This window comes from Pseudomonas sp. 9.3L (assembly GCF_058536285.1).
Genome location: NZ_JBZUBK010000001.1, coordinates 1,013,416 through 1,070,214, shown reverse-complemented (window position 1 = coordinate 1,070,214; position 56,799 = coordinate 1,013,416). Strand labels below are relative to the sequence as shown.

At 60.3% G+C, this 56,799-nt stretch carries 52 protein-coding genes and 1 tRNA gene (2 of these 53 cut by a window edge); 38 read left to right on the top strand and 15 right to left on the bottom strand.

Features of this window, described 5'->3' with window-relative positions:
• The 3 genes in view from map to dapC are tightly spaced (at most 33 nt apart) and all read left to right on the top strand, a layout consistent with a single transcriptional unit that may run on beyond the window.
• Positions 1–569: the 3' portion of a type I methionyl aminopeptidase gene (gene map, locus AC4LE2_RS04870; RefSeq protein ID WP_491824491.1), read on the top strand. Its footprint begins 217 nt before the window's first position; the window shows 569 of its 786 coding nt (coding positions 218–786); its start codon lies beyond the left edge, outside the window; its stop codon occupies positions 567–569.
• 33 nt (positions 570–602) lie between these two features.
• Complete coding sequence (locus AC4LE2_RS04865) at positions 603–3,305, top strand: [protein-PII] uridylyltransferase (RefSeq protein WP_491824489.1); 2,703 nt, start codon at positions 603–605, stop codon at positions 3,303–3,305.
• Positions 3,306–3,309: 4 nt separating this feature from the next.
• Positions 3,310–4,506 carry a succinyldiaminopimelate transaminase gene (gene dapC / locus AC4LE2_RS04860; protein ID WP_491824487.1) on the top strand — a complete coding sequence of 399 codons (1,197 nt, stop codon included), beginning with the start codon at positions 3,310–3,312 and terminating at the stop codon, positions 4,504–4,506.
• A 5-nt stretch (positions 4,507–4,511) separates the two neighbouring features.
• Here dapC and AC4LE2_RS04855 read toward each other — a convergent pair whose 3' ends face one another.
• Entirely contained in the window at positions 4,512–5,051 is a 540-nt protein-coding gene (locus AC4LE2_RS04855) for an ankyrin repeat domain-containing protein (RefSeq protein ID WP_491824485.1), read from the bottom strand.
• Positions 5,052–5,103: 52 nt separating this feature from the next.
• Entirely contained in the window at positions 5,104–6,633 is a 1,530-nt protein-coding gene (katB, locus tag AC4LE2_RS04850) for a catalase KatB (protein WP_491824483.1), read from the bottom strand.
• Positions 6,634–6,999: 366 nt separating this feature from the next.
• Between katB and AC4LE2_RS04845 the strand changes: the two genes are divergently transcribed.
• From AC4LE2_RS04845 to AC4LE2_RS04830, 4 genes are read left to right on the top strand one after another with little or no spacing between them, the layout of a single operon-like run.
• Entirely contained in the window at positions 7,000–7,347 is a 348-nt protein-coding gene (locus AC4LE2_RS04845; RefSeq protein ID WP_491824481.1) for an ArsC family reductase, read from the top strand.
• Between the two features lie 31 nt (positions 7,348–7,378).
• Entirely contained in the window at positions 7,379–8,413 is a 1,035-nt protein-coding gene (dapD, locus tag AC4LE2_RS04840; RefSeq protein WP_491824479.1) for a 2,3,4,5-tetrahydropyridine-2,6-dicarboxylate N-succinyltransferase, read from the top strand.
• Between the two features lie 45 nt (positions 8,414–8,458).
• The gene (locus tag AC4LE2_RS04835; protein ID WP_491824477.1) at positions 8,459–9,664 is read left to right on the top strand and encodes a cysteine desulfurase; all 1,206 of its coding nucleotides are present in this window, start codon (positions 8,459–8,461) and stop codon (positions 9,662–9,664) included.
• Complete coding sequence (locus tag AC4LE2_RS04830) at positions 9,661–10,092, top strand: SufE family protein (RefSeq protein WP_491824475.1); 432 nt, start codon at positions 9,661–9,663, stop codon at positions 10,090–10,092. The genes AC4LE2_RS04835 and AC4LE2_RS04830 overlap by 4 nt, the downstream gene beginning before the upstream one ends.
• Here the strand turns inward: AC4LE2_RS04830 and tcdA are convergent.
• The gene (tcdA, locus tag AC4LE2_RS04825) at positions 10,074–10,895 is read right to left on the bottom strand and encodes a tRNA cyclic N6-threonylcarbamoyladenosine(37) synthase TcdA (RefSeq protein WP_491824473.1); all 822 of its coding nucleotides are present in this window, start codon (positions 10,893–10,895) and stop codon (positions 10,074–10,076) included. The two genes, AC4LE2_RS04830 and tcdA, sit on opposite strands and share 19 nt — an antisense overlap.
• A gap of 139 nt (positions 10,896–11,034) precedes the next feature.
• On the opposite strand from tcdA, the gene AC4LE2_RS04820 reads away from it, so the two are divergent.
• From AC4LE2_RS04820 to AC4LE2_RS04790, 7 genes are all read left to right on the top strand, one after another.
• Positions 11,035–13,629, top strand: coding sequence for a glycosyltransferase (locus AC4LE2_RS04820; protein WP_491824471.1), 2,595 nt, complete (start codon positions 11,035–11,037; stop codon positions 13,627–13,629).
• Positions 13,630–13,714: 85 nt separating this feature from the next.
• Positions 13,715–14,866 (top strand): succinyl-diaminopimelate desuccinylase, encoded by a 1,152-nt coding sequence (gene dapE, locus AC4LE2_RS04815; protein WP_491824469.1) that lies wholly within the window; start codon positions 13,715–13,717, stop codon positions 14,864–14,866.
• Positions 14,866–15,711 (top strand): putative RNA methyltransferase, encoded by an 846-nt coding sequence (locus AC4LE2_RS04810; RefSeq protein ID WP_491824467.1) that lies wholly within the window; start codon positions 14,866–14,868, stop codon positions 15,709–15,711. The genes dapE and AC4LE2_RS04810 overlap by 1 nt, the downstream gene beginning before the upstream one ends.
• Before the next feature lie 10 nt (positions 15,712–15,721).
• Positions 15,722–16,096 carry a hypothetical protein gene (locus AC4LE2_RS04805; RefSeq protein WP_491824465.1) on the top strand — a complete coding sequence of 125 codons (375 nt, stop codon included), beginning with the start codon at positions 15,722–15,724 and terminating at the stop codon, positions 16,094–16,096.
• An 89-nt stretch (positions 16,097–16,185) separates the two neighbouring features.
• On the top strand, positions 16,186–18,717 hold the full coding sequence (plsB, locus tag AC4LE2_RS04800) for a glycerol-3-phosphate 1-O-acyltransferase PlsB (protein WP_491824463.1): 2,532 nt from the start codon (positions 16,186–16,188) through the stop codon (positions 18,715–18,717).
• An 81-nt stretch (positions 18,718–18,798) separates the two neighbouring features.
• The gene (locus tag AC4LE2_RS04795; RefSeq protein ID WP_491824461.1) at positions 18,799–19,263 is read left to right on the top strand and encodes a YbaY family lipoprotein; all 465 of its coding nucleotides are present in this window, start codon (positions 18,799–18,801) and stop codon (positions 19,261–19,263) included.
• A gap of 111 nt (positions 19,264–19,374) precedes the next feature.
• Positions 19,375–19,782: a YbaY family lipoprotein gene (locus AC4LE2_RS04790; protein WP_491824459.1), complete on the top strand. Its 408-nt coding sequence runs from the start codon at positions 19,375–19,377 to the stop codon at positions 19,780–19,782.
• A gap of 11 nt (positions 19,783–19,793) precedes the next feature.
• Here the strand turns inward: AC4LE2_RS04790 and AC4LE2_RS04785 are convergent, their stop codons facing one another.
• Positions 19,794–20,582 carry a class I SAM-dependent methyltransferase gene (locus AC4LE2_RS04785; protein WP_491824457.1) on the bottom strand — a complete coding sequence of 263 codons (789 nt, stop codon included), beginning with the start codon at positions 20,580–20,582 and terminating at the stop codon, positions 19,794–19,796.
• A 92-nt stretch (positions 20,583–20,674) separates the two neighbouring features.
• Between AC4LE2_RS04785 and AC4LE2_RS04780 the strand changes: the two genes are divergently transcribed.
• From AC4LE2_RS04780 to AC4LE2_RS04760, 5 genes are all read left to right on the top strand, one after another.
• Positions 20,675–21,313: an energy transducer TonB gene (locus AC4LE2_RS04780; protein WP_491824455.1), complete on the top strand. Its 639-nt coding sequence runs from the start codon at positions 20,675–20,677 to the stop codon at positions 21,311–21,313.
• Between the two features lie 62 nt (positions 21,314–21,375).
• Positions 21,376–21,588, top strand: coding sequence for a cysteine-rich CWC family protein (locus AC4LE2_RS04775; protein ID WP_491824453.1), 213 nt, complete (start codon positions 21,376–21,378; stop codon positions 21,586–21,588).
• Complete coding sequence (locus AC4LE2_RS04770) at positions 21,578–22,294, top strand: pseudouridine synthase (protein WP_491824451.1); 717 nt, start codon at positions 21,578–21,580, stop codon at positions 22,292–22,294. Before AC4LE2_RS04775 ends, AC4LE2_RS04770 begins: the two co-directional genes overlap by 11 nt.
• Before the next feature lie 73 nt (positions 22,295–22,367).
• Positions 22,368–22,441: transfer RNA gene (locus AC4LE2_RS04765), tRNA-Gly, on the top strand.
• Between the two features lie 293 nt (positions 22,442–22,734).
• Positions 22,735–23,910 carry a restriction endonuclease gene (locus AC4LE2_RS04760; RefSeq protein WP_491824449.1) on the top strand — a complete coding sequence of 392 codons (1,176 nt, stop codon included), beginning with the start codon at positions 22,735–22,737 and terminating at the stop codon, positions 23,908–23,910.
• Between the two features lie 149 nt (positions 23,911–24,059).
• Here AC4LE2_RS04760 and AC4LE2_RS04755 read toward each other — a convergent pair whose 3' ends face one another.
• Positions 24,060–25,076, bottom strand: a complete 1,017-nt coding sequence (locus AC4LE2_RS04755) for an IS30 family transposase (protein ID WP_491823487.1) — start codon at positions 25,074–25,076, stop codon at positions 24,060–24,062.
• A gap of 101 nt (positions 25,077–25,177) precedes the next feature.
• Here AC4LE2_RS04755 and AC4LE2_RS04750 point away from each other — a divergent pair, with 101 nt between their 5' ends.
• Together AC4LE2_RS04750 and AC4LE2_RS04745 are read left to right on the top strand one after the other, a co-directional pair.
• Positions 25,178–25,351 (top strand): hypothetical protein, encoded by a 174-nt coding sequence (locus AC4LE2_RS04750; RefSeq protein ID WP_491824447.1) that lies wholly within the window; start codon positions 25,178–25,180, stop codon positions 25,349–25,351.
• A 241-nt stretch (positions 25,352–25,592) separates the two neighbouring features.
• Positions 25,593–26,963 (top strand): amino acid permease, encoded by a 1,371-nt coding sequence (locus tag AC4LE2_RS04745; RefSeq protein ID WP_491824445.1) that lies wholly within the window; start codon positions 25,593–25,595, stop codon positions 26,961–26,963.
• Between the two features lie 3 nt (positions 26,964–26,966).
• Here the strand turns inward: AC4LE2_RS04745 and AC4LE2_RS04740 are convergent, their stop codons facing one another.
• A complete protein-coding gene (locus AC4LE2_RS04740; RefSeq protein WP_491824443.1) occupies positions 26,967–27,392 on the bottom strand; it encodes an HPF/RaiA family ribosome-associated protein in 426 nt (141 codons plus the stop codon).
• 160 nt (positions 27,393–27,552) lie between these two features.
• Between AC4LE2_RS04740 and AC4LE2_RS04735 the strand changes: the two genes are divergently transcribed.
• A complete protein-coding gene (locus tag AC4LE2_RS04735; RefSeq protein ID WP_491824441.1) occupies positions 27,553–27,768 on the top strand; it encodes a hypothetical protein in 216 nt (71 codons plus the stop codon).
• On the opposite strand, the gene AC4LE2_RS04730 is transcribed toward AC4LE2_RS04735, so the two are convergent.
• Positions 27,762–28,859, bottom strand: a complete 1,098-nt coding sequence (locus AC4LE2_RS04730; protein WP_491828049.1) for a glycerophosphodiester phosphodiesterase — start codon at positions 28,857–28,859, stop codon at positions 27,762–27,764. The two genes, AC4LE2_RS04735 and AC4LE2_RS04730, sit on opposite strands and share 7 nt — an antisense overlap.
• A 162-nt stretch (positions 28,860–29,021) precedes the next feature.
• Here AC4LE2_RS04730 and AC4LE2_RS04725 point away from each other — a divergent pair, with 162 nt between their 5' ends.
• Positions 29,022–30,035, top strand: a complete 1,014-nt coding sequence (locus tag AC4LE2_RS04725; protein WP_491824439.1) for a DUF4917 family protein — start codon at positions 29,022–29,024, stop codon at positions 30,033–30,035.
• A gap of 1 nt (position 30,036) precedes the next feature.
• Here AC4LE2_RS04725 and AC4LE2_RS04720 read toward each other — a convergent pair whose 3' ends face one another.
• The gene (locus AC4LE2_RS04720) at positions 30,037–31,254 is read right to left on the bottom strand and encodes a class I SAM-dependent methyltransferase (RefSeq protein ID WP_491824437.1); all 1,218 of its coding nucleotides are present in this window, start codon (positions 31,252–31,254) and stop codon (positions 30,037–30,039) included.
• Between the two features lie 194 nt (positions 31,255–31,448).
• Here AC4LE2_RS04720 and bglX point away from each other — a divergent pair, with 194 nt between their 5' ends.
• Both bglX and AC4LE2_RS04710 read left to right on the top strand, forming a co-directional pair.
• The gene (bglX, locus tag AC4LE2_RS04715) at positions 31,449–33,743 is read left to right on the top strand and encodes a beta-glucosidase BglX (protein WP_491824435.1); all 2,295 of its coding nucleotides are present in this window, start codon (positions 31,449–31,451) and stop codon (positions 33,741–33,743) included.
• 118 nt (positions 33,744–33,861) lie between these two features.
• A complete protein-coding gene (locus AC4LE2_RS04710; protein ID WP_491824434.1) occupies positions 33,862–34,479 on the top strand; it encodes a flavin reductase family protein in 618 nt (205 codons plus the stop codon).
• A gap of 1 nt (position 34,480) precedes the next feature.
• Here the strand turns inward: AC4LE2_RS04710 and AC4LE2_RS04705 are convergent, their stop codons facing one another.
• Positions 34,481–34,810, bottom strand: coding sequence for a hypothetical protein (locus tag AC4LE2_RS04705; RefSeq protein WP_491824432.1), 330 nt, complete (start codon positions 34,808–34,810; stop codon positions 34,481–34,483).
• Between the two features lie 309 nt (positions 34,811–35,119).
• Here AC4LE2_RS04705 and AC4LE2_RS04700 point away from each other — a divergent pair, with 309 nt between their 5' ends.
• Both AC4LE2_RS04700 and AC4LE2_RS04695 read left to right on the top strand, forming a co-directional pair.
• Complete coding sequence (locus AC4LE2_RS04700; protein WP_491824430.1) at positions 35,120–36,070, top strand: AraC family transcriptional regulator; 951 nt, start codon at positions 35,120–35,122, stop codon at positions 36,068–36,070.
• A gap of 135 nt (positions 36,071–36,205) precedes the next feature.
• Complete coding sequence (locus AC4LE2_RS04695; protein ID WP_491828048.1) at positions 36,206–37,630, top strand: MDR family MFS transporter; 1,425 nt, start codon at positions 36,206–36,208, stop codon at positions 37,628–37,630.
• On the opposite strand, the gene AC4LE2_RS04690 is transcribed toward AC4LE2_RS04695, so the two are convergent.
• Positions 37,610–38,272, bottom strand: a complete 663-nt coding sequence (locus AC4LE2_RS04690; protein ID WP_491824428.1) for a TetR family transcriptional regulator — start codon at positions 38,270–38,272, stop codon at positions 37,610–37,612. The genes AC4LE2_RS04695 and AC4LE2_RS04690 overlap by 21 nt on opposite strands.
• A 226-nt stretch (positions 38,273–38,498) precedes the next feature.
• Between AC4LE2_RS04690 and AC4LE2_RS04685 the strand changes: the two genes are divergently transcribed.
• From AC4LE2_RS04685 to AC4LE2_RS04645, 9 genes are all read left to right on the top strand, one after another.
• Positions 38,499–39,650 carry an efflux RND transporter periplasmic adaptor subunit gene (locus AC4LE2_RS04685; protein WP_491824426.1) on the top strand — a complete coding sequence of 384 codons (1,152 nt, stop codon included), beginning with the start codon at positions 38,499–38,501 and terminating at the stop codon, positions 39,648–39,650.
• Between the two features lie 3 nt (positions 39,651–39,653).
• Positions 39,654–42,812 (top strand): efflux RND transporter permease subunit, encoded by a 3,159-nt coding sequence (locus tag AC4LE2_RS04680; RefSeq protein WP_491824424.1) that lies wholly within the window; start codon positions 39,654–39,656, stop codon positions 42,810–42,812.
• On the top strand, positions 42,809–44,269 hold the full coding sequence (adeC, locus tag AC4LE2_RS04675; RefSeq protein ID WP_491824422.1) for an AdeC/AdeK/OprM family multidrug efflux complex outer membrane factor: 1,461 nt from the start codon (positions 42,809–42,811) through the stop codon (positions 44,267–44,269). The genes AC4LE2_RS04680 and adeC overlap by 4 nt, the downstream gene beginning before the upstream one ends.
• A gap of 454 nt (positions 44,270–44,723) precedes the next feature.
• Positions 44,724–46,760 carry a type VI secretion system Vgr family protein gene (locus AC4LE2_RS04670; RefSeq protein ID WP_491824420.1) on the top strand — a complete coding sequence of 679 codons (2,037 nt, stop codon included), beginning with the start codon at positions 44,724–44,726 and terminating at the stop codon, positions 46,758–46,760.
• Entirely contained in the window at positions 46,757–47,638 is an 882-nt protein-coding gene (locus tag AC4LE2_RS04665) for a DUF4123 domain-containing protein (RefSeq protein WP_491824419.1), read from the top strand. The genes AC4LE2_RS04670 and AC4LE2_RS04665 overlap by 4 nt, the downstream gene beginning before the upstream one ends.
• Positions 47,635–47,985 (top strand): hypothetical protein, encoded by a 351-nt coding sequence (locus AC4LE2_RS04660; RefSeq protein WP_491824417.1) that lies wholly within the window; start codon positions 47,635–47,637, stop codon positions 47,983–47,985. The genes AC4LE2_RS04665 and AC4LE2_RS04660 overlap by 4 nt, the downstream gene beginning before the upstream one ends.
• A 296-nt stretch (positions 47,986–48,281) precedes the next feature.
• Positions 48,282–48,770, top strand: a complete 489-nt coding sequence (locus AC4LE2_RS04655; RefSeq protein WP_491824415.1) for a hypothetical protein — start codon at positions 48,282–48,284, stop codon at positions 48,768–48,770.
• Positions 48,694–49,362, top strand: a complete 669-nt coding sequence (locus AC4LE2_RS04650) for a hypothetical protein (RefSeq protein ID WP_491824414.1) — start codon at positions 48,694–48,696, stop codon at positions 49,360–49,362. Before AC4LE2_RS04655 ends, AC4LE2_RS04650 begins: the two co-directional genes overlap by 77 nt.
• Positions 49,347–49,679 carry a hypothetical protein gene (locus tag AC4LE2_RS04645; RefSeq protein ID WP_491824412.1) on the top strand — a complete coding sequence of 111 codons (333 nt, stop codon included), beginning with the start codon at positions 49,347–49,349 and terminating at the stop codon, positions 49,677–49,679. Before AC4LE2_RS04650 ends, AC4LE2_RS04645 begins: the two co-directional genes overlap by 16 nt.
• Positions 49,680–49,834: 155 nt before the next feature.
• Here the strand turns inward: AC4LE2_RS04645 and AC4LE2_RS04640 are convergent, their stop codons facing one another.
• The 5 genes from AC4LE2_RS04640 to pcaR form a co-directional block, all read right to left on the bottom strand.
• Entirely contained in the window at positions 49,835–51,127 is a 1,293-nt protein-coding gene (locus AC4LE2_RS04640; protein WP_491824410.1) for an MFS family transporter, read from the bottom strand.
• A gap of 155 nt (positions 51,128–51,282) precedes the next feature.
• Positions 51,283–52,488, bottom strand: a complete 1,206-nt coding sequence (pcaF, locus tag AC4LE2_RS04635; RefSeq protein ID WP_491824408.1) for a 3-oxoadipyl-CoA thiolase — start codon at positions 52,486–52,488, stop codon at positions 51,283–51,285.
• The gene (locus tag AC4LE2_RS04630; protein WP_491828047.1) at positions 52,485–53,267 is read right to left on the bottom strand and encodes a CoA-transferase subunit beta; all 783 of its coding nucleotides are present in this window, start codon (positions 53,265–53,267) and stop codon (positions 52,485–52,487) included. The genes pcaF and AC4LE2_RS04630 overlap by 4 nt, the downstream gene beginning before the upstream one ends.
• A complete protein-coding gene (locus AC4LE2_RS04625) occupies positions 53,264–54,121 on the bottom strand; it encodes a CoA transferase subunit A (protein WP_491824406.1) in 858 nt (285 codons plus the stop codon). Before AC4LE2_RS04625 ends, AC4LE2_RS04630 begins: the two co-directional genes overlap by 4 nt.
• A 165-nt stretch (positions 54,122–54,286) precedes the next feature.
• Entirely contained in the window at positions 54,287–55,129 is an 843-nt protein-coding gene (pcaR, locus tag AC4LE2_RS04620) for a pca regulon transcriptional regulator PcaR (RefSeq protein ID WP_491824404.1), read from the bottom strand.
• Between the two features lie 428 nt (positions 55,130–55,557).
• Between pcaR and AC4LE2_RS04615 the strand changes: the two genes are divergently transcribed.
• A complete protein-coding gene (locus AC4LE2_RS04615) occupies positions 55,558–55,761 on the top strand; it encodes a hypothetical protein (RefSeq protein ID WP_491824402.1) in 204 nt (67 codons plus the stop codon).
• Positions 55,762–55,904: 143 nt separating this feature from the next.
• Positions 55,905–56,799, top strand: the 5' portion of a protein-coding gene (locus tag AC4LE2_RS04610) for an inorganic phosphate transporter (protein ID WP_491824400.1). 578 nt of this gene lie beyond the right edge of the window; the window shows 895 of its 1,473 coding nt (coding positions 1–895); the start codon lies at positions 55,905–55,907; its stop codon lies off the right edge, out of view.

Here is a 56,799-nt window from a genome sequence, read left to right as displayed (position 1 = left end):
TCAACCATGTGGTGTGCCACGGCATCCCCAACGAAAAGCCTTTGAAAGACGGTGATGTATTGAACATCGACATCACCGTTATCAAAGATGGCTACCACGGCGACACCAGCCGCATGTTCCATGTGGGCAACGTGCCGGAATGGGCCACCCGCTTGTCGAAGATCACCCAGGAGTGCCTGTACAAGGGCATCGAACTGGTCCGCCCTGGCGCTCGGCTGGGCGACATCGGTGAAGTCATCCAGAAACATGCCGAAAAGAACGGCTTCTCAGTGGTGCGCGAATATTGTGGTCACGGTATTGGCAAGGTGTTCCATGAAGAGCCGCAGGTATTGCACTACGGCCGTGCTGGTACAGGCCTTGAGCTTACGGAAGGCATGACGTTTACCATCGAGCCCATGATCAACCAGGGCAAGGCTGACACTCGCTTGCTGGGCGACGGCTGGACCGCGATCACCAAGGATCGCAAGCTGTCGGCCCAGTGGGAGCACACCGTGCTGGTCACCGCTGATGGTTACGAGGTATTCACGCTGCGCAGTGATGACACCCTGCCGCGCACCTCGGCGCACTAACGCTGCGTTTGGCTTTATAAAGGAAGGCGTACGATGCCGCAGGTGGATCCGGAGTTGTTCGATCGCGGCCAGTTCCAGGCAGAACTGGCGCTCAAGGCCAGCCCTGTGGCTGCGTTCAAAAAGGCAATCCGCCAGGCGCGCGAGGTGCTCGATGGGCGCTTCGCTGCCGGGCGTAATGTTCGCCGCCTGGTTGAAGACCGTGCCTGGTTCGTGGACAACCTCCTGCAACAGGCATGGGGCCAATTCGACTGGGGCCAGCAGGGCGCAATCGCACTGGTCGCCGTCGGCGGCTATGGGCGGGGTGAGTTACACCCGTATTCGGACATCGACCTGCTGATCCTGCTGGAGAACGAGGAACAGGAGCAGTTTCGCGATTCCATTGAACGCTTCCTTACCCTCCTCTGGGACATCGGCCTGGAAGTTGGGCAAAGCGTGCGGTCGGTTCAGGAGTGCGCCGAAGAGGCCCGTGCCGACCTGACCGTGATCACCAACCTGATGGAATGCCGCACCATCGCCGGGCCCGAGCACCTGCGCAAGCGGATGCTGGAGGTGACCGCGCCCGATCGCCTGTGGCCTAGCAAGGCGTTCTTCCTGGCCAAGCAGGCCGAACAAAAAGCTCGTCATCACAAGTACAACGATACCGAGTACAACCTGGAGCCCAACGTTAAAGGCTCGCCTGGCGGCTTGCGGGATATCCAGACCCTGCTCTGGGTAGCGCGTCGTCAATACGGCACCCTCAACTTGCAGGCGCTGGCGGGCCAAGGGTTTTTGCTGGAAGACGAAAGCGACCTGCTGGTGGCCTCCCAGGAGTTTCTCTGGAAAGTTCGGTACGCCCTGCACATGCTGGCCGGGCGATCCGAGGATCGCCTGCTGTTCGACTACCAGCGCGCAATGGCGGAGCTGCTGGGCTACCGAGACAGCAACGCCAAGCTTGCCATCGAAGCGATGATGCAGGCGTATTATCGGGTGGTCATGCGCATCGCCGAGCTGAGCGAGCTGGTAATCCAGCACTTTGAAGAGACCTTACTGGCCGCAGACACTGGCGCCTCGGTGCAGGCAATCAACGCACGATTCCAGTTACACGATGGCTATATCGAAGCCACGGCGCCTACGGTGTTTCGTCGCTGCCCCTTCGCCATGCTGGAAATCTTCGTGCTCATGGCACAAAACCCGGAGATCAAGGGCGTGCGCGCTGATACGATCCGGTTGCTGCGTGAGCACCGTTACCTGATTGACGATAACTTCCGCCACGACATTCGTAACACCAGCCTGTTCATCGAGCTGTTCAAAAGCGAATACGGCATCCACCGCAACCTTCGCCGAATGAACCGCTACGGCATCCTTGGCCTGTACCTTCCAGAGTTCGGTTATATCGTAGGGCAGATGCAGCACGACCTGTACCACATCTACACGGTGGACGCCCATACGCTCAACCTGATCAAGCACCTGCGCAAACTGCAGTACACCCCTGTGTCCGAGATGTTCCCGTTGGCCAGCAAAGTAATGGGGCGGCTGCCCAAGCCTGAGCTTATTTATATCGCCGGGCTGTACCACGACATCGGCAAGGGCCGTAACGGGGATCACTCCGAACTGGGCGCCATAGACGCACAAGCGTTCTGCGAGCGGCACCAACTGCCGCCGTGGGACAGTAGGCTGATCGCCTGGCTGGTACAGAACCACCTGGTAATGTCCACTACGGCCCAGCGCAAGGATTTGTCCGACCCGCAGGTGATCCATGACTTTGCCAACCTGATGGGCGATGAGGTGCACCTGGATTACCTCTATGTGCTCACCGTGGCGGACATAAACGCCACCAACCCCAGCTTGTGGAACTCATGGCGTGCCAGCCTGCTGCGCCAGTTGTATACAGAAACCAAGCGCGCCCTGCGCCGAGGCCTGGAAAACCCGCTGGACCGTGAAGAGCAGATCCGCCGCACCCAGGCGGCTGCCTTGGACATTCTGGTGCGCGGCGGCAATGACCCCGACGACGTAGAACAACTATGGAGCCAACTGGGGGACGATTACTTCCTGCGTCATACGTCCGCTGACGTGGCCTGGCACACCGACGCCATCTTGCTGCAGCCGGCCGAGGGCGGCCCGTTGGTACTGATCCGGGAAACCACCCAACGGGATTTCGAAGGCGCCAGCCAGATCTTTATCTACGCGCCTGACCAGCACGATTTCTTTGCGGTCACCGTGGCGGCCATGGACCAACTGAACCTCAACATCCATGACGCCCGCATTATCACCTCCAGCAGCCAGTTCACCCTGGACACCTACATCGTGCTGGACAACGACGGCGGTTCTATCGGTAATAACCCCAAGCGCATCCAGCAGATCCGCGACGGGCTGACCGAAGCGCTGCGCAATCCGGACGATTACCCCACCATCATCCAGCGCCGGGTGCCTCGTCAGTTGAAACACTTCGCCTTTGCACCGCAAGTCACGATTCATACCGACGCGCAGCGCCCAGTGACCATTCTCGAACTCAGCGCCCCGGACCGGCCTGGCCTGCTGGCGCGCGTGGGAAAGATATTCCTGGAGTTCGACCTGTCACTGCAAAACGCTAAAATCGCCACCTTGGGCGAACGGGTGGAAGACGTATTCTTCCTTACCAACGCCAATAACCAGCCCTTATCAGACCCGCAACTGTGCGCACGCCTGCAGGATGCCATCGTCGAGCAACTGAGCGTCAGCCAGCCCGTGGCCATAGAACTGACCCGTTTGAGCATCTGACCTCATGAACCAAGCCCTCAACCACCTTCAGCCCTACCCGTTCGAAAAGCTGCGCGCATTGCTCGCGGGGGTGCCTGCACCTACCGATATAACGCCTATCGCGCTGTCCATCGGCGAACCCAAGCATGCGTCCCCGGCGTTCGTAGCCCAAGCGCTGGCCGATAACCTGGACCAGCTCGCGGTCTACCCCTCCACCGCAGGGCTGCCGGCCTTGCGTGAAGCGATCACGCGCTGGTGCGCCCGGCGCTTTGGGGTGCCCAGTGATTGGCTAGACCCTGCACGCCATGTGCTGCCGGTGAACGGCACCCGTGAAGCGCTGTTCGCGTTCGTGCAAACCGTGGTCGAGCGCGAACAGGATGGTCTGATCATCAGCCCCAATCCTTTCTATCAGATCTACGAGGGCGCAGCGATTCTGGCAGGGGCGCAACCGCATTACCTGCCCTGCGTGCAATCCCACGGCTTCAACCCGGATTTCAGTGCCGTAACGGCCGATACCTGGGCACGCTGCCAAGTGCTGTTCTTGTGCTCGCCGGGTAACCCTACTGGCGCACTGATTCCCCTGGACACCTTGAAAACCCTCATTGCCCTGGCTGATGAGCACGACTTCATCATTGCTGCCGACGAGTGCTACAGCGAGCTGTATTTCGACGAGAGCACTCCGCCTCCTGGGCTGTTGAGCGCCTGCGCCGAGCTAGGCCGGGAAGATTTCAAGCGCTGCGTGGTATTCCACAGCTTGTCCAAGCGCTCCAATCTGCCGGGGTTGCGTTCCGGGTTCGTGGCGGGGGACGCCGATATCCTCAAAGCGTTCCTGCTGTACCGGACCTACCACGGGTGCGCCATGTCCATCCCTACCCAATTGGCGAGCATCGCAGCCTGGCAAGACGAGGCCCATGTGCGGGCTAACCGTGACCTGTACCGAGAAAAATTCGACGCGGTACTGGAGATTCTTGCCCCCGTGCTGGATGTACTACGCCCTGACGGCGGCTTTTACCTATGGGCCGGCGTGCCCATGAGTGATGAAGTATTTTGCCGTGAGCTGTTTGCCGAGCAGCATGTAACCGTGGTACCCGGCTCTTACCTGTCTCGACAGGTCGATGGTGTAAACCCAGGCGCCAACCGCGTGCGCATGGCGCTGGTCGCACCGTTGGCAGCGTGCATCGAAGCCGCCGAGCGCATCCGCGCGTTCGTGCAATCCCGCTAAGCGCGTTAGCGCGGGGGCAGTGGTTGGAACTGCCCCTGAGCCAACCCTTCCACACTGTTGCCCATTGCGTCTTGGGCTTTGAGGTCCGCGCCTTTAGCTGCCAGGGCATTTAGAACATCCTGCCGCTGGAACAGCGCCGCGTACATGGCAGCGGTCTGGCCGTTGCGGTTACGTTGGTCAGGCGAGCAATTGGCGTCAACCAAACGCCGGGCAATGCTCAGCTCCCCTTTGAAAATCGCGCCCATCAGCGCTGTATTGCCTCGGGCATCCTGGGCACAAGGGTCAGCGCCTGCCGTGAGTAGCTGCTCCACCGTCGCCCGATGGCCGTGGTAGGCGGCTAAAATCAACCCTGTGTAGCCCTTCTCATCCTGAATGTTGAGGTCGAAGCGAGCCTCGATGAAGGCCCCTATCATGTCGGCGTTACCCTCGCGAGCCGCTTCGAAGTACAACTGGCGCAACTGAGCCTGGGCAGTGTCACTCGACACAGGCTCAGCCAGAACCACCGCGGGCACCGCCAGCAGCAGCCATAGAATCAAAGGTTTCATAGTGGTATGTCCGTGTGCGGGCCCGTGCAATCGCGACGGGCCCTGGGGCGGATCAGTCCTTCAGCTGGGCGGCGAGGGCTTTCACCTTGGCTAGGTCACCCTTAGCCACTTTGGCAACACCCGTACCGTATTCAGGGTCGGCCTTGTACAGGTAAGACAGCATCATGTGCTTGCTTTCGGTGTCAGTGGTTGCCAGGGACTCGCCAAAGCTCTGGATCAGATCCGCACGCTCCTTCTTGCTGTACGAACGGTACAGATCACCGGCCTGCTTGAAGTTCTGCTCGCGCTGAATCTTCTTCTGTTGGGTCGTCCCCTCAAGTGGCAGTTGGCTATAACGGGCGTTGTCGTCAGCAGCGCGAGGGTTCAAACGGCTAGGTTCGTAATTGACGCCTGTGGTGGTATGGCCACTATTCATAGCACCATCCTGGTTGCCATTGTTCACCGCGACGCGGGGGCGGTTAACCGGCAGGCTCAAACCGTTGGTACCCACGCGATACAGCTGGGTATCGGCATAGGAGAAGATCCGCCCTTGCAGCAAACGGTCTTCGGAGGGTTCGATCCCCGGCACCAGGTTCGCGGGCGCCATGGCCACTTGCTCGGTTTCCTGGAAGACGTTATCCACGTTCTTGTTCAACACCATCTGCCCGATTTTACGCTCCGGCACGTCTGGCCAGATTTTCGTGGCATCCAGTGGGTCGAAATCGAAGGTGGACAGTTGCTCAGGCTTGAGCACCTGCACATACAAATCCCACTTGGGGTAGTCCCCTTGCTTGATGGCATTGACCAGGTCGTGGGTCATATGGCTGTAGTCCTTGCCTTGTACCTTGGCGACTTCAGCCGGGTCCAGGTTCTTGATTCCTTGGAGGCTCTTCCAGTGGAATTTGACGTAGTGCACATCACCCTTGGCGTTCACCAGCTTGTAGGCATGAACGCTGTTGCCGTCCATGAAACGGTAACCGGCCGGGGTGCCCTCGTTAGCGTATAGCTGGGTCAGCGTACGGGTCGCCTCCGGTACATGGGAGAAGAAATCAAAACGCCGAGAGTCGTCGTCCAAGTTGGTACGTGGGTCCGGTTTGAACGCATGGACCATGTCTGGGAATTTGATGGCGTCACGAATAAAAAAGGTCGGGAAGTTATTGCCTACCAAGTCCCAGTTACCGTCGGCGGTATAAAACTTAGTAGCAAAACCACGGGGGTCACGCAGGGTTTCCGGAGAATGGTTGCCATGCACTACGGCCGAGAAGCGTACGAATACCGGCGTGTGTTCACCCGCCTGGAAAACCCGTGCCTTGGTCAGGTCGGCAAGGTCGGCGGTGGCGGTGAATTCGCCTTTGGCCCCCGTACCCCGGGCATGCACGACGCGCTCTGGAATGCGCTCGCGGTCGAAGCGCTGGAGCTTCTGGATCAATTGAACGTCTTGTAGCAGCGCCGGGCCAGTAGCGCCAGCGGTCTGCGAGTTCTGGTTGTCGCCAACATGGGCGCCATTGTCGCGAGTCAAGGTGTCAGCATAGACCGACGTGGCGGTCAACGCGCCGAAGGCCACGACACCTAGCGCCTGGCCACTTAAACGAGTGAGCTTCATGTGATCCCTTATGGATTCGTTGGTGATGAGCCATTCAATCCTAGAGAGCCAACGCTTTAGAACTGTAATTGAAAAGCCCTATAACCCGAATAGAGAAAGATTAAGTAACAAGAAGACCACTAGAGCAACTTATTCAATCGCGCGCGTAATGCTTTAATCATTCACTTACCATAACTACCTTTAAATAATTTGAAGAAATATTTTCAGTCGGCCATAGGAAATCCCGACCTGCCCAGGCACGTCTGGTTTGCTGAAGGCACAGATTGCAACCACGTGGTCATGGCGTAGCCTTGAACGATGCCGCATAATTCCCAACCCCTTACATTCGGAGCACAAGCTGGGGCCCAGGGCCGCCGCTTCACTTACATGGCTTACACTCTTTATGGCATCAAGGCGTGCGACACCATGAAAAAAGCCCGCGGCTGGTTGGATGAGCATGGCATTGCCTATGATTTTCATGACTACAAAACCGCTGGCATCGACCACGCACACCTTCAGCGCTGGTGCAGCACCCATGGTTGGGAAACCGTCCTCAACCGTGCAGGTACAACCTTCCGCAAGCTCTCAGACGCCCAAAAGGCCAACCTGGATCAAGCCAAGGCCATCGAACTGATGCTCGCGCAGCCATCCATGATCAAGCGCCCGGTGCTAGAGCTTGGCGACCGAACCCTGGTGGGTTTCAAACCCGATCACTATGCGGCGGCCCTGAGCTAATCAGCCGGCCCCGCCTCAAAAAGGACTATGTATGACCACTTCTCTGTTCAGCCTCGGCTTTGGCGTCGGCACTCAAAACCGTCAGGGTGCATGGCTGGAAGTTTTTTACGCGCAGCCTTTGATGGCACCTTCGGCAGCGCTGGTTGAAGCCATTGCCCCAGTGCTGGGCTACAGCGGTGGCAATGAAGCCATTACGTTCGGCGCTACACAGGCGTCGCAGATGGCTGAGGCCCTCAAAGCCATTGACCCGACCCAGGCCGCATTGCTCACGCGCCTGGCTGAAAGCCAAAAGCCCTTGGTCGCCACGCTGCTGGCAAGCGACGCCGCGCTAAGCTCCACGCCAGAGGCGTACCTCAAGCTGCATGTGCTGTCCCACCGCCTGGCGCGCCCTCATGGTTTGAACCTGAGCGGTATCTTCCCCCTGCTACCTAACGTGGCCTGGACGAGCGAAGGCGCTATCGACTTGGCGGAGCTGCCGGCGCGTCAGCTTGAGGCTCGCCTGAAAGGCAAGTTGCTAGACGTGTTCTCCGTGGACAAATTCCCGAAAATGACTGATTACGTGGTGCCTACAGGCGTGCGTATCGCGGACGCTGCCCGGGTTCGCCTGGGTGCCTACATTGGCGAAGGCACCACGGTGATGCACGAAGGCTTCGTCAACTTCAATGCCGGTACCGAAGGCCCTGGCATGATCGAAGGCCGCGTATCGGCAGGCGTGTTCGTTGGCAAGGGCTCGGACCTTGGCGGTGGCTGCTCCACCATGGGTACGCTCTCAGGGGGCGGCAATATCGTGATCAAGGTAGGCGAAGGCTGCCTGATCGGCGCCAATGCCGGGATTGGCATTCCCTTGGGTGACCGCAACACCGTAGAGGCGGGCCTGTACCTCACGGCTGGCACAAAGGTCGCACTGCTCGATGATGCCAATCAATTGGTGAAAGTCGTCAAGGCGCGTGACCTGGCTGGGCAAACCGACCTGTTGTTCCGCCGCAATTCAGAAACCGGCGCGGTCGAATGCAAAACCCACAAGTCGGCCATCGAACTCAACGACGCGCTGCACGCGCACAACTGATCAGGTTGCCGTGGCGGCGCAAGCCGCCGGTAACGGGGCCCAAGCATGATTCAGCTTTCTCCGTGGCGCGGGGAGTTTCCCGCGCTTGCCGCGCTTGAGCGCCAGCAGCAAACCTACCTGGACAGCGCGGCCACGGCCCAGAAGCCCCAGGCCATGTTGGCGGCACTCGGCCATTATTATGCCCACGGGGCCGCCAACGTTCATCGCGCGCAACACCTGCCAGGCGCGCTGGCTACTCAGGCGTTCGAGCGGTGTCGCGAGAAGGTCGCTCACTGGCTGCAGGTGGCAGCGCCAGCCCAGATCATCTTCACGCACGGCGCGACTTCAGCCTTCAACCTGCTGGCCTACGGCCTTGAACACCTGATCAGCCAGGGTGACGAAATTGCGGTCAGCGCCTTGGAGCACCACGCCAACCTGTTGCCTTGGCAGCAATTGGCCCACCGTCGAGGCGCTCGCCTGATTGTGCTGCCCCTGGATGTATCAGGGCGTGTGTGCGTTGACAGCGCCCACGCGCTGATTGGCCCACGCACCAAACTCCTCGCCGTTAGCCAACTGTCCAACGTGCTTGGTACTCGTCAACCGGTGAAAGCATTGGTGGCCCTGGCACGCCAACAGGGGGCACTATCAGTGGTTGATGGTGCTCAGGGCGTGGTCCATGGGCGTCAGGCCCTGGCAGCCCTGGGGTGCGACTTTTACGCGTTTTCCAGCCACAAGCTCTACGGCCCCGACGGTGTAGGCGTGTTGTATGGGCGCAGTGAAGCCTTGGGTAAATTACGCCATGCACAGTTTGGTGGCGAGATGGTTCACCAGGCCGATTATCACCACGCCAGCTTTCATCCCGCCCCATTGGGTTTCGAAGCCGGCACACCGCCCATCGCCAACGTGATTGCGCTGGGGGCCACGCTGGATTGGCTGAGTTCGCTGGATGAGCAGGCGGTACTCGACCATGAGCATGCGCTGCATCAACAACTGCTGCGCGGGCTGGGTGATCGGGAAGGCATTCAGCTACTGGGCAACCCAGATACCGCCTTGGCAAGCTTTGTGGTGCCCAATGTCCATCACGCGGACCTTGCACACTTGCTCACCGACCAAGGCATCGCGGTACGGGTGGGTACGCACTGCGCCCAGCCGCTGTTCGCTACCTTGGGCCTGAGCGGGGCCATCCGCGTAAGCCTTGGCCTCTACAACGATTCAGAAGACCTCAAGCGCTTCTTTCTAGCCTTGGACAGTGCGCTGGCGGTGTTGCGATGAAGACGCTGCCTGCCGACGCCTTGGAGGTTCAGGCCCGCTTCGCGGGTTGTACCTCGTGGGAAGCCAGGGCGCGTTTATTGATGCAGGAGGGCGAACGCCTTGCCCCGCTTGGCCCCGACGAGCTGATTGATGCCCACCGCGTTCACGGCTGTGAAAGCCAGGTGTGGTTGGTAGGCGAAGCGCTGAACGGTTATTGGGTGTTTCGGGCCAGCAGCGATGCACGCCTGCTACGCGGCTTGTTGGCGGTATTGCTCGCAAGGGTCAATGGGCTAACCCCGGCAGCCCTGTTGCAGCTCGACCTGCAGCCCTGGTTTGCCGACCTGGGCCTGCAACGCCAGCTCACGCCGTCGCGCAGCAACGGGCTTAACGCGGTATTGGGTCAGATGCGCAAGCAGGTGGCGGAGGTGCCCTACTCCCCTGGCGCCTGAACAAGCGAGCGCTCCGAAGGCCGCCGCGCACCTGCCACCAGCTTCTCCACAGCCTTGCTTACCGCGACCATTCCAAAGGTGGCGGTGACCATCATCACGGCGCCAACGCCCCCGGCGCAATCCAGGCGCACCCCCTCCCCGACAAAGGCTTTGCTCAAGCACACACCGCCCTCGGCGGTGGGGTACCTCATTTGCTCGGTAGAAAACACACAAGGCACGCCATAACTGCGCGAGGTGTTGCGTGAAAACCCGTAGTCGCGCCGCAGCAATGAACGCACCTTGGATGCCAAAGGGTCATTCCAGGTGCGGTTCAGGTCACACACGCTTACTTGGGTAGGGTCGACCTGCCCGCCTGCGCCACCGGTGGTGATGATGGGCAGCTTTCGCCGCCTGCACCAGCCGATCACAGCCGCCTTGGCGTTCACGCTGTCGATGCAATCCAGCACGAAGTCCAGTGAATCGTTGAGGTAGTGGGCCAAAGTGTCGGCCGTTACAAAGTCCGCAACCGCATGCACGGTGCAAGCCGGATTGATTGCCTGCAGGCGCTCTGCCAGTACCTCGACCTTGGCCCGCCCCACGTTGCCTTCCAGCGCATGGGATTGCCGGTTGGTGTTGCTCACGCAGACGTCGTCCAGGTCGAACAGTGAAATTTCGCCTACACCGCTTCGCACAAAGGCTTCAGCGGCCCACGACCCCACACCGCCTACGCCCACCACTGCCACGTGGGCTGCCTGCAGCCGAGCCAGCCCCGTGGCCCCATATAGACGGGCTACTCCGCTAAATCTTGGATCCTCAGAACTCATTGCCACCCCTCGTCGCTAAGGCGCCGATTATACGGACGTGGCCGATAAGGCGAAGCGAAAGGCGATATTCGAAACGCAGGAGCAACTTTCCTGGCCGTTCGGTTTCAGCTGTTGAGAATCTGCAAGGACGTAGCACTCAATGCCCACCCGCACGTTAGGCTTGAACCTGATAACCATCATGGCTATCGCCGCATTATTTATTGGGGGCTGGGCACTGATCAATCGCCCCGTCGCCGCACCTAACTGGCCAGACCGGATCTCGGGGTTTTCATACTCGCCTTTTCGTTTGGGGCAGAACCCGCAGGTAAACCGCTACCCTAGCGACGAAGAGTTGCTTCAGGACTTGATGCAACTGAGCCAGTACACCGACAGCGTGCGCACCTATTCCGTTGCCGGCAGCCAGGCCGACATCCCGCGCTTGGCCGAGGAAGCCGGGGTACAGGTCACGTTAGGTATCTGGATCGGTAACGACTTTGCCCGCAATGAGCGTGAAATGGCTATCGGCATTGATCTGGCCAACCGCTACCGCAGCGTCGTGCGGGTGATCGTAGGCAACGAGTCGCTGTTTCGTGAAGAGGTAACTTCAGCCCAACTGACAGGGTACCTGGACCGCGTGCGTGCTGCTGTCAAGGTGCCGGTCACCACGTCTGAGCAATGGCACGTCTGGGCCCATCATCCCGAACTGGCCGATCATGCAGACCTGATCGCTGCGCACATACTCCCCTATTGGGAGTTCGTACCCATGGAAGAGGCCGGCCAGTTCGTACTGGAGCGAGCCAAAGACCTGCGCCGGCAGTTTCCTAAAAAGCAACTGCTGCTGTCCGAGGTAGGCTGGCCCAGCAATGGTCATATGCGCGGCGGCGCCGACGCTACCCAGGCCGACCAAGCTGTGTATTTGCGCAAGCTGGTGAACACGCTTAACCGAAGAGGCTATGACTACTTCGTGATTGAGGCGTACGACCAACCGTGGAAAGCCGATGACGAAGGCTCGGTGGGCGCGTACTGGGGCGTATTCAACGCTGCAAGGCAGCCCAAGTTCAACTTTACCGGGCCTGTGGTCGCGATCCCCCAATGGCGGATATTGGCCACGGCATCGGCCGTTCTTGCGCTGGTTGCACTGGCCCTGCTGCTTATCGACGGCTCTGCACTGCGCCAACGTGGGCGTACCTTCCTGACCTTCGTTGCCTTCTTGTGCGGATCGGTACTGGTCTGGATTGCCTACGACTACAGTCAGCAATACAGCACGTGGTTCAGCCTTATCGTAGGCGGCCTATTGGCTCTGGGTGTGATCGGCGTTGCCATCGTACTGCTGACAGAAGCCCATGAACTGGCCGAAGCGGTGTGGACCCGCAAGCGTCGACGGCCCTTCACGCCCGTAGAGTATGCCGATGCCCCCCGGCCCAAGGTGTCCATTCACCTGCCGTGTTACAACGAACCGCCAAGCATGGTGAACGCCAGCCTGGATGCGCTCGCGGCGCTCGACTACCCCGACTTCGAAGTGCTGGTGATCGATAACAATACGCAGGACCCGGCCGTTTGGGCGCCGGTCCGCGACCATTGTGCCGCCCTCGGGCCTCGCTTCAGGTTTTTCCATGTGGCGCCCTTGGAAGGCTTCAAGGGGGGTGCACTCAATTACCTGCTTGCCCGAACGGCTGACGATGCGCAGGTGATCGCCGTGGTCGACGCCGACTACTGCGTGGCACCCGATTGGCTCAAGCACATGGTTCCGCACTTCGCCGACCCGCGCATCGCTATCGTGCAAAGCCCACAGGATTACCGCGACAACCACGAGAGCCTGTTCAAGCAACTGTGCTACTTGGAGTACCGCGGGTTTTTCCATATCGGCATGGTGACCCGCAACGACCGCGACGCGATTATCCAGCACGGCACCATGACCCTGGTCCGGCGCGACGTGCTGGACCGCCTTGGCTGGGCACAATGGTGCATCTGCGAGGACGCTGAATTGGGCCTGCGGGTATTCGAGGCTGGCTTGTCGGCAGCGTATCACCCACGCAGCTATGGTCAGGGCCTGATGCCCGACACGTTCAGCGCCTTCAAAAAGCAACGGGCACGGTGGGCATATGGGGCCATGCAAATCCTCAAGCGCCACGCCGCCCCGTTATTGCTGGGCCCCGGTGCGTGCCTGAGCCGAGGGCAGCGCTATCACTTCGTGGCAGGTTGGCTGCCGTGGATCGCGGATGGCATGAACATCTTCTTCACCTTCGGGGCGCTGCTGTGGTCGGGCGCGATGATCATCGTGCCGAACCGGATTGAGCCGCCCTTGCTGGTGTTTGCCATTCCCCCATTGGCCCTGTTCAGTTTCAAGGTAGGGAAGATGCTGTTTCTTTACCGGCGCACCCTGGGCGTGTCCTTAGGGCAGGCGGCCTCCGCGGCGGTAGCGGGGCTGGCGCTGTCCCATACGATCGGCAAGGCTGTGCTATACGGCGCGTTCACTCAAAGCATGCCGTTCGTTCGCACGCCTAAGCTGGCTCATCGCTCAGGGAGCGTACGCGCCATGGCAGAAGCACGGGAAGAACTGTACCTATTGGCGTTGCTATGGGGCGCAGCCGCCGGCATCTGCCTGACCCAAGGCATTCCCAGTTCCGATGCCCGGTGGTGGCTTGGGATGCTGTTGGTACAGGCGCTGCCTTACCTGGCAGCGGTGACACTGGCCATTATCTCTGCCGGCCCGCAGCTTACGCAGGCAGCCAAAGTCGCCCTCAGCGATGGTTAGGGCCTGTGCAGCATTGCGGCGGCGGCACACCATGGCGTTTTGCTTTACCATACGCAGCCCCTTTTACGCCTGCCCGGAGCCCACGATGACGGCCACCGCTGATCTTTCGCCCACCTTAGCCTTGGCCTGCGAGCTGATCCGGCGCCCATCCGTCACCCCACTGGATGCCGACTGCCAGGCGCTGATGATGCAACGCCTGGGGCACGCCGGGTTTGCCTTGGAACCCATGCGAATCCAGGACGTTGACAACTTCTGGGCCTACCACGGTGGTAACGACGGCCCGGTGCTGTGCTTTGCTGGCCATACGGACGTGGTGCCAACGGGCCCTACCCAGGCGTGGCAGCATGGGCCCTTCGACGCGTTGATCGATGACAATGGCATGCTCTGCGGGCGTGGCGCCGCTGACATGAAGGGTAGCCTGGCTGCCATGGTAGTGGCCGCCGAACGCTTCGTCAGCGACTACCCCGCTCACCGTGGTGGCCTTGCATTCCTGATCACCAGCGATGAAGAAGGCCCGGCCCACCATGGCACCAAGGCGGTGGTGGAGCGCCTGGCGGCCCGCCAGGAACGGCTGGATTGGTGCATCGTGGGCGAGCCGTCAAGCACCGCGCAGGTAGGCGACATGGTCAAGAACGGCCGCCGAGGTTCGTTGGGGGCGACCCTGCGCGTACGTGGCAAGCAAGGCCATGTGGCCTACCCTCACCTGGCGCGCAACCCTATTCACCTGGCCGCGCCCGCCTTGGCCGCGTTGGCCAGCGAGCACTGGGACGACGGCAATGCCTTTTTCCCGCCCACCAGCTTTCAGGTCTCCAACCTCAATAGCGGTACCGGCGCGACGAATGTGATTCCCGGTGAACTGACCGCTGTGTTCAATTTCCGTTTTTCCACGGAGTCCACAGTTGAGGGCTTGCAGTCACGCGTTGCGGCCATTCTCGACCAGCACGGGCTGGACTGGGAGATTGACTGGGCCCTCTCCGGCCTGCCCTTCCTGACACAGCCTGGCGAACTGTTGAGCGCGGTGGCTGGCGCGATCAAGGCGGTCACCGGCCTGGACACCCAGCCTTCCACCAGCGGAGGCACCAGCGATGGCCGCTTTATCGCAACCCTGGGCGCTCAAGTCGTAGAGCTGGGGCCCGTCAATGCAACCATCCACCAAGTGGATGAACGTGTGCTGGCGAGCGACCTGGACCTACTCACCGAGATCTACTACCACACCCTCGTGAAGCTGCTCGCCTGATGCTTACCTGCCCACTGTGTTCAGCCCCTCTGGCGACAGCCGACAATGGCGTCGCCTGCCCTGCCGGGCATCGCTTCGACCGCGCCCGCCAGGGCTACCTCAACCTGTTGCCGGTCCAGCATAAAAACAGCCGGGCGCCGGGTGACAATCAGGCCATGGTGGACGCCCGTCGTACCTTCCTCGAAGAAGGTCATTACGCGCCTGTCGCCGAACGCCTTGCAACGCTGGCGCGCCAGTATCAACCCGCCCGGTGGCTGGACATCGGCTGTGGCGAGGGCTACTACACCGCACAACTGGCCCAGGCCTTGCCCCACAGCGAAGGGTTCGCGCTGGATATTTCCCGTGAGGCGGTCAAGCGTGCCTGCCGCCGGGCGCCTCAGGTGAACTGGCTAGTGGCAAGCATGGCCCGCGTTCCCCTGGCCGAGGCGTCCTGTAGCTTCATCGCCAGTGTGTTCAGCCCTCTGGACTGGATCGAGGCCCGCCGCGTGTTAAGCCCAGGGGGTGGTCTGATGCGGGTTGGCCCCACCACCGATCACTTGATGGAGTTGCGCCAGGAGCTGTATGACGAAGTGCGTGACTACGTGGACGACAAGCACTTGGCCCGGGTGCCCGACGGCATGCGCCTGACCCACACCGAAGTGCTCAGCTATCGGCTGCGCCTGATCGATGGCACGAGCCGCGCCAACCTGCTCGCCATGACCCCCCACGGCTGGCGGGCCAGTGCTCAGCGGCGGCAAGCGGTGATCGATCATCCGGGGCCTTTCGCGGTAACCGTCTCCATGCGTTACGATTACTTCACCTTCGAGCCAGGCGCAGCCCTCCCGGTCAGTCACCCTTCCACCTAGTGAGCCCACCATGCAGCAACCGGACATCGAGATCTACCTGAAGGACACCGAGGTCGACCACAAGGCAATCACGGCGTGGCTTACCCAGGCGCTTGGGGCCTGCAGCCCCTGGGCGCAGAAAGGCCAGGCCTGGCAGTGCACTGCGGGGCCGGTCCCTGTGACCTGGGTGCCGCTGGCCGTCGGCAAGTGGAACAGCCTTTACCTCGAAAGCGACCAGACCCCATGGGTGGACGATATCGCCTGCGCCCGAGCAGCCCATGTGGCCCTTGGGGTAGAGGTACGGTGCTCCCCCGGCAGCTGGATCGAAGAGGAAGGCGAAGACAGCGCGGACCGCTGGATCCGGGTCAGTGCCGAAGGTGAGCAGGAAATCACCTGGCGCACGTAACCGTTTCAAGGTGCTACAGATAAAGCCCTGACAGGGCTTTTTTTCGATGATCTGTCACACTAGCGCCTTGTTCACCTGAGCTCGCTCGTATGACCCCTTCTGTATTGCACCGCGTGGTATTCAGTGCACTGCGCCGGATCCTGTTTCTATGGGTCCGCTCGGAAACCATCAATCCGGGTGTGAGCACCACGCTCGACCGCAGCAAGGCCATTATCTATGTGCTGGACAGCCCGGCAGTCACAGACCTTGCAGTCGTCGATCACGAATGCACTCGCTTGGGCCTGCCACGGCCTGCGCTGCCGGTAGCGCTAGGGCCCAGCCTGGAACGACGGGCTTTCTTTTACCTGACCCCTGCCGCTGACTGGTTGGGCCGCCGCGACAAACGCGGCGCGCCTCCAGTATTGAAACGGCTTGTAGACGCCTGCATGGCAGCCCCTTCTGAGGACGCGCTCATCGTACCGGTAAGCGTATTCTGGGGGCTTTCGCCTGAAAGCGAATCGAGCCCCTGGAAACTGCTGTTTGCGGACAGCTGGGCGGTCACCGGCCGCCTGCGACGGCTAATCACTGTGTTAATCTTGGGCCGCAAGACCCGAGTACAGTTCGCGCCGCCTATTTCCTTACGTAGCCTGGTCGAGACGGGCAAAGGTGCCGAGCGCACCGTACGCATGGCACAACGGTTGCTCAGGGTGCATTTCCGGCAGCAACGCGCTGCCGTGATCGGGCCAGACATCTCTCATCGCCGGCATTTGGTCAAAGGCCTGGTGCACTCAGCCTTGGTACGCCAGGCCATCGCTGAGGAGGCGGCGCGGCAACATATTACCGTAGCGCGTGCCGAGGCCCAGGCGCTGCGCTATGGCAACGAGATCGCTTCGGACTATACCTACACGGCCATTCGTTTTCTTGAAGTGATCCTGAGCTGGTTCTGGAACAAGATCTATGACGGCATCAAGGTCAGCCAGATCGAGCAGGTACAAGCGATCGCGCCAGGGCATGAGGTGATCTACGTCCCCTGCCATCGCAGCCACATCGACTACCTGCTGCTGTCCTACCTGCTCTTCCGTAACGGCCTCACGCCCCCGCACATCGCCGCAGGCATCAACCTCAACATGCCGGTTATCGGCAGCCTGCTGCGCCGTGGCGGCGCGTTTTTCATGCGCCGCACTTTCAAGGGCAACCCTCTCTACACGGCGGTCTTCAACGAGTACCTGCACACCCTCTTTACCAAGGGTTTCCCGGTGGAGTACTTCGTCGAAGGGGGGCGCTCGCGCACCGGGCGCATGCTGCAACCTAAAACGGGCATGCTGGCGATTACTTTGCGCAGCTACCTGCGTTCGTCCCGTACCCCTATCGTCTTCGTACCGGTGTACATTGGCTACGAGCGCGTGCTGGAGGGGCGTACCTATCTGGGCGAGCTGCGGGGCGCCAGCAAGAAGAAAGAGTCGGTGCTGGATATCTTCAAGGTGATAGGGGCGCTCAAGCAGCGATTTGGCCAGGTGTCGGTCAATTTCGGCGGCCCCATCAAACTTACCGAGTTTCTTGAGCAGCAACAGCCAGGCTGGCGCACCCAGCCTATGGCGGCAGACTTCAAGCCTGCCTGGCTGAACCAGGTCACCCACCGTCTGGGGCAGCAGGTCGCCCGCGGTATCAACGAGGCCGCAGCCATCAACCCTGCCAACCTGGTGGCGCTGGCGCTGTTGTCTACCACCCGCCAAGCCTTGGATGAACAAGCGCTGGCCCGTGTACTGGACCTGTTCCTGAGCCTGCTACGAACGGTGCCTTACTCCCTCTACACCACAGTGCCCGATGGTAACGGGCAGGCGTTAATCGACCACGTCAAAGGCATGGGGTTAGTGGCCGAACAAACCGATGCCTTGGGCCGCATTTTGTACTTGAATGAACAAAATGCCGTGCTCATGACGTACTACCGCAACAACGTATTGCATGTGTTTGCCCTGCCCGCCCTGCTGGCCAGTTTGTTCCAGAGTTCCGCGCGTATCGACCGCCTGCAGGTGCTGCGCTTTGCCAAGGCGCTTTACCCTTATCTGCAAGCCGAGCTGTTTATCCGTTGGCCCGTGGATGAGCTAAACGCCCTAATGGACCAATGGCTGAGCGCCTTCGTGGCCCAGGGGCTACTGCGCCAGGAAGGCGACAGCTATTTGCGCCCGGCACCCAGTACCCGACAGTTCGTGCTGCTTACGTTGCTGGCGCGGGGCATTACCCAAACCTTGCAGCGCTTTTATATGGCCACAGCCCTGCTACTCAACCATGGCCAATACGGCCTTACTGCCGAAGCGCTGGAAGATTTGGCTACGGTCATGGCGCAGCGGCTGTCGATCCTCCATGGCCTTAATGCCCCGGAGTTTTTCGACAAAAGCCTGTTCCGCCATTTTATCCAGGCATTGATCGATACCGAGGTGGTGCACCGCAATCCGGAGGGCAAGCTGGGCTATCACGCCCGACTGGGCGAATTGGCTGAAGGGGCGGCCAAACGCGTGCTGTCCGCAGAGGTAAGGCTGTCCATTCGCCAGGTCACCCTGCACCGTAGCGATGAACTCGCGGCCAGTGAGCTTGGAGGGGTGCCAGAAGCCTTGTTGCCCGACGCGCCGCCTGCGGATAAATAACCACCACGGCGGCCTAGTGATTTCCTCCTATGGTGAGCGCCCGGCCAATGATGCCGGGCTTATTCACGCAAGGAGAGCACCATGAGCACAGCCACACTAACCGGCACCCTGTATTACCTCACCCGCGAATTTTTACCTGCGGTTACCTTAAAGGTGGACTTGTGGGAGGACCCGCCTGAAGACGCTGAGGCTACCCCGCTGGCCAGCACCACACGCCAGGTGTCCCATAACGGTCCACTGACCTATACCTTGGAATACGACTTGGCCAGTTTGGTTGACGGCAGAACCTACAGCCTCACCGCTACCCTGCATCATAAAGGCCGGCTGTACAAAGTAACCGACACCTACCAACCGGTGGCCCTGCCGGAAGCAACCCGCATGGACATCAAACTTGCCTCTGCTCAGACGGGCGGTATTCATGGCGGCAACTTAATTGACCTGGAACGCGGCATCGGCCCGACCCGTCGCAACCCAAAGGACCTGGCTGATCTAGCCATACTGGAAGACATAGTAAAACTGCCAGAACTCACTGACGACCGTAGTTGATACACAGGCCGCGCTTTCCTTGAGGGCGCGGCTTACCTTGCAAGGGGCCTTTAGCTGCGTGCCTTTCAGCCATCCAGTACAGTAGCGGCTTTTGCGAAACGGAGTGTGCCAGTGAAACGCCTTGCTACCTTAGTCATGACCCTCGCCCTTAGTGCCTGCAGCACTGGACCCGCAACCGACATCCTGCGGGGCGAAGCCTTTTACCTGCAGCGCATTGCTTTGCCGCCGAACGCAGTATTGAGCGTTACGTTGGCCGACGTGTCCCTTGCCGATGCGCCCGCGCAGCCTCTGGCTCACTACACCGGCCCGTCCGGTGCACAGGTGCCTCTGCCGTTCGAACTGACCTACGACCGCGGGCGTGTAACCGCTGGCCACCGCTATGCCGTAACGGCGCGCATCGAGGCTGCCGGGCGCTTACTGTGGATCAATACAGAAGCCGTACCCGTGGCGCTCGATGGCAGCGACCCGCTGCCTTTGCGCGTACGTGTCGATCAGGTAATGGTCAACCCGATGCGCTGAGCAACGGCGGGTCAGGCGCCGGGCTTGAGGGACTTCTTCGGGTAGAGGTCATACCGGCTGGACTTGCCTTCGAGAGTAAGGCTGGGGGCTGGCCCCTCGATGGGCGGGGCCTTGCGCGGGCGCTTCACCGTAACCCGGTGGGTGGCCAGGGCCAAGGCAGCTTCCAACAACGCAGGGGCGTCCAGGTCGTCACCGACCAAGGGGCGAAACACGCGCATTTCCTTTTTAACCAGGGCGCTTTTTTCGCGGTGCGGGAACATAGGGTCCAGATAGATCACTTGAGGCACCTCACCTTGCCAGTGGCGCATTACGTCAATGGCATTCCCTTGATGCAAGGTCATGCGCGAAACGATCACACTGACATGCGCATCGGCGCGCGCCCGCAGCAAGCCATCGCTGAGCAGTTGAGCGATGATCGGCTGGCGCTCGATCATGTCCAGGCGGCAACCCAGAGACGCCAGCACAAAGGCATCCTGACCCAGCCCTGCGGTGGCGTCCAACACATGGGGGCGAACCCCGGGCTGCAGGCCTACCGCCTTGGCAATCATCTGGCCGCTGCCGCCGCCGAACTGACGCCGGTGCGCGGCCCCGCCTTCGAGAAAGTCCACCCACACCGGGCCAGGCGCGCCAGGGCCCAGTTGCTGCAAACGCACACCCGCAGGCCCCACCTCAAGCGCGAAGTCTGCCTCCCCTTCTCCCAAAGGCAAGCCCAGCGCAACGGCCAGGGTTTGGGCCGCTTCGACGAAGGCCGCGCCTAACGGCGTGACCTGAATGCGGCAGGCAGCAGGTAGCTCTTGCATAGAGTGCTCTCAAAAAATTAAATCTTCGCCAAGGTCGGCCGATAGCCAGGGTATCCGGTATTTTGCCAGAGCCACGCAGCCCACTGAACGCCATGACCGATCTCATTTCTCCACCTATTGGTTACCTGTCCCCGGTTGGCAACTTCAGCCGGCGCAATACCGAGACGTTGGGCGGGGTCAGCCAGCTGTGGCAGGATTTTTTTGCCACCGCGCTCAAACCCCAAGAGAACGGCGAGGAAAGCGGCGAAGGGGGCTTTGCGCCGCCACTGCTTCACCCCATGGCGGTCACTACACAGGAAGGCGAGCCCATTGCGGCCAGCCGCTGGTTGGCGCAGGTGAATGCGCAGCGCGACTGTGACGTGGACGATCGCGCGCTCAACCCGGCGCGGCCGTTGTTTCTGCCTATCGCGGAATTCGAAACAGACCTGCTGCCCGCCCCGGCCCTGCCCTATCCGCCAGAAGACCTCCAGGCGCAACAGTTCGAGCTGGACCTGGACACCGGCTGGCACCGCCCGAAGGTGCTCAACAATGGCCAGCCCATACCCGAGCCAGGCCCGGCGCCCAAGCCGCGCGCGCTCTACCTGCCTATCGCGGAATTCGATGCCGACCTGCTACCGCCGCCAAACGTGCCCTTTGACGCGCCTACTCTGATTCACCAGCAATACGAACTGGACTTCGATACCGGCTGGACGCGCCCTATCGTCTTGCAGAACCTGCGCGTTACCGCCTGAGCCTGTGCGAGAATGCTCGGCCACGTTTCGGCCCTGTGTTGTGCGCCTGTGAGTAAGCATTTATGAGCCACCCTACCGCCTGCCCTACCTGTGGCGACCCAAACCAATGCGCAATGGCCAATGGCGCAACAACGCCTTGCTGGTGCTTTACCACACAGGTAGCACCCGAGGCTCTGGCGGCACTGCCTGAGGCGCAGCGTAACCTTACCTGCCTGTGCCCACGCTGCGCCGCCGGCGTAGTTGCTGCCAGGGCGCCCGCCAACCATGCGGATTGACCGTTTCGTAGCCAACCTGCCTACGTTCAACCGCCAGCAGGCGCAATTGGCGCTGGCCTTGGGGCAGGTAGAAGTGGACGGTCAGCGGGTAACCGACCCGCGCCTGGACGTGCGCAGCGTTCACACTGTTACCCTACGCGGGCTGGAGGTTCAGCGAGGCCGCCCTGCCCGCTACCTGATGCTGCATAAGCCCGCTGGGTGCGTGAGCGCCACCTCAGACCCTGCCCACCCCACGGTGATGGAGTTGCTGCCTCACGCCGAGCGTGCCGAACTGCACCTGACCGGGCGCCTGGACTACAACACCACCGGCCTGATGCTACTGACCAACGACGGCCTCTGGTCGAGGCGGCTCACCCTCCCCGGCAGCAAGCTGCCCAAGCGGTACTACGTGGAAACCGAGCAGCCCATCGAGCCCGAATACGCACCGGTATTTCATGAGGGGGTGTTTTTTGCCTTCGAGGGGCTGACCACCCAGCCCGCCCTGCTAGAGGTGCTTGGCCCACGCAAGGCTTACCTTACCTTGGTAGAAGGCCGCTACCATCAGGTAAAGCGCATGTTTGGGTACTTTCAGAACAAGGTTACCTGCTTGCACCGCTTGGCCATCGGCCCGCTGACACTGGACCCGGCCCTGGCACCAGGGCAATACCGGCCACTGAGCGAGGCTGAATTACAACGCATGGCAGATTGCTTCCATCCGCCGGTTTAACCCTTGCCGTTTCGCTGCCTCAAAAAAGAGGTTCATTTTTGGAAAGCTTTCTGGTAAAAAGTACACCGCTCAAGCGGGTGTAGTTTAGTGGTAGAACGGTAGCTTCCCAAGCTCTAGGTGAGGGTTCGATTCCCTCCACCCGCTCCAGTTTCTTTCGCGGCATTTCGGATTTTTCTGCCGATTTCCGTTCTGGTCTTAGCGCCGTTAAGCGCGCCTCGTACTTCCTTCATCGCAGATCCTTCATAAGCCAAGCGTCTTTAATGCGTGCTGCTAATCGCCTGCCTGCCAGATCATTGGAATGAAAATGGACGCCTATAAGACACTGAGCTAACGTTCAGGCGCACGCAACGGTGCTCGTAGGCTGCTCATGAGTTGGCGATAGCTAATCAGGGCTACCCAGGCACCTATTGCCTTTAGCCCCTCGCCCAGTACGGACGCTCATGATTTATCAATGCAACGGATGCCACAAAACCACGTTCGAAACCGCCTGCCCTTGGTGCAATAGCCCGCAGGTTTCCTCGTCATCAGAGCTTCGTGCTCATCACCTGACGCCGCTTGACCCCTCCTTCTACCCTGATTTCCAATACCAGTCCAAGGGACTTATCAAGGATTTTTTAGGCAAGAAGAAGGAACAGGCGCAATTGAACGATCTGCTCAAGAACGTGCTGAGTAAATATGCTGAGCTCCGGCAGCCATACTTTACGAACTTCATTCATACCACCCGAGAAATCACGTCTGGTTCGACTGACGCAGGTGTCCCTGGCCCAAGGATAGATGGCGCGTATACACAGCGTGAACTGTTCAGGGAAGTGCTGATTAGAAAGGGGTTCGATGAGCTTGAAGGCTTGCCGTCGCTTCTGGACAAACTGCTGCTGACTACAGTGTTCAACTCAACCTATTTGGGGTTCTCTAGAGAACTCAACCGGCACATCAAAGCAGATCTAAACGAGACTCTTCGCTCATGGATCGATGAAGCAGGAACGACCTTCCGCTTTGACCTTGCCCTCTTCTACTACTACCTATGGGAAAACGATATTGCTTATCCAGAGGTGGAATTCAACCCCCAAGCGATTGCCGCAGCAAGTACCCCATTAATGACACTGCCTGGGTTTCGTAGTGGGCTGAGTCTGTGCGAGGCTATTTACTTCGACATCCTCGTCGAGCGTCTTGCTAGCCAGCTTGAGCATTTCAATCCAAACCGGTTTATCACCATGTATCTGGTTGACGCGATGGATGGCTTTCAATTCGAGGCATTCTTGGTCGAGATCTTCCAGACCATAGGCTTCGACGTAAAGGAGACCAAGAAGACCGCCGACCAAGGGGCCGACCTGTTTGTGAGCCGGTTCGGAAAGAACATGGTGATCCAGGCAAAAAACTACACAGGCTCGGTGGGCAATGCTGCCGTCCAGCAGGCAATCTCGGCAAAAGCCTTTTATGGCTGCGACGAAGCGATGGTAGTCACCAACTCGTACTACACCAAGGCGGCCACAGAGCTGGCAACTACTGCAGGTGTGAGGTTGGTGGATCGGGAGGGCTTGCAAACTTATCTGGACGATTACAATCAGAAGCTGATTGAAGTGTTCCAGGCTGAGTCGGAGGAAGACCACGGAGTCTAGCCTTACAGTGCTGCCGCTCATCTCACGGTGTAGGATCGGAGAATGCTTTACTCGGAAACCTGAGCAAGGGGCAATATCAACTCACAAACCTGGGAGGTCGACCTACAAACCTGTCAATTGGGCGGTTGCCAAGGCTGAGTGCAACACAGCTATTGAGTTAAGGAGGGGGGCTGGTGATGCTTAGCCATCATAGCCGTCATCATTTCAATGGGGCATTTGTAATCAAATCGCTGACGCGGACGGATGTTCAACTGGTACGCAATGGCATCCAGTTGCTCCTGACTTACACCTGACAGATCGGCTCCCTTAGGCAAATACTGGCGGATCAATCCGTTAATGTTTTCGTTGCTGCCCCGCTGCCAAGGGCTGTGCGGGTCGCAGAAGTAGATCGCCACGCCAGTGCGCTGGGTGATTTCAGCGTGCCGCGCCATTTCACGACCCCTGTCATACGTCAGCGTTTTACGCGCCGCCAGTGGCATACGATTCAATGCCGCACTAAAGCCCTCAACAGCCGAGGTGGCCGTCGCATCGTTCATCCTGACCAGCATCAGATAGCCTGTACTTCGCTCCACCAGGGTCCCGACAGCCGATGCATTGGCCTTGCCCTTTATGAGATCGCCTTCCCAATGGCCCGGCATTTGCCGATCCTCTACCTCTGGCGGTCGTACGTGAATGCTGACCAGATCAGGGATTTGACCGCGCCGGTCAACACCGCCAGACCGTGGGCGCCTGGTGGTGTTGCCTTGGCGAAGGCAGATGATCAGTTCCTTGCGAAGCTCGCCCACTGGCAGCGCATAGATGGCGTTGTAGATGGTCTCGCGACAGACGAAGGTGTCTTCAAAGTTAGGAAATTCCATGGACCTGAGCTTGCCTGCAATTTGCTGTGGGGAAAAGCGTTGTCGCAACAGATAGACCACAAGATCGAACAGGTCGCTGCCTGGGACCAGCTTTAGCGCAGGGCGGCAGACCTGGCGGCGAGAGCGCATGTGTTGCTGGGCTTGGCTGGCTGAATAGCGATGAGCGGTCAGACTGTTGCGGCGCACTTCGCGGCTGATGGTCGAAGGGCTTCGGTCGAGCATCCTGGCAATGGCCCTCAGGCTCAGGCCCTGAAGAGTGCCTATTTGGATGGTCACGCGTTCTTCGATGTTGAGCTCTTGATAGGACATAGGCATACCGTACCGGAAAGGTCAGGTGTTGCACTCAGTTTTTGCCGCTATCTTGCCTATAAAATCAGCGCATGTTTCGCCGACCGCTACAGGAGGTCGACATGCCCGCAAAAGCTAAGAATGCCAGCAAGACTAAAAACCCCTACCTCGAAGCAGCCGAGCGCTTCCGTCAGCTGGCTCAGATCCTGGCGCAGGATCCTATTGAAGCCCAGGCTTTCCGTATGAGGACTGGTGTCTATGACGCCAAAGGCCAGCTCAAGGCTGTCTATCGCTGATGTATCAACACCTTCCCCCTTTTGTTTTTGGTTTGCACGGGTGCACTGCGACAGCGACGGATCCCTCTTTCAGCCCTAGACCTCTCAAGACTGGCACGGGCCTTTCAGCGCGCTTTGCAGTTAACTACCTAGAACGACCCTGCTACGATCTCCCCCCTTTGAGCCGCTCTCAGCGTTTAACCACCCCTTCCATGACGTCCTAGCGTTCGCGCACCACGCACCTGATCCGGAATGACCTTCAATGCCCCACACCCCCTCCCTGCAACGCGGCCTCAGCGCTCGCCACCTCCGTTTTATCGCCTTAGGCTCGGCCATCGGTACGGGTTTGTTCTATGGCTCGGCATCGGCCATTACCTTGGCAGGCCCTGCCGTATTGATGGCTTACCTGATTGCTGGCGCAGCGGTCTACATGGTCATGCGCGCACTGGGTGAGATGGCCCTGCACAACCGGGCCCCTGGCTCGTTTGGCGCCTATGCAACCGACTACCTTGGGCCTTTTGCAGGCTATGTCACCGGCTGGACCTACGCCCTTGAGATGGTGATCGTGTGCCTTGCAGACGTTACTGCTTTCGGGATCTACATGGGGTTCTGGTTTCCAGACGTCCCCCGTTGGGTGTGGGTGCTTGCGATTATCGGCGTGGTCGCGGCACTTAACCTGTGCTCGGTTAAAATGTTCGGCGAGCTAGAGTTCTGGCTATCGTTGCTCAAGGTCAGCGCCATCGTGGCCATGATTGTGGGCGGCACGGCACTGTTGCTGCTGCACCCGCCTGCCGACGGCCTACTGAGCAACCTGTGGGCCCATGGCGGCTTCATGCCTCACGGGGTCTCGGGGCTGGCGGCGTCCCTGGCTGTGGTGGTGTTCGCCTTCGGCGGCGTGGAAATCATCGGGCTGGCGGCCAGCGAAGCCAAAGACCCGCAACGTGCGCTGCCGCGGGCCATCAATGGCGTGCCGTTGCGTATTTTGCTGTTTTACGTGCTCACCCTATTGGTCCTGATGGCGCTGTTCCCATGGCAAAACATCGGCAGCGAGGGCAGCCCCTTCGTGCAGATCTTCAGCGGGTTGGGGTTCCCGTGGGCGGCGGCGTTACTGAATATTGTGGTAATCAGCGCTGCCATCTCGGCGATCAACAGCGATGTCTTCGGTGCGGGCCGCATGCTATTCGGGCTGGCCAAACAAGGGATGGCGCCGGCTGCCTTTGCCCGCGTGTCGCGTCGCGGGGTGCCATGGGCGACAGTACTGGTCATGGCAGGGGCGCTGCTGGCCGGGGTGCTGCTGAACTACCTGATTCCAGAAGGCGTGTTTTTACTGATTGCGGCAATCGCCACCTTTGCCACCGTATGGGTATGGCTGATGATTCTGCTGTCGCACCACGCCATGCGCCAGCGGCTGGGCAAGGAAGGGAGCGCTAACCTGGCCTATCAGGTGCCTTTCTGGCCATTGGGGCCGTTGGCGGCTATCGGGTTCATGCTGTTCATTCTGGGTGCGCTGGGCTACTACCCGGATACCCGTGCAGCCTGCTGGGCAGGGCTGGGGTGGCTGGTGGTGTTGGCAATGGTATGGAAAATACGCGGAGGCAAGGCCCGACCTGAAATGCCGGGCCCGGACGCTTAATCTTTATTCTTTGCCTGCTGCTTCGCGGCGGGCCAGGAAGTCGTCTTCCAGCATGGCGTCTACTTCGGCTGGGGTGTCTTCCAGCACGGGCGGTGCGGTTAGGTGCCCGGTGGATTGCACGGGCTCATCCAGCCGGCCCATCAAATGCTCTAGCGCATGGCGCATTTTTTCGGCAGCACCGTCAACGGCCAGCTCCATGGAGTCTGCCTTGTGGGTAACTGACACGGGCGAATGGCCCTTGGGCCGTGCCTCGATCTGGCAACGCTTGTCTTCCGCACCTGCCTTGTTGGCATTCTCGTCGCTGACGTGAACTTCGACACGGGTCAAGAAATCATCAAAGCGCTCCAAAGCGCTTTCTACGGTGCTGCCAACCCAGTCATGCAAACCTACGCCGGCATTTACCTGGTTGCTATTGACCTGTACCTGCATGGCTGCTCTCCACTGACTATGATTTACAAATACGTGTTCTTGCTTGGAGCAGCGAAGCGACGAAAGGTTTATTTGAATTGAGAAGCCGCCGGCCTATCACAGCTATACCCGGTAGCAAAAATAGCCAGCCTTTTACCCGCAGGCCCTAGGAGTAAGCGCTATGCCCGATTCGCTGCACCATGCCTTGGAAAAAATCTATGAGAACCAGATTGCCCTCGCAGCAGCGATTGAGGAACTCGCCTTGTGGGTCGAGGTACGCGGCGAAGACGCTGCCACTGCAGGCAGCGTGCGTGACGCCTTGGACACCCTCGATCGCAACGCCGAACCCTTGAGCCGCTGGATTTCGGCGCTGCACACCGGTGGTGCGGGTCAGTAGCCCTGGGCCGCTAGAATGGCCTGTATGGAGCGCGGGGCCGGGCGGCCGTAGAACTTCAGCAGTTCAGCGGCGCGGTTAGTGAATATTCCATCCACGCCCGCCTTCTTGACCTTCTCGAAGTCAACAGGCTCGTCCACGGTGTATACATGCACCAACAGGCCTTTTGCGTGGGTGACTTTGTTCATCCAAGGCTGCACCAGGTCCATGTAGCTCTGATCGCCTCCCTGGGTGAGCGCCGCTGAAGGGCCAGTGCCCACGGCGCCATGGGCTTGAGCGAAATCGACCCACTCCGTGAACGCTTCCTTGCTAGCCGGTTGCTGGCTGGCATACCACACCGCTTTATCCTTCACTTCCGAATCTGCAAAGCTCACCTTGGTCTTGGGTTCGATACTGCCCTCCCCTACCCATAGCAGCAGTACCTTAGGCACCTTGGGCATCTGTTTGGCGAGCAATTCCAGACTGGCCTTTTCGAACGTTTGCAGCACCACGCGGCGGCCTTCGGCAACCTCGCCCGTGGGCGTCAGCCAGCCTCGCGCAATCAGCTTCGCTTTAAGGTCTGCCTCAATGCCTGGGTACAGGTTGGGCACTTTGGTTTCGATGTATAGCCCTGCTCGATGAGTAGGGTCTGCCTCGGCAATGTCGATGATTTCATCCAGCGTAAGCACCTTGGCGCCTGCAAAACTGGGCCGGGCACGCTGGGGGTGGTTGAGGTTGAACCAGGTGCCAGCGTCCAGTTGCTGAAGCTCAGCCAGCGTGAAGTCACTGATGGGCCGATCGCGGCGCTCGGGGAACCGGGTGGCGACGTCGGTGGTTCTGAGCAGGGTATCGTCATGAAACGCTACCAGGTGGCCGTCACGCGTACGCTGCAGGTCCATTTCCAGGTAGTCCGCGCCTACCTCGCGGGCGGCCAGGTAAGCAGGCCGTGTAGATTCAGGCGCGTCATAGCTGGCGCCACGGTGAGCGATCACGGCGGGGTAAGCGATGTTGGCCTTGTGCGCCAGCGCTTCGGGGGATGGCGCGGCGGCCAGCACAGGGCCAGCCGCCAAGGCCAGGCACAACAGCGCGCTGGGCCAGAGGTACTTTCCATTCACGTTCACAAGGGTCCCTCTCTTTAGGTATGAGATACGAGCATAACGCAGCGCCAGGCCGACGCTCGCCTGTACTGCACCACGGCCGTAGCAGGGCCGTACACGGCAAAAATTTTGCACTCACGTGCTACAGTCGTACGCCAAACCCTCTGCATTGCTGCACCTATGACTGCTCAGACCTTTGACGCTTTTCTCCCCGCCTGGACCGACACCCGCCTGGCTGGCCACCGCCCCGGCCTGCTCCTTGGCAACGGTGCCAGCCGCGCCCTGTGGCGAGGCTTCGCCTATGACTCGCTGTTCGAGCTGGCGCAAACCGTACGCAACCGCCCCCTGGGGCAAACCGACCTGGCGCTGTTCAAAGCCATGGGTAGCCGCAGCTTCGAGCAAGCACTCAGTGCCCTTAACGCCACCACTCGCGTCAATGCTGCATTGGCCATCGGCGCTTCCGGGCCGCTAAACCGCTACTACGCTATTAAAGAAGCGCTGATTCACGCCATGCGCCGTGTCCACGTGCCGTGGGGCCTGGTACCGACCAGCACTCGCCTGGCTATGAACACGGCTTTACGGGACTACCCGCGCGTCTACTCCACCAACTATGACCTGCTGTGCCATTGGGCAGTATGGGAAGCGCCTGAAGGTTTCGACGACGGCCTGGACGCGGACAGTGGCTTTGACCTGCGCAAGCCCCCTACAGGCGAGCACCAGTTGTTCTACCTGCATGGTGGCCTGCACTTGCTCAAAGACCGCGACGGTGCCACACGACGCCGGGCGGCCAGTGGCAGCGAGTTGCTCGACGGTTTTGCCATCAACACGCCAGGTGACGTGCCCCTGTTCGTGAATGAGGGCACCAGTGCCGACAAGCTGCGTGGCATTCGCGGGTCGGACTACTTGTCCAGTTGCCTGGCTACCCTGGCCCACCATCAGGGCCCCTTGTGCCTATTCGGCCACCAACTCAACGAACAGGATTCCCACATCCTCGCCGCGTTACGCCAGGCGCCTATCGGGCACATGGCCGTGGGGATTTTCCCCATGAGCGACCCTTGGGTGATGAGTCAGAAACAGCGCTACCAGCACCTACTGGGCGACCGCATGACGCTGGAGTTCTTCGACACTACGCAACACCCCTTGGGCCTGCCTTCGCTGTACCTGCCCCAGCCGCCCGTGCGGGCCCGAAGCTGAATCAGCCTAACAAACCATCGGCCCGCAGCAGGGTTTCGAGGCAGTGCTCGCTGACCCCGTAAAACGCCTTGAGCTGGCTGATGCGCGCCAGCTTGAGCGCAGGGTCTACAGGCGCCTGGCGCTTGACCGCCAGGATCATCTTGTTCTTGCTGGTGTGCTCTAGCGAAACAAACTCGAACACCTTGGTTTCATAGCCGCATGCGTCCAGGTAAAGGGCGCGCAGGCTGTCGGTCAGCATCTCGGCCTGCTGGCCCATGTGCAGGCCGAATTGCAGCATCGGGCCCAGCGGGTCAGGGCTGACCATCTGAGGCCGCAGCTGCTTGTGGCAGCAGGGTGAGCACATGATGATCGCCGCCTGGCTGCGAATGCCCGTATGAATGGCGTAGTCGGTGGCCACGTCGCAGGCGTGCAGCGCAATCATCACGTCGATACGTGGCGGTACCACGGAGCGTACGTCCCCGCACTCAAAGCGCAGGCCGGGGTGCTCCAGTTGAGCAGCTGCCTGGTTGCACAACTGCACCATGTCCTCACGCAGCTCCACCCCTGTTACCCAGGCGTCACGTTCAAGACCGTGGCGCAGGTAATCATGAATGGCGAACGTGAGGTAGCCCTTGCCGGAGCCGAAATCCGCTACCTGGATCGAGGCCTCGGGCGCTAACCCTGACTGGGTAAACGCATGGGCAAAGACTTCGATGAACTTGTTGATCTGCTTCCATTTGCGCGACATGGCTGGAATCAACGCGCCTTGGCTGTCTGTCACCCCCAAGGCCATCAGGAAGGGCCGCTGCAGGTCCAGCCAGCGCTGCTTGGCGCGGTCATGTTCAACGCTTGCCGGTGCCTGAGGCTGCGCGGCCTTTGCTCGATGCAAGCGCGCCTTGCCCTTTTTACCAAACTCCAACTGCACGGCTTCGGTGGTGGTTTGCAGGTGGGCATTGCGAAAACGCGCGGGCAGCGCGGCGTCTATCTGTGCCAACCCCTCCTCGTACGCGTAGTGCTGGGTGATGTCTCGCGTGCGGTAACGCAGCACGGCGCCCAAACGAGGCTCCCCCTTGACCACCATCGGCTTGAAGGTGATGCGTTCGAGGTCCGGCTCGCCACCTGTGGGGCGGGCCAGGACCAACTTGACCCAGCACCCTTGCGCTGCTGCCTGCGAGACGTGCGCCATGAAGGCAGCACGGGAATCGTCAGCAGGGGTGGGCACATCGGAAGCGGCAGGCATGGGCAGGTCTCGAAAAACAGCGGGGCGCCATTGTAGGCCAGCCTGGCCCGTGGGGAAAACATCAACACCCCTGCCCGCCTACTAGATCGGCAGCGGCCAATGGGTTACAACGACCCTTGCCAATTTTAAAAAAAATTATGTAATGCGATCAGCTGTACGTTTAGCGACGCAGCGCCCTGCCCAGGACTACTTTCATGAAGATGCTGTACCTACTTGTTGGCCTGGCCGCCACCGTGGCTTGCCCATCGGTATCGGCCGCCACACCAGCCACGGACGTCGCGGGCAAAGAAGCCTTTATCAACAACTTGCTAGGGCAAATGACCCTGGATGAAAAAATCGGCCAGCTGCGGCTGATCAGCATCGGCCCGGACATGACCCATGAGCAGATCGCCAAGGAAATCGCCGCAGGGCGCATTGGCGGTACGTTCAATTCGGTCATTCGCCCGGAAAACCGCCCTATGCAGGACGCGGCGATGCGCAGCCGCCTGAAGATCCCGATGTTCTTCGCCTATGACGTGATCCACGGCCACCGTACCGTCTTCCCTATCGGCCTGGGGCTGGCGTCCAGTTGGGACATGGATGCCATCGCCCTCAGCGCACGCACGGCGGCTAAAGAAGCTGCCGCCGACAGCCTGGACATGACCTTCGGGCCCATGGTGGACATCTCCCGCGACCCTCGCTGGGGGCGCAGCAGCGAAGGCTTTGGCGAAGACACCTACCTGGTGTCGCGCATCGCCAAGGTAATGGTCAAAGGGTACCAGGGCAGCGATGTTGCCGCCCCGGACAGCATCATGGCCGTGGTCAAGCACTTTGCCCTCTATGGAGGCGTTGAAGGTGGCCGTGACTATAACACCGTGGACATGAGCCCCACCCGGATGCACCAGGACTACCTGCCGCCTTATCGCGCGGCGCTGGATGCCGGGGCTGGCGGGGTGATGGTAGCGCTCAACTCCATCAACGGCGTACCGGCTACGTCCAACACGTGGCTGATGCAGGACCTGCTACGCCGAGACTGGGGCTTCAAGGGCCTGACTGTCAGTGACCACGGCGCCATTCTGGAATTGATCAAGCACGGTGTTGCTGCCGATGGGCACGAGGCCGCTCGGCTGGCGATTCGTGCAGGCATCGACCTGAGCATGAACGACGCGGTATATGGCAAGGAGCTGCCAGGGCTGGTGAAAAGTGGCGAGGTGCCTGAGGCGGAAGTGGATAACGCCGTGCGTGAGGTGCTTTCAAGCAAATACGACATGGGCCTGTTTGCCGACCCCTACCGGCGCTTGGGCAAGGCTACCGATGACCCGGCCGACACCAACGCCGAAAGCCGCCTGCACCGCGAGGAGGCCCGTTCGGTCGCCCGCCGCTCGATGGTACTGCTCAAGAATGCCAACGAGACCTTGCCGTTGAAAAAGGCCGGTAGCATTGCGGTTATTGGCCCTTTGGCAGATGCGCCCATCGACATGATGGGCAGTTGGTCCGCTGCAGGGCAACCCGCTCAGTCGGTGACGCTGGTCAAAGGTATTCGCGACGCCGTGGGCGGCCAGGCACAGGTGGTCTACGCCAAAGGCGCCAATGTGACTAACGACCGTAATAGCGTTGCGTTCCTGAACCGGATCATCTTCGACCGCACGGAAGTAGAACTGGACCCCCGCCCTGCCCAAGCGCTGATTGACGAAGCACTCAAAGCGGCCGCAAGCGCGGACGTGATCGTGGCGGCCTTGGGTGAGTCTCGCGGGATGTCGCATGAGTCGGCCAGCCGCACCACGTTGGAAATCCCCGCACCGCAACGGGAGTTGTTAGCAGCGCTAAGGGCTACCGGCAAGCCGCTGGTGGTGGTGCTGATGAACGGGCGGCCGTTGTCGCTGGTGCGGGAAAACGAACAGGCCGACGCGTTGCTGGAAACCTGGTTCAGCGGCACCGAAGGGGGTCACGCCATCGCCGACGTGCTGTTCGGGGACTTCAACCCGTCCGGCAAGCTGCCGGTCACCTTCCCCCGCTCCGTGGGGCAAGTACCTATGTATTACAACCACCTCACCATTGGCCGCCCCTTCACCCCTGGCAAAGCCGGCAACTACACGTCGCAATACTTCGATGAAGATACCAGCCCGTTATTTCCGTTTGGCTATGGGCTGAGCTACACCACGTTCGAGACGTCAGATGTGCGCTTGTCGAGCCATCGCTTGAAACGTGGCGATACCCTCACCGCCAGCGTGACCGTGCATAACACCGGCAAGCGGGACGGCGAAACAGTGGTACAGCTGTACCTGCACGACGTAACGGCCTCAATGGCCCGCCCGGTGAAGGAGCTCAAGAACTTCCAAAAGGTGTTTCTCAAGGCGGGTGAGCGTAAAGAAGTCAACTTCACCCTCGGCGAAGATGACCTGAAGTTCTACAACGCTCAGCTGCAATACGCGGCCGAAGCAGGCGCGTTCGACGTGCAAGTGGGGCTGGACTCCGACGCAGTCAAGCAGGCGAGGTTCGAGTTGCTGTAAGCAGGCACCGGCGGTACTGCGCGCTAGCAGCAGCCGTCGGGCACCTAAACCACACATCGGTTGCACAATAAGCGCGCGCGCGTGTTCTACGGTAAACCTTCCGCTGCAAGGACATACCATGCAAGACGACTTTCATTATTACGAGCCGGCCCAAGGCCATGGCCTGCCGCACGATCCCTTTAACGCGATCGTTGGCCCCCGGCCCATTGGGTGGATTTCCTCCAAGAGCCAGGACGGGGTACTGAACCTCGCACCCTACAGCTTTTTCAATGCCTTCAACTATGTGCCGCCTATCGTAGGCTTTTGCAGTGTTGGCCGTAAGGACAGCCTGAATAACATTGAAGCAACCGGGGAGTTTGTGTGGAACCTGGCCACCTTCGACTTGGCAGAGCCCATGAACCAGAGCTGCGCGGCAGTAGCTCCTGAGGTGGATGAGTTCGGCCTCAGCAGCTTGACCCCTACCCCTTCCCGGTTGATCACCGTGCCGAGAGTGGCCGAGACACCGGTGTCCTTCGAGTGCAAGCTCACGCAGATCGTGCAGTTGCAGCGCGCTGACGGGCAAACGGTGCCTAGTTGGCTGGTGTTGGGCGAGGTGGTGGCCGTGCATATCCGCCGCGACTTGCTCAAGGACGGTGTCTACGATACCGCGGCCGCGCGCCCTATTTTACGCGGCGGTGGCCCGGCGGATTACTTCGAGTTGGGCAACCTGTTCAAGATGAGTCGGCCCAAGGCCTGACTCATCCGGCCTGGAGCAAGGCCGTGTGCGAGCCAATGGCCACGCCCGGCTCAAAGTCGATCCGTGTAACGCGATGCTCGGTCACCAGGCTGGCGAACAGGTCGGCCGCAGGCCCCGCCAACCAAGCGCCGAAGGCATGTTCGTTGTTCCAGCACAGGCTAAGCTGCCAACGTTGAAGGTCCTGAGGGCCGGCACTGGCCGCGATGCTGAGGCACCCCTTCAATGGCTGTGTAGCGCTTACCAGACGGCCCAGGTATTGACCGACCATGCGTGAGTGGCGCGGCCAAGCATGGATAACGACTCGGTGACTGATCAGCGGCTGGTAGGTCATGGCGATGCTCCCAAAAATCCATTGGCTTACCCCGCCTACATTAATGAGCGTGGGGCCCGGCGCGTTACACCGATCCTGCCAGCAGATTGCCTGATCCTGCGAAGCGCTCACTTATTTGCTTCACTAAAATGCCTCAACGCCCCACTGAGGGGTGAACGTTTTGGGCAAGCCCGGTAAAGGCGAAGCAGCATCAATGCCGAAACGTCACGTGAATATGCGCAGGATCAGGCAACCATCACGCAGGATTGGACTAGGCTTGGTCCTTGCTCGTTTGTAGCCTGTCATCACCTAATCGCCGGAGTGGATGCCTTGAACCAACTCGCCGCTGCGCTCGATCCGCTGGAGGCTACGCTAGAGCAGCAACGTGCTGAACTGGCTGGCATTATTCGCCGGCATACCGAACGCCAGTCCTTATGCCTGAGCTCGGTTCCCGACCTACACCTTATACGGTACAACTACCAAGCACGGTCGCTGCCAGCGCTGGCGCAACCGGCGCTCTGCGTACTGGCGCACGGCAGCAAGGAAGTGACCCTGGGCAACGAGCGATACACCTACGATCCACTCAACTACCTGGTGGTGTCGGTCGCAATGCCGATCAGTGGGTGCATCCTTGACGCAACTGAGGACAACCCAAGCCTGTCGCTCCGCCTGGATATCGACCCTGCGGACATTACCGCCCTGATTGCCGAAGCCGGCCCCTTGAACATGCCGTCGAGGCCCGCCAGTAGGGGCTTGTATGTGGGTCGCCTATGCCCGCACTTGCTGAACGCCCTCCTGCGCCTGACCCGGCTGGTTGATACCCCGTGGGACATTCCCGTGCTGGCGCCACTGATCCAGCGTGAGGTGCTGTACCGCTTATTGCGCAGCCCACAGGGGTATCGGTTGCATGAAATCGCCCAGGCCAACAGCCAGGCTCACCGTGTGACGCAGGCGGTGGATTGGCTCAATGGCAACTTCGGCGAGCCCTTGCGCATCGACGAACTGGCGCGCCGGGTGAACCTCAGCGCCTCTACCCTGCATCACCGCTTCAAGGCATTGACGTCCATGAGCCCGCTGCAGTACCAAAAGCAACTGCGGCTTCAGGAAGCACGACGGCTAATGCTGAGCGATGGCCTGGACGTTTCAGTGGCCAGCTATCGGGTGGGATACGAAAGCCCGTCGCAATTCAGCCGGGAATACAGTCGACTGTTCGGGGCGCCGCCCAGCCGAGACCTGGCCCGGCTCAAGCTTATGAATGCGGCTGCGCCTCATTTTTCATAGCGGGCATTGCGCGGGCTTGGGTAGACTCTTGTTCAAGCCCCCTTCCTTGGCACTCCCTGCACACATGGCAACCTTGTGAACGCTTCCAGCCCCCCTATTGCCGCCCCTGCCTTGCGCGACGTGCTGATTGCCCTGATGAGCGCTATTTTCCTTGGCGCCTTGGACCAAACCATCGTCGCGGTCTCCATGCCGGCCATTTCTGCGCAATTCGCGGACGTGGAACTCCTGGCCTGGGTTATTTCCGGTTATATGGTTGCCATGACCGTAGCCACCCCTATCTACGGCAAATTGGGTGACCTTTACGGCCGCCGGCTGATGATCCTGATAGGCATGGGGGTATTCACGGGTGCCTCGTTGCTGTGCGGCATGGCTCAAAGCATGGAGCAGTTGGTGCTGGCCCGTATTCTTCAAGGCATCGGCGCAGGCGGAATGATCTCCGTGAGCCAAGCGATCATCGGCGACGTGGTACCTCCTCGTGAACGCGGGCGCTACCAGGGATATTTCAGCAGCATGTACGCCGCCGCCAGCGTAGCCGGCCCGGTCATCGGTGGCTTGATGACCGAGCATTGGTCCTGGCGGTGGGTATTCTGGCTCAACCTGCCGTTGGGCCTGGCGGCGTGGCTGTTCATCCGCAAAACCCTTGCGGGCCTGCCGAACACCCGGCGACAGGCCAAGATTGACTACCTGGGCACTCTGTTATTGATCGTCGGGCTCGGCGCGGTATTGTTGGCTATCACCGACGTGGGCCAGGGCCTGGCCTGGAACAGCACAGCGGTAGTGGGTAAGTTTGGCAGCGGCGTGCTCGCGCTGATGCTATTTGTCTGGCATGAACGGCGGTTTGTAGAGCCCTTGCTGCCGCTGAGGCTGTTTTCCGACCGCTCGGCCGTACTGTGCTGGGTCACTATCTTCTTCACCAGCTTCCAGGCAATCGCCATGTCAATGCTCGCCCCCCTGCGCTACCAGGCGTTGACCGGAAGCGGCGCCGACACGGCTGCTTTGTTCTTGTTGCCCCTGGCCATGGGCCTGCCCATTGGTGCCTTTTGTGGCGGGCGCCATACCGCCCGCAGCGGTCGTTTCAAGCCTGTGATACTCACTGGCGCGGTACTGGTGCCCTTGAGCGTGGCCGGCATGGCCCTGACCCCAGTGACTCACCTGCCCGTCAGCTGCGTGTTCATGTTGCTCACAGGCATCGGCTGCGGGCTGCAATTTCCTACCTCGCTGGTAGGCGCACAGAATGCAGCGCAGCCCCAGGATATCGGCGTCAGCACCAGTACCACCAACCTGTTCAGGTCGCTGGGGGGTGCGGTTGGTGTTGCCTTGATGTCCGCCATACTGCTGGCCTTGTTAGGGACGGGTGCGCCTTCGGGAGGGTTGGCCGAGGGCGCGCACGGCAATCTGTTGCTTGATAGCCTGGCTGCCGCGAACAGCCAGGCGGGTGGTGGTCGGGAACAGTTGGGGACCGTGTTCAGCCAACTGTTCTGGATCAGTGCAGGGTTTTCATTGTTTGGCCTGATCGCAGCCCTGGCGATGCCTGACCGGTTACTGCGCGGCCGTAGCTGAAAGAAAGGGTTCACGCCTGAGTGCAGGGCTGAACCTGAGCATGTCGAACAAGCTCGCAACCAGGCGGGGTGCCTCTTGGTCGAGGGGCTGGCTGTCGGGCAGCAGCAACCAGAGGCTGATATGGCCATCTATAAAGGCATGCAAGGCCAACGCCGCACGGCGGGTGTCCAGGGCTTCAGGAAGCTGCCCGCGGTTGACGGCGTTGCGCAAGGTAAGCTCGATCCGGTCGTTGCACTCACTGGTCACCGCCTGTCGCTGCTGGCGCAGGTCGCACATTTCGTTGGTGAACTCACACTTGTGAAACAGGATCTCGTTGATACGGCGGGTCTTGGGGTCCAGAGACACGCCTTGAAACAATTTAATAAGGAGCGCTTCCATACACCCGAGCGGGTCCGGTTCGTCTTTGCTCTCGCTTGCCCTGGCAAGGTCTTCCAAGGGTTCGCTGAGGCTATCGAGCAACGCCTGGAGCACATCGGCCTTGTTGCTGAAATGCCAATAGATGGCGCCACGGGTCACGCCTGCACGCGCGGCGATGTCTGCGAGGGTCGTGTTAGCGACGCCGCGTTCGTAAAAAGCGTGCTCGGCAGCATCCACAATGTGTTTTCGGGTTTCCAGTGCTTCTTCTTTGGTGCGGCGAACCATGGCAGTGACCTCACGGGATACCTCGCCATCGGCGAAGCGAACCGGCGCTTTTTATTGTGATGGCGAGCCGGACATGATCGATACACGGCTGGTTACAGGCTAAAACACCTATTTACAAACAGCCGCGAACGTAAGTATATTCGTTAGTAAGCTATTTATCTAGATGTTACAAATCTTCCGTTCCTTTACTCTTGAGCGTCTTCCGCGTTCCGCCCCGAGGATCTTCATGCAATTCAAGCCAGCCGTTACCGCCTTGGTATCCGCCGTCGCCCTGGCCACGCTGCTCAGTGGCTGCGAGAAGCAAGAGGCAGCCGCTCCCGCCCCGCAAGCGCCTCAGGTGGGCATCATGACCCTGAAAGCGCAGACCGTTACCCTGACCAACGAGTTGCCTGGCCGCACCAGTGCCTTCCGAATGGCAGAGGTACGCCCACAGGTGGACGGGATCGTCCTCAAGCGGTTATTCAAGGAAGGCGGCGATGTAAAGGCTGGGCAGCAGCTCTACCAGATCGACCCCTCTGTATACGAAGCCACCCTGGCCAATGCCCAGGCAAGCGTCGAGCAGTACCGTTCCCTGACCAACCGCTATAAGCAGTTGATCCAGGAGCAAGCAGTGAGCCGACAGGAATACGACACGGCCCGGGCTCAGCAACTGCAAGCAGAAGCCACGCTGAAAAGTGCCCAGATCAATGTGCGTTACACCAAGGTGTTCGCCCCTATCTCCGGGCGTATCAGCCGCTCCTCGGTCACCGAGGGCGCGCTGGTCACCAATGGCCAGACAATGGCCCTGGCGACCATTTCGCAGCTTGACCCTATCTATGTAGACGTTACCCAGTCCACGGCCGACATGCTCAAGCTGCGTCGCGCACTGGACAACGGGCAGCTGCAAAAAGCCGGGCAGAATTCAGCCAAGGCTCAACTCAAGCTGGAAGACGGTACGACCTACGCCCAGGAAGGTACGTTGGAGTTCTCGGAAGTCTCGGTCGATGAAACCACGGGCTCCGTGACCCTGCGCGCCGTGTTCCCCAACCCTGACCATACCTTGCTTCCCGGGATGTTCGTACATGCCGAACTGATGGCGGGTGTAGCCCAGGCGGCGATTCTCGCACCTCAACGCGGTGTGACCCGCGACCTCAAGGGCACTCCCACCGCCATGGTGGTGACTGCCGACAACAAGGTCGAGCAGCGCCAGCTCAAGACCAGCCGTACCGTAGGGGATGCCTGGTTGATCGAAGACGGCCTCAAGGCCGGTGATCGCTTGATCGTGGAAGGCCTGCAGTACGTAAAGCCTGGGGCAGAGGTCAAGCCTCATGAAGTGAACGCCAGCGCGCCCGCCAACCCGGCAGCGCCCGGCCAGGCCTCGGGAGGCCAGAAGGAGTAAACCATGTCGAAGTTCTTCATTGATCGACCGATCTTCGCTTGGGTAATCGCCCTGGTAATCATGCTGGTGGGTGGCCTGTCCATCCTCAAGCTGCCTATTAACCAATACCCCGCCATCGCACCACCGGCCATCGCCATCGCGGTGAACTACCCCGGTGCGTCGGCTCAAACCGTGCAGGACACGGTGGTGCAGGTCATCGAACAGCAGATGAACGGCATCGACAACCTTCGGTACATCTCCTCGGAAAGTAACTCCGACGGCAGCATGACCATCACGGTGACCTTCAACCAGGGGACCAACCCGGACATCGCTCAGGTACAGGTGCAGAACAAGCTGAACCTGGCCACCCCACTGCTGCCCCAGGAAGTGCAACAACAGGGCCTGCGGGTGACCAAGGCGGTGAAGAACTTCCTGCTGGTGATCGGCCTGGTTTCCAACGACGGCGCCATGACCAAGGACGACCTGGCCAACTACATCGTGTCCAACCTGCAAGACCCTATCTCCCGAACGTCGGGCGTGGGTGACTTCCAGGTGTTCGGTGCTCAGTACGCCATGCGTATCTGGCTCAATCCGGGCAAGCTCAACAACTTCCAGCTCACGCCGCTGGACGTCACGTCCGCGATCGAAGCCCAGAACGTACAGGTGTCTTCTGGTCAACTGGGCGGGCTGCCTGCGCTGCCAGGTACCCAGCTCAACGCAACCATCATCGGCAAGACGCGCCTGCAAACCGCCGAACAGTTCGGCGACATTTTGTTGAAGGTAAACACCGACGGTTCACAGGTGCGCTTGCGCGACGTGGCCGACATTGGCCTGGGTGGCGAGAACTACAGCATCAACGCCCAGTACAACGGCAAAGCGGCCTCGGGCATGGCGATCAAACTGGCGACCGGGGCCAATGCCCTGGATACCGCCAAGGCGATCCGCGCAACCATCGACAACCTCAAGCCGTTCTTCCCCGAAGGCGTAGAGGCGGTGTTCCCGTATGACACCACCCCGGTAGTAACAGAGTCGATCTCGGGCGTCATGCATACCCTGGTCGAAGCCATCATCCTGGTGTTCCTGGTGATGTACCTGTTCCTGCAAAACTTCCGGGCCACGGTGATTACCACCATGACCGTGCCGGTGGTGCTGCTAGGCACGTTCGGTATCCTGGCGGCCGCAGGCTTTACCATCAACACCTTGACCATGTTCGGGATGATCCTGGCCATCGGCTTGCTGGTGGACGATGCCATCGTAGTGGTGGAGAACGTCGAACGGGTAATGGCCGAGGAGCACTTGTCGCCCAAGGAAGCGACCCGCAAATCCATGGGCCAGATCCAAGGGGCGCTGGTGGGCATCGCGCTGGTGCTCTCAGCGGTACTGTTGCCCATGGCGTTCTTCGGGGGCTCTACCGGGGTGATCTACCGGCAGTTCTCCATCACCATCGTGTCGGCCATGGCGCTGTCAGTGTTCGTGGCCCTGGTGTTCACGCCTGCGCTGTGTGCAACGCTGCTCAAGCCGGTCGACCCCGAGAAGCACGGCCAGCCCAAGCGTGGGTTCTTCGGCTGGTTCAACCGCACGTTTGACCGCGGTGTGATGAGCTACGAGCGCGGCGTGGGCCATATGATCCGCCACCGCCTGCCCGCATTCCTGGTGTACATCGTGATCGTTGCGGTTATGGCCTGGCTGTTCACGCGCATTCCCGCCGCCTTCCTTCCCGAAGAAGACCAAGGAGTGATCTTCACGCAAGTACAGACACCGCCCAACACGTCGGCCGAAAACACCCAGAAGGTGCTGGACCGCGCTCGGGAATACCTGCTTGACAGTGACAACGGTGAAGGCGCGGCGGTCAAGTCTGTGTTTACCGTGAGCGGTTTCAACTTCGCGGGCCGTGGGCAGAGTTCGGGCCTGGCCTTCGTGATGCTCAAGCCATGGGACGAGCGTGATTCGAGCATGAGCGTGTTCGAAGTGGCCAAGCGCGCCCAAGCGCACTTCATGGGCTTTGCCGACGCCATGACCTTCGCTGTGGTGCCGCCGTCAGTGCTCGAACTGGGTAACGCTACCGGCTTCGACTTCTACCTGCAGGACCAAGGTGGCGTGGGCCATGCCAAGCTAATGGAAGCGCGCAATCAGTTCCTGGGGCTGGCGGCGCAAAGCAAGATCATCACCGGCGTACGCCCTAACGGTTTGAGCGATGAGCCTCAATACCAGCTGCTGATCGACGACGAGCGAGCCCGCGCGCTGGGCCTGAGCCTGTCGGATATCAACAGTACCTTGTCAGTGGCGCTGGGCGGCCGTTACGTCAATGACTTCATTGACCGTGGCCGAGTGAAAAAAGTGTATGTACAGGGGGACGCCAGCGGCCGCATGAGCCCTGAAGACCTCGAAAAATGGTACGTACGCAACAGCAGCGGGAAGATGGTGCCCTTTACGGCCTTCGCGACCGGCAAGTGGTCGTACGGCTCGCCCAAGTTGTCCCGTTATAACGGCGTGGCGGCTGAGGAAGTATTGGGTACGCCAGCGCCTGGCTACAGTACGGGCCAAGCCATGGACGAGGTAGCCAATCTGGCCAAACAGCTACCGGCAGGTATCGGTTACAGCTTTACCGGCTTGTCGTTCGAAGAGCGCCTGTCCGGCTCCCAGGCCCCTGCGCTGTATGCGCTGTCCCTGTTGGTAGTGTTCCTTTGCCTGGCGGCCCTGTATGAAAGCTGGTCGATTCCGATCGCGGTCATCCTGGTAGTGCCCCTGGGTGTGGTCGGTGCCTTGATCGCCACGAGCCTGCGCGGCTTGTCCAACGATGTCTTCTTCCAGGTAGGCTTACTGGTCACTGTAGGTTTGGCGGCAAAGAACGCGATCCTTATCGTGGAATTCGCCAAAGAGCTGCACGAACAGGGGAAGAGCCTGCTGGACGCTGCCGTAGAGGCGTGCCGCATGCGTCTGCGCCCGATCGTCATGACCTCCATGGCGTTCATTCTGGGTGTGGTGCCCCTGGCCATCTCCAGCGGCGCAGGGTCCGGCAGCCAGCATGCCATCGGTACAGGTGTTATCGGCGGTATGATCACGGCAACCATTCTGGCTATCTTCTGGGTGCCTATGTTCTTCGTAGCGGTATCGTCTCTATTCAAAGGTCGCGATAAGCACGACAAGCACCACGACCCTAAACCTGAGGAGGCTGGCCAATGAGCAAGTCCCTGATTGCCCTGGCGGTCGCTACCGCCCTCATCAGCGGCTGTTCGCTGATCCCTGAGTACAAACAGCCGGCCGCCCCCGTCGACAGCCAGTACCCGCAAGGGGCGGCCTACGCCCCGGCGGACGCCGCACAGGTTGCCGCCGCCGAACAAGGCTGGCGGGAATTCTTCCGCGACCCGGCGCTACAACAGCTGGTGGAGCAAGCGCTGCAGAACAACCGCGACCTCCGGGTCGCCGCCTTGAACGTGGATGCGTATGCCGCGCAGTTCCGCATCCAACGCGCCGATCTGCTGCCAGCGATCTCAGCCGATGCCGCCGGTACGCGCCAGCGTACCCCCGCCGACCTCTCTGCTACCGGGCGTTCGGGCATCTCAAGCACCTATGCGGCCACCTTGGGTATATCGGCTTACGAGCTGGACTTGTTCGGCCGCATCCGCAGCCTCAGTGAGCAAGCCCTGGAAAGCTACCTGGCTACGGAAGAGGCGCGCCGTTCCACGCAAATCAGCCTGGTGGCGAGCGTGGCTAATGCTTACCTCACCTGGCAGGCCGATAAAGAGCTGTACCAGCTAACGCAAGACACCCTCAAGGCGTATGACGAGAGTTTGCGCTTGACCAGCCGCAGCGCTGAGGTTGGCGTGTCTTCGGCTCTGGACCTGAGCCAGGCGCGTACCGCCGTGGAAGGCGCGCGCGCCAACCTGGCACGGTACCAGCGCCAAGTGGCGCAAGACCTGAACAACCTCACGGTACTGGTAGGGGCGCCACTACCGGCCGACCTGCCCGCTACTCAGCGGCTCGATGCGGATATGCTCACCGAAGTCCCGGCCGGGCTGCCGTCGGATTTGCTGGCGCGTCGCCCAGATATCTTGCAGGCCGAGCATAACCTCAAGGCTGCCAACGCCAATATCGGTGCCGCCCGGGCGGCGTTCTTCCCCAGCATCAGCCTGACGGCCAGCGCCGGTACTGCCAGCGCAGACCTCGACGGGTTGTTCAAGGGGGGCTCTGGGCGTTGGGTGTTCAGCCCATCCATCAGCTTGCCGATTTTCAATGCCGGTGCGCTGGAAGCGAGCCTGGATTATTCAAAAATCCAAAAGGACATCAACGTCGCCACCTATGAAAGGACGATCCAGACGGCCTTCCAGGAAGTCTCGGACGGGCTGACCGCGCGCAAGACCTACACCGATCAGTTGCAGGCTCAGCGTGATCTGGTCAAGTCCAGCGAAGACTATTACCGCCTGGCGGACCGCCGCTACCGTATCGGCGTCGACAGCCACCTCACCCTGCTCGATGCGCAACGCTCACTGTTCAGTGCGCAACAGTCGCTGATCAGTGATCGGCTGGCACAGCTCACCGCTGAAGTGAACCTGTACCGTGCGCTGGGCGGTGGCTGGTATGAACACACCAACCAAACCGGCCCGCAACCGGCCAAAGCCCCCAAGGGCGGATTCCTCTAACCCTGCCTCTTCTGCGCTACGTTTAGGCCCCTGCCCGTCCCTCGCGCCGGGGCCTGAACGCTCATCTACCCGCTCCCTCCCCTCCGTCGTCAGCCTTCGCTCGCCTTCATCTACGCCACGCGGCCTACGCCTTTGGCAGTAAGTTGCGCAGTGGGCTGTGAATAACCCTGTGCACACTTTACTTGGCGCCTTACGTTTAACTGGTTCTAGTGAGGTGTGCAATAACCCATCTATAGTTGCGCAACTTATCGCGCACTTATCACAACTGTCGATAGAGATACGTTGTAGGCATTTGTTTAGAAGCGGGTTTAATCCTTGTACTTAAAGGCTCCGCGTTAGTTGGCATGTTACTTGTTAATCCCTTGATCACAGCCAGGCCCGCCAAGGGGCCTGATTGCCTCACGTTGCTGACTCAAGCCCTGATACCTGTCGGGGCTAGCACAAGGATCAAGGAATGTTCGCGCCAGCCCATCACACCCGTTTCACGCTCACCTTCCAGGGGTTTTCCGCGCAGGCTCAGGTCCTGGCGTTTCATGGCCGGGAGGCGATCAGCGAACCCTTCATGTTTGACATCGACCTGGTCAGTGAGCACAGTGCACTCGACCTTGAGCACTGGCTACATACGCCTGCCTTCCTCCAGCTGTCACCCTGCGGCCGTGGTATTCACGGGCAGGTCTATCGTGTTGGCCAAGGTGACTCCGGCACGCGCCTGACCCGGTATTCGCTTACGTTGCGGCCGCGCCTGTACTACCTGAGCCACCGCATCAACCAGCGTATCTTCCAGCACCTCAGCGTGCCGGCCATCATCGCAACACTGCTCAAGGAGCACGGCATCCTGAGCAACGCCTATACCTTCAATACACGGATCACCTACCCCAAGCGACGCTACTGCGTTCAGTACGACGAATCGGATCTGCAGTTCATCGAGCGCCTGTGCGAGGAAGAAGGGCTTCACTACCACTTTCAGCACAGCGCTACCGGCCATGTGCTGGTGTTTGGCGATCACCAGGCGCTGTTCACCACACTCACTCCGGTGGCCTATCACCAAGGCTCCGGCATGGTCGCTGAGCACCCTGTGGTCAAACACTTCAGCGTGCGCCTCGAAACGCGTACCAGCCACGTCACCCGCCGCGACCATGACTTCAAAAAGCCGCGCCTGACATTGGAAAGTGAGCACCGCGGCCCCGGCCCGCGCCAGCTGGAAGATTACCGCTATCCTGGCCCCTTTACCCACCGGACCTGGGGCAAGCACCTGGCTACCCGCGCGCTTGAGCGGCACCAAAGCGATGCCCAACTGGCCGAAGGCGATAGCGATCAGCCGCTACTCACCAGTGGCACCTTCATGCCCCTGACCCAGCACCCGAAGGCCCAATGGAACGACCGCTGGCTGATTACCCAGGTCACCCATGAAGGCAAACAGCCTCAGGTATTGGAAGAGTTCGTGACCCACGACGCCAGCCCCAACGCGGGCTTTGAGCAAGGTTACCGCAACCGCTTTCAGGCCACGCCGTGGGCCGTGCCCTACCGGCCACCGCTCAGGCACGCTAAACCCCGGATGCTGGGCAGCCAGCGTGCTGTGGTCACCGGCCCGGTGGGTGAAGACATTCATTGCGATACCTATGGGCGGGTGAAGGTGCAGTTTTACTGGGACCGCGCCGGGCAGGCAGACGACAAGACCAGTTGCTGGCTGCGGGTGTCGTCCGCATGGGCCGGCGCGGGCTACGGTGGGATTGCCATCCCCCGCGTAGGCATGGAGGTGCTGGTGAGCTTCGTAGACAGCGACCCTGACCAGCCAATCATCACGGGCTGCCTCCACCATGGCGAGCACCTGGTGCCCTACGAGCTGCCGGCGCACAAAACCCGTAGCACGTTCAAAACCCTGAGTTCCCCAGGGGGCGCTGGCTATAACGAATTACGCATTGAGGACAAGGCGGGTTCGGAGCAGATCTTCCTGCATGCCCAGCGCGACCTGGACCTGCACATCGAGCACGACCAGGTCACCCATATAGGCCACCAGCGGCACGAGACCGTAGTACACAACAGCTACCAGGCGTTCGAGGCTGAGGAACACCACAGCGTACAGGCTGACCGCAAGGTACACGCTCATGCCGACGACCACCTGACCGTGGGCGACACCCAGCACGTAAAGGTAGGCACCCGCCAGCTGGTAAACGCTGGGCGCGAGATCCACCTCAGCAGCGGGATGAAGGTGGTGATTGAGGCCGGCAGTGAGCTGACACTCAAGGTCGGCAGCAGTTTTATCAAGCTGGACGCCAGTGGCGTCACCCTGAGCGGGCCAACGGTAAGGGTGAACACAGGGGGCAACCCAGGGCAAGGCTCCGGGGCCAAGCCCTTGTTGCCGGGGCCTGTGCAACCGGCAGACACCGATACACCGGGGGCGGTGCTGGTACCCGCTCAGCGCCAGGCGCTGGCACGCGCTACCCCTCGTTGCGAAGTCTGCGAACAAGCTGCCAAGGAGGCCGCACAATGAGCACTGTCCCTTACGCCAACTTTTTATTGATTGACGGCGTACTGCGCCCCAATGCGCTGTTCGAGCTGTATCAACGCCCCGAGCCGCTGGAGATCGAGCCCCTCTACCTGGGCACCCGCTGGAGCGACCTGCATGACCTGGGGCCAATACTGGTCGCGGTTCAGCCCCCCTCCACTCTGGTGAGCGACACCTATCACACCACCGCCGCACCAGCCGCAGTCGGCCTGTTGCACAGCGCTGCGCCACTAAAAGCGGTGGCCGACCACCTGCGCCGATTCATTGCGCCGCCGGACGTACTGGGCGGCAGCGGCCTGCTGCGTTTTGCCGACCCGTGGGTGGCGCTTCATTGGCTCAACAGCTACGAGGGGGTTCACCGGGATGCGCTGCTGGGGCCTATAGACGCCTGGCACCTGCCCGAGCGCCCACCGGTGTGGGCAGCAAATGATGTCTGGGCCTGGCACAGCTTACGCAGGGCTGCCCCGCCACCGCCTTGGGCAGAAGCCCAAGCGCGCCTGGGGCAGGCGCAACTCGACGCGCTGGACCAGGCCACACGCCTGCCCTTGGCGGAGCGGTTGTACACCGGGTTTCAACATACGCTTCCTGAGCCACTGGCCCGTATTGACCATAACCAACTGGCCCTATGGTTCGACGCGCGTATGAACGAGGCCCAGGACTGGGGCATTACCAGCGAGCGAGGGCTTGCCCTGTGGGCCGAGTACAGCCTGCGCTGGGGCGAGGGGTTCGCTTCGCAGCCTGATGGCCCCTATCAACACTGGCTTGCCTGCACGCCACACGCCCGCACCCTTCCCCCTGAACACCGCCTCGCGCACCTGGACAAGGCCTGCCTGTGCACCGAACTGACCAAGGAGGTCCAATGAACGACCCTGAATACCGCGCCCAATTACGCCGGGTCAGGCGCAACCAAGCCTTCAGCAACGCCCCCTTCGGCATGGGCCTGTGCCCACTTCAATCGGCGGAGGTGGCGATCTTCCCGGTGCGCCATGCCCTGGACGAAGCCCCCAGCCAGCCCGGCAGCCCACAGGGCCCGCACCCGCTGCCTAAAGGCTGGGCAAGCCACCTGCCTGTGCGAGCGCTTTCGCCAGCACCCCGAGCAGGCGCACTGAACCAGAAGCCTGAGCCTGCCCCAGTTCCAGGACACCGCCCTGTTCGTGGCCCTGGACGACCCCCTGGCCCTGATCGACGACCTGACCATGAGCCTGAGTAGCCGGGTGCAGGAGTTGCAGCAATTCCAGAACGAGCACCAGTATCGGATGCAGAGCGCTGCGGTGGTGGAGCAACTGTGCGGGATCGACACCGAGGCCCTGACGCCTACCACGCCCAAGGACCCGGTGCAGCGGCAGGCGTATGCGGATGATCTGTATGGGTTGCTCCACACCTATGACGACCTGCGCTCACAGGTACCCACTCTTTCAGTAGAGTGGCTGGCGACCACACAAGCGGCCGACGCACGCTCCAAGGCGGCATGGGGCCATCTGCCGGCGGGCCCAGGCCGCCGCCCTCATGGACACCGCTCATGCTCTCTACCACCTACTGAGCACGTGCACGGGTGGGCAAGCCTGGTTACAACACCAAACCCGGCAGCCAACCACACTGTTCGGCCTGGCACGCTTCAACTTCAACGCTGAAATCGCCGAGTTGCTCACCTCCGTGGCCCGGCGCTTCAGCAGCACTGGCACGCCGGAGGGCAGCACCCCAGGGCTGAGCCTGAACAACCCCAGCGATGCTACCAACCTGGGCACCCGCGCTAATGAACTGAAAGCCGTACTAAACCTGCCACAGGTGCGCGATAGCCAACTCTATAAAGCCATGAGTGAGGCGGCCAAGGCCAGTTTCACCACCTTGATTACAGTGGCCAATGACCAGGCGGCAAAGGCCTGGCACGGGATCGGCGCCATCCTGATGGGGACGCTGGATGCTGCAACTCAAGGGCCTGCAGACCAAAATCAACGGCCTCAACACCGTCTCGCAGCGCCCCGCGCCCGCCCGTGACCACCACGCCGCGCGTATCCAGCAGCACCACCTGAATCAGGAGATGGACGCCCTTTTCCTCAAGCGCCCGCTACAGATCACCGCCAGCGTGTCCGGGCACACCCGCTTGAACGCCACACTCCCGAACTCAATGAAAGTGGCCCAGGCCGGTTATACGAGGTGGTTACGCAAAGCGGGGCGTTTGGCTGGCGAGGGAGACCTACTTAAGGCCGTCACTGCGAACGAGTTCGCTACCATTTCCAAAGGTTTGATATTACGAACCGCCACGTGGGCTGCACTAGGCGCGATTGCAGCAGGCCTTGAAGCGTGGCAATTAGAGAAGAAAATCAGTCATGCCTCCGGTGAGGACGAAGCCGCTTTGCTAAATATAAAGCAATGGGCAGTGATAGGAACGTCAACTGTCTCTTCATTCCAACTAACAGGCGCAGCGTTCGGCCACCAGTTCACCTTCAATTGGCTAATGTCTACACCGGTGACCATCATTATTGCGGTACTAGGCATCGCCTACCTCGTGATCTCACTCTTGGCCAACCGTTACAAACGCGAGGGCCTTCGCCTCTGGTTATACCGATACCAGTGGGCAAAGCCTTAATACAGCAGTGGGGCAGAAGTGCCTGGAAGAATGCGGGCTTCTGGGTCCAAGTTCAGCTTCCTCAAGTATTGGCCAGTAAAACCATCATCCTGAAGCCTGTGATAGTCGAGCGAGGGCTGTTGGCCCAGGATCAGCCACACAGCCTGCGCGAACATTTCTATGAGCAGTTCCTTAATGGCAACTGGGTAGACTCTAGCCTATTAGGGCGCTTGCCAGACCGGCCCGGTTCCAGCACTCAGCATGTTGACTTCGCCTACACCGATCAACACGAGCACCGTGTGTGGCAGGTGTGGATAGAAACCACCTCCCGCAGTTGATCTTTGAATTGGAGATTCAGTACCCATCTGGGGCCCTTGCCCTGGGCAGGGCCCCGTCTTACCTGTTCCGAATGGCAATAGTTCAACAGGCCCACGAAGCGGATCGGGTGACGAGCATCCTGGACGGCGAGCTCAAAGACACCAGCGATATCGTGCTAGTGATCATCGTGCTGCAGATACGCTGCCTTCTTTGGCAGTCGGAAGCTGAACAGGAACGCCACCACCATCATGGCCGTCACGTACCAGTAGAAGGCGTTTTCGCTGCCGGCGCTTTTCAGGCTAAGGGCCACGAACTCAGCCGACCCGCCGAACACAGCGTTGGCCACGGCGTACGCCAGGCCGACGCCCAGTGCCCTTACTTGAGGTGGGAACATCTCGGCTTTCACCAGCCCGCTGATGGAGGTGTAGAAGCTGATGATGGCCAAGGCCAGGGTGATAAGTATGAAGGCAATCACGGGGTTGGTAGTGGTCTTGAGGGTCATCAGGATCGGCACGGTGCACACGGCACCTAACCCACCAAACCACAGCATGGAGTTGCGGCGGCCAATGCGGTCGCTCAGGGCACCGAACAGCGGCTGCATGCACATGAACAGGAACAGGGCGCCCGTCATGATGAAGCTGGCCGTTTCGGCGCTCATCTTGGCGGTGTTCACCAGGTATTTCTGCATGTAGGTGGTGAAGGTGTAGAAGATCAACGAACCGCCAGCGGTGTAGCCCAGTACGGTGATAAAGGCCAGGCGGTGGTGTTTGAACAGGCTGCGCAGGGTGCCCGCTTCTTTGTCTTCACGGCTTTGCGGTTTCAGGGTTTCATCCAGCGAACGGCGTAGCAAAAAAGCGATGATTGCGGCCATGGCACCGATCACAAAGGGCACGCGCCAGCCCCAATCCATCAGTTCGGCCTTGCTGAACAGCTTTTGCATGACCACCACGACCAACACTGCCAGCAGTTGGCCGCCGATCAAGGTCACGTACTGGAAGGAAGCGAAGAACCCACGCTGGCCGCTTAGGGCCACTTCGCTCATGTAGGTGGCGGTGGTGCCGTATTCACCGCCCACTGACAAGCCTTGGAACATGCGAGCCAGTAACAGCAGGAAAGGCGCCGCCAGGCCAATGCTCTGGTAGGTCGGCAAGAAGGCGATCACTAACGAGCCTACGCACATCATGACCACGGAAATCATCATGGAGGTGCGACGGCCATAGCGGTCAGCGATCCGCCCAAACAGCCAGCCCCCCACAGGACGCATCAGGAAGCCCGCGGCGAATACACCGGCGCTCTGTATCAACTGAACCGTAGGGTCGTCGGAAGGAAAGAAGGCAGGCGCAAAATAAAGCGCAAAGAACGCATAGATGTAGAAGTCGAACCATTCGACCATGTTGCCGGATGAGGCACCGACAATTGCAAAAATCCGCTTGCGTCGCTCTTCGCTGGTGTAATGCGTCGTTGTCATTGTGTGAGTCTCTTGAAAAATGAGTACGGGCGCCCGCCGCAACATTCAAGACAGCACGCATTCGCCCATCCCCCCTATAACCGCGTCGGTGGCGGGTTGGGAAACGCGTGGACAACGTTTTACCGGGGCGCCCACCCCCTGTGTGGTTCGAAGGGCTATACCCGTTCCACGGCGAGTGCAACGCCCTGCCCCACGCCCACGCACATAGTGGCCAGGGCGCGCCTGCCGCCGCTGCGTTCCAATTGGCGGATCGCCGTGACGACCATGCGCGCGCCGCTCATGCCCAAAGGGTGCCCAAGCGCAATGCCACCACCGTTGGGGTTAACGTGCGCAGCGTCGTCCGCCACGCCCAGAGCCCTGAGCACGGCCAGGCCTTGTGCGGCGAAGGCTTCATTGAGCTCAATTACATCGAAGTCTTCCATGCTCAGGCCTAGCCGCTGATTGAGCTTGCGTACTGCAGGCACAGGGCCGATGCCCATCACCCGCGGTGCCACGCCTGCACTGGCTATGCCCAATACGCGTGCTCGCGGCGTCAGACCCTGCTGCTGAACGGCGTCGGCCGAGGCCAGGATCAGCGCGGCGGCGCCGTCATTGACCCCCGACGCATTACCGGCAGTCACGGTTTTATCTGGGCCGTTTACTGGCGTGAGCCGCGCAAGTGCTTCCAGGGTAGTGTCTGGCCGTGGGTGCTCATCAGCGTCAACAAGCGTGTCGCTTTTTTTGCCGACAATACGCACCGGCTCGATCTCGCCCTTGAAAAAGCCTTCGGCCAAGGCGGCGGCATAGCGCTGCTGGCTACGCAGGGCGAACGCGTCTTGATCCGCACGCGAGATGTGGTAGTCCTGTGCGACGTTGTCGGCGGTTTCCGGCATGGAATCCACACCGTAGTGCGTCTTCATGAGCGGGTTGATGAAGCGCCAGCCAATGGTGGTGTCCTCCATTTTCAGGCTGCGTGAATACGCACTCTCGGCTTTGCCCATCACAAAAGGCGCACGGGACATGGACTCAACGCCGCCCGCGATGGCCAATTCCATTTCGCCACAGGCGATGGCCCGGAACGCACTGCCCACCGCGTCCAGCCCCGACGCACACAAGCGGTTCAGGGTAATGCCCGGTACCGTTTCAGGCAGGCCTGCCAGCAACAATGCCATGCGCGCCACGTTGCGATTGTCTTCACCGGCCTGGTTGGCGCAGCCCATGAACACCTCGTCCAACGCGCTCCAGTCCACCTGGGGGTTGCGGGCCATCAATGCCTTGATCGGAATGGCTGCCAGGTCGTCAGCGCGCACAGCAGCCAGGGCCCCGCCAAACCGACCTACCGGGGTACGAATGGCATCACAGATAAATACGTCTCTCATCACGCCTCTCCTGGGGTCTGGCCGTGAGCGGTCGCAGTGCGTGCTTCAAGTTCACGTAACGCGGTCAGCTCTTCTTGCGTAGGCGCACCGGTAGCGGTCACCTGTTCAGCGAAGCGCACCGGCCAACCGGTAGCGGCAGTGATTTGCTCCCGAGTCACGCCTGGGTGGATCGCAGTCACGACGAACTCGTGGGTGCCTGCCTCCGGCTCCATGATGCACAGGTCAGTGATAATGCCCACCGGCCCGGCACCTGGCAGGCCGAGGCGTTTACGGGAATCGCCCCCCTCGCCATGACCCACGGAGGTAATGAAGTCTAGTTTTTCTACGAAGCTGCGGTGTGACTGCTTGAGAATGATCAGCACGCTTTTGGCAGAGCCTGCGATCTCAGGGGCGCCGCCCGCGCCTGGTAGCCGTACTTTGGGGCTATGGTAGTCCCCCACGACCGTGGTGTTGATATTGCCGAAACGGTCCACTTGGGCGGCGCCCAGGAAGCCCACGTCGATACGCCCCCCTTGCAGCCAGTAGCGGAAAATCTCGCCAGTCGGCACCACGGTGTCAGCGGTTTCCGCCAGTTCGCCGTCGCCAATCGACAATGGCAATACGCTGGGCTTTGCGCCGATAGGCCCCGACTCATAGATAAGCACCACGTCCGGGGACGAGGTCAGGCGTGCCAGGTTGGCCGCCTTGGAAGGCAGGCCGATGCCGACGAAACACACCGCTCCGTTCTTTAAGCGACGAGCTGCGGCGACGGTCATCATTTCGGATGTGGAATAGTTCATCAGGCAGCCCCCCCTTCCTGGCTGAGTGTGGCGCGGAACTCGGCGAAGTCGCGGGTGCCGCGTATGTGGGTGTCGATCCAGGCGGTGAAGGTATCGCGGTCCCGGGCGATCGGGTCCCACGCTTGATAAAAGCGGTTGTCCCGTTCGGTATACCCGTGAGCATAGGATGGGTGGGCCCCGCCCGGCACCAGGCACACCGCCGTGAGCGCCCAGGTGGGTAACACGCAGGCATTCATGGGCGCCTGAAGATCGTCCACGATCTCTTCCACGGTCACGATGCACCGCTTGGCTGCCAACGCTGCTTCTTTTTGTACGCCCAGGATGCCCCACAACAACACGTTGCCCTTGCGGTCAGCCTTTTGTGCATGGATGACGGTCACGTCGGGCCGCACCGAGGGCACCGCTGCCAGCACCTCACCCGTGAAAGGGCAGGTCACGGTCTTGATCAGCGGGTTTACCTTTGGCAAATCGGAGCCTGCATACGCGCGCAATACCGCGAAGGGCAAGCCAGAGGCCCCTGCCACATAGGCATTCGCCAGGTCGGCATGGCTGTGTTCTTCCAGTTCGAGCGGCTGAGGCCACTGTTTTTCCACGGCATCGCGTAGCCGATGCAACGACCCCACGCCTGGATTACCCCCCCAGGAAAAAATCAACTTACGTGCGCAACCTGCGCCAATCAGCTGATCGTAGATAAGGTCGGGGGTCATGCGCACCAGGGTCAGGTCTTTCTTGGCCTGGCGAATGATTTCATGACCGGCGGCCGTAGGAATCAGATGAGTGAAGCCTTCCAGGGCGACCGTATCGCCGTCGTTTATGTGCTGCTTCACGGCGTCGTGGAGCGAGAGAAGTTCAGCCATGGGGCCCGGCCTCGTGTCATCGGTATCGGATAGATGAAAAGCACTTCACCGGTGGCTGGTGCTCCTCTGTTGGCAGGAGGTTAAGCCTGAGGCCGCTGCCAAACAATTCGATTATCGATTATCTGTTCGATGATCGAACGATACCGCCAAGTCGCTGACCGCGCCTTATGCGAATAGCTGACTGCTCAACTCCCGGCTTGCTGCCAACATAATCGGCAAGAAGCGCTGCTCCAACTCGGTACGACTGACACGCCCGGCATGAGTGCTTACATTCAACGCGGCCAGTACCTGGCCAGAGGCGTCGTAAACCGGTACAGCAATAGACCTCAAACCCTGCTCCAACTCTTGATCGACAATGCACCAGCCCTGTTCGCGCACTGCCTGAAGGCACTCGGCCAGCTGAGTTTGATCGGTCAGTGTTCTACGTGTCTTGGCCTGCAACTCCACCTGCTGCAAATACTCCTTGAGGGTAAAATCATCCAACGCCGATAACAGGATTCGCCCCATCGAAGTGCAGTACGCAGGCAGTCTCCCGCCTACGGAAAGGTCGACTGATATAAGCCGTTGAGTGGTTGCACTGCGAGCAATGTAAAGAATGTCGTCCCCTTCCAGCGTCGCCATATTGCAGGCCTCATGCAGTTGCTCGCTCATCCGGTCAAGGTAAGGCTGGGCAGATACGGCCAACGGCGTAGACGATAAGTAAGCATGCCCCAGGGTGAGTACTTTGGGCAGTAACGAGTAGGTGCGCCCATCCGTGGTGGCATACCCCAGTTTGATCAAGGTATACAAACAACGCCTCACAGCAGCCCGCGGAATTTCGGTGCGGTGGCTGATCTGAGCGATGGTCAAATGACGCTTGCGCTCTTGGAAGGCCTGCACCACCGCAAGCCCTCGGGCCAGAGAAGTCATGAAGTCGGGATCGCCGGTCAGCGCCTGAATACGTTTGGCTGGAGAGGCGACGATAGGGGGCGCCAGCGCGCTGAACGAAGTACGCAATTGATCATTCATGGTGAGCCTCCAGAAACGGGTGGAGGCCAGTATAGGCCGATTACCGAACAGCCGACCGATAATCGCCGCTGCCTGCACAAGGCCGTGCACTGTCTTGCGAAGCCCGAAAACACGGCTGGCGAAGCGCGTATAAAAAGGCCGGAACATACGCATAGCTGACATTCACACGTTTCACATCTACGTGTGAATGTGCACTGAGGATCCAAACAACCCTAAGTTTGGGCGCACCTCGGGCAGTGCAAAAGTGAGCATGTAAATTTTTCTTCTATATTTCGAAACCAATAGCAAGTTGACTGTTCTGAACGGATAGCGCTAATGTTGCGCATCGATTCCCCGCCCGCTCTATAGCAGCCTGGATTACTGTGATGCGCTAGCCACGATCACCAGCGCTAGCACCTTTACTTTTACACTCCGCACAAGGTAAGAACGTGACTAAAGATGAACTGCGCGCCGAACTTGAGCGCCAGGAAAAACGCTACAAGGATGTTTATGGTGGTGAAATCACCACGTACGCCGCACAGCCCGAACCTGAACGCAAACCATGGCGAAAGCGCGCCAGCTTGCTGGACCAAGCGTTTCAGCATGAACTCGAAAAAATCGAAAAAGAGCTCAAATCGCCAGAAGCGTCATGAGCCCCAAGGCCTATTGGCCGCTTAACACGCGCGCCATCTCGGGGCCTTGAACGGTAGGGTTGTCGGATCGACAGGCGAAAGCATCGAAGCGCGCTTTTTTCTGTCATAATCGCGCCCCCTTATCGGCTGGTCACAAAACCTTCATGATCGATCTATTCAGCGGACTGGACGCCTGGGTCCTTATAAGCCTGTTCCTGGCTTTGGCCTTCGTCCTTGCCTTTGAGTTCATCAATGGCTTTCATGACACCGCGAATGCGGTGGCGACCGTCATTTATACCAAGGCCATGCCGCCGCACCTTGCGGTGCTGCTGTCCGGGCTATTCAACTTCCTGGGCGTCTTGCTGGGCGGCGTGGGCGTTGCCTACGCGATTGTCCACTTGCTGCCGGTAGAGCTGCTGATCAACGTGAACACCAGCCATGGGCTTATCATGGTGTTTTCATTGTTGGCAGCCGCCATTGCCTGGAACCTGGGTACTTGGTACTTCGGTATCCCAGCCTCCAGTTCGCATACTCTGATTGGGTCAATCCTTGGCGTAGGCCTGGCCAATGCCCTGATCAACGACATTCCCTTGCGTGATGGGGTGAACTGGCAGAAGGCGATCGATATCGGCGCTTCTCTGGTTGTCTCGCCCTTGGTCGGATTTGGCGTAGCGGCGCTGATGCTGATAGCACTCAAACGCTGGCGCCCTCTGTCCAAGATGCATAAAACGCCAGACCAGCGGCGCAAGCTCGATGACAAGAAGCACCCGCCTTTCTGGAATCGCCTGGTGCTAGTACTGTCGGCATTGGGCATGAGCTTCGTGCACGGCTCCAATGATGGCCAAAAAGGCATTGGCCTGATCATGCTGGTGCTTATCGGTATCGTACCGAACCAGTTCGTCCTGGACCTCAATAGCAGCACGTACGAAATCGAGCGCACCCGCGACGCGACCCTGCACCTGTCTCAGTTCTATCAGCGCAACAGCGACACTGTGGGGGAATTCCTGGCATTGGGCAAAGCCGCCCCGGGCGACCTGCCAGGGCAATTCGAATGCAACC

Excerpts from the sequence above, each read along its gene's own strand:
- AC4LE2_RS04835 (WP_491824477.1), top strand. The coding sequence starts at position 8,459 with ATGATTCAGCTTTCTCCGTGGCGCGGGGAGTTTCCCGCGCTTGCCGCG.
- AC4LE2_RS04865 (WP_491824489.1), top strand. The coding sequence starts at position 603 with ATGCCGCAGGTGGATCCGGAGTTGTTCGATCGCGGCCAGTTCCAGGCA.
- AC4LE2_RS04795 (WP_491824461.1), top strand. The coding sequence starts at position 18,799 with ATGAGCACAGCCACACTAACCGGCACCCTGTATTACCTCACCCGCGAA.
- AC4LE2_RS04650 (WP_491824414.1), top strand. The coding sequence starts at position 48,694 with ATGCTGCAACTCAAGGGCCTGCAGACCAAAATCAACGGCCTCAACACC.
- AC4LE2_RS04710 (WP_491824434.1), top strand. The coding sequence starts at position 33,862 with ATGCAAGACGACTTTCATTATTACGAGCCGGCCCAAGGCCATGGCCTG.
- AC4LE2_RS04655 (WP_491824415.1), top strand. The coding sequence starts at position 48,282 with ATGGACACCGCTCATGCTCTCTACCACCTACTGAGCACGTGCACGGGT.
- AC4LE2_RS04640 (WP_491824410.1), bottom strand. The coding sequence starts at position 51,127 with ATGACAACGACGCATTACACCAGCGAAGAGCGACGCAAGCGGATTTTT.
- bglX (WP_491824435.1), top strand. The coding sequence starts at position 31,449 with ATGAAGATGCTGTACCTACTTGTTGGCCTGGCCGCCACCGTGGCTTGC.
- AC4LE2_RS04745 (WP_491824445.1), top strand. The coding sequence starts at position 25,593 with ATGCCCCACACCCCCTCCCTGCAACGCGGCCTCAGCGCTCGCCACCTC.
- dapD (WP_491824479.1), top strand. The coding sequence starts at position 7,379 with ATGACCACTTCTCTGTTCAGCCTCGGCTTTGGCGTCGGCACTCAAAAC.
- AC4LE2_RS04830 (WP_491824475.1), top strand. The coding sequence starts at position 9,661 with ATGAAGACGCTGCCTGCCGACGCCTTGGAGGTTCAGGCCCGCTTCGCG.
- dapE (WP_491824469.1), top strand. The coding sequence starts at position 13,715 with ATGACGGCCACCGCTGATCTTTCGCCCACCTTAGCCTTGGCCTGCGAG.
- AC4LE2_RS04740 (WP_491824443.1), bottom strand. The coding sequence starts at position 27,392 with ATGCAGGTACAGGTCAATAGCAACCAGGTAAATGCCGGCGTAGGTTTG.
- AC4LE2_RS04770 (WP_491824451.1), top strand. The coding sequence starts at position 21,578 with ATGCGGATTGACCGTTTCGTAGCCAACCTGCCTACGTTCAACCGCCAG.
- AC4LE2_RS04755 (WP_491823487.1), bottom strand. The coding sequence starts at position 25,076 with ATGTCCTATCAAGAGCTCAACATCGAAGAACGCGTGACCATCCAAATA.
- AC4LE2_RS04775 (WP_491824453.1), top strand. The coding sequence starts at position 21,376 with ATGAGCCACCCTACCGCCTGCCCTACCTGTGGCGACCCAAACCAATGC.
- AC4LE2_RS04725 (WP_491824439.1), top strand. The coding sequence starts at position 29,022 with ATGACTGCTCAGACCTTTGACGCTTTTCTCCCCGCCTGGACCGACACC.
- AC4LE2_RS04855 (WP_491824485.1), bottom strand. The coding sequence starts at position 5,051 with ATGAAACCTTTGATTCTATGGCTGCTGCTGGCGGTGCCCGCGGTGGTT.
- pcaR (WP_491824404.1), bottom strand. The coding sequence starts at position 55,129 with ATGAATGATCAATTGCGTACTTCGTTCAGCGCGCTGGCGCCCCCTATC.
- AC4LE2_RS04690 (WP_491824428.1), bottom strand. The coding sequence starts at position 38,272 with ATGGTTCGCCGCACCAAAGAAGAAGCACTGGAAACCCGAAAACACATT.
- katB (WP_491824483.1), bottom strand. The coding sequence starts at position 6,633 with ATGAAGCTCACTCGTTTAAGTGGCCAGGCGCTAGGTGTCGTGGCCTTC.
- AC4LE2_RS04820 (WP_491824471.1), top strand. The coding sequence starts at position 11,035 with ATGCCCACCCGCACGTTAGGCTTGAACCTGATAACCATCATGGCTATC.
- AC4LE2_RS04810 (WP_491824467.1), top strand. The coding sequence starts at position 14,866 with ATGCTTACCTGCCCACTGTGTTCAGCCCCTCTGGCGACAGCCGACAAT.
- AC4LE2_RS04660 (WP_491824417.1), top strand. The coding sequence starts at position 47,635 with ATGAACGACCCTGAATACCGCGCCCAATTACGCCGGGTCAGGCGCAAC.
- AC4LE2_RS04705 (WP_491824432.1), bottom strand. The coding sequence starts at position 34,810 with ATGACCTACCAGCCGCTGATCAGTCACCGAGTCGTTATCCATGCTTGG.
- AC4LE2_RS04750 (WP_491824447.1), top strand. The coding sequence starts at position 25,178 with ATGCCCGCAAAAGCTAAGAATGCCAGCAAGACTAAAAACCCCTACCTC.
- adeC (WP_491824422.1), top strand. The coding sequence starts at position 42,809 with ATGAGCAAGTCCCTGATTGCCCTGGCGGTCGCTACCGCCCTCATCAGC.
- AC4LE2_RS04780 (WP_491824455.1), top strand. The coding sequence starts at position 20,675 with ATGACCGATCTCATTTCTCCACCTATTGGTTACCTGTCCCCGGTTGGC.
- AC4LE2_RS04625 (WP_491824406.1), bottom strand. The coding sequence starts at position 54,121 with ATGGCTGAACTTCTCTCGCTCCACGACGCCGTGAAGCAGCACATAAAC.
- AC4LE2_RS04805 (WP_491824465.1), top strand. The coding sequence starts at position 15,722 with ATGCAGCAACCGGACATCGAGATCTACCTGAAGGACACCGAGGTCGAC.
- AC4LE2_RS04670 (WP_491824420.1), top strand. The coding sequence starts at position 44,724 with ATGTTCGCGCCAGCCCATCACACCCGTTTCACGCTCACCTTCCAGGGG.
- AC4LE2_RS04760 (WP_491824449.1), top strand. The coding sequence starts at position 22,735 with ATGATTTATCAATGCAACGGATGCCACAAAACCACGTTCGAAACCGCC.
- AC4LE2_RS04720 (WP_491824437.1), bottom strand. The coding sequence starts at position 31,254 with ATGCCTGCCGCTTCCGATGTGCCCACCCCTGCTGACGATTCCCGTGCT.
- AC4LE2_RS04785 (WP_491824457.1), bottom strand. The coding sequence starts at position 20,582 with ATGCAAGAGCTACCTGCTGCCTGCCGCATTCAGGTCACGCCGTTAGGC.
- AC4LE2_RS04680 (WP_491824424.1), top strand. The coding sequence starts at position 39,654 with ATGTCGAAGTTCTTCATTGATCGACCGATCTTCGCTTGGGTAATCGCC.
- AC4LE2_RS04735 (WP_491824441.1), top strand. The coding sequence starts at position 27,553 with ATGCCCGATTCGCTGCACCATGCCTTGGAAAAAATCTATGAGAACCAG.
- AC4LE2_RS04845 (WP_491824481.1), top strand. The coding sequence starts at position 7,000 with ATGGCTTACACTCTTTATGGCATCAAGGCGTGCGACACCATGAAAAAA.
- plsB (WP_491824463.1), top strand. The coding sequence starts at position 16,186 with ATGACCCCTTCTGTATTGCACCGCGTGGTATTCAGTGCACTGCGCCGG.
- AC4LE2_RS04685 (WP_491824426.1), top strand. The coding sequence starts at position 38,499 with ATGCAATTCAAGCCAGCCGTTACCGCCTTGGTATCCGCCGTCGCCCTG.
- AC4LE2_RS04695 (WP_491828048.1), top strand. The coding sequence starts at position 36,206 with ATGAGCGCTATTTTCCTTGGCGCCTTGGACCAAACCATCGTCGCGGTC.
- tcdA (WP_491824473.1), bottom strand. The coding sequence starts at position 10,895 with ATGAGTTCTGAGGATCCAAGATTTAGCGGAGTAGCCCGTCTATATGGG.
- dapC (WP_491824487.1), top strand. The coding sequence starts at position 3,310 with ATGAACCAAGCCCTCAACCACCTTCAGCCCTACCCGTTCGAAAAGCTG.
- AC4LE2_RS04665 (WP_491824419.1), top strand. The coding sequence starts at position 46,757 with ATGAGCACTGTCCCTTACGCCAACTTTTTATTGATTGACGGCGTACTG.